The sequence below is a fragment of the Weissella viridescens genome, from assembly GCF_003862435.1.
Taxonomy (GTDB): Bacteria; Bacillota; Bacilli; order Lactobacillales; family Lactobacillaceae; genus Weissella; species Weissella viridescens_A.
In genome coordinates, this window is sequence record NZ_RHGY01000002.1 from 170,855 (window position 1) to 213,616 (window position 42,762).

At 39.9% G+C, this 42,762-nt stretch carries 45 protein-coding genes and 1 other RNA gene; 40 read left to right on the top strand and 6 right to left on the bottom strand.

Annotation, left to right across the window (positions count from 1 at the left end; all coding sequences use genetic code 11):
- The first annotated feature begins 156 nt into the window (after positions 1–156).
- The 7 genes from rnpB to uvrB all read left to right on the top strand — a co-directional run bounded on the left by rnpB (position 157) and on the right by uvrB (position 10,233).
- Positions 157–526, top strand: an RNA gene (gene rnpB, locus D3P96_RS03440) — RNase P RNA component class B.
- Between the two features lie 89 nt (positions 527–615).
- Entirely contained in the window at positions 616–1,746 is a 1,131-nt protein-coding gene (locus D3P96_RS03445) for a THUMP domain-containing class I SAM-dependent RNA methyltransferase (RefSeq protein WP_124943001.1), read from the top strand.
- A gap of 35 nt (positions 1,747–1,781) precedes the next feature.
- Positions 1,782–4,067, top strand: coding sequence for a DNA helicase PcrA (gene pcrA, locus D3P96_RS03450; protein WP_124943002.1), 2,286 nt, complete (start codon positions 1,782–1,784; stop codon positions 4,065–4,067).
- A gap of 12 nt (positions 4,068–4,079) precedes the next feature.
- Positions 4,080–6,086: an NAD-dependent DNA ligase LigA gene (gene ligA, locus D3P96_RS03455; protein ID WP_124943003.1), complete on the top strand. Its 2,007-nt coding sequence runs from the start codon at positions 4,080–4,082 to the stop codon at positions 6,084–6,086.
- Positions 6,087–6,144: 58 nt separating this feature from the next.
- A complete protein-coding gene (locus D3P96_RS03460) occupies positions 6,145–7,338 on the top strand; it encodes a CamS family sex pheromone protein (RefSeq protein WP_124943004.1) in 1,194 nt (397 codons plus the stop codon).
- Between the two features lie 102 nt (positions 7,339–7,440).
- On the top strand, positions 7,441–8,076 hold the full coding sequence (locus D3P96_RS03465; protein ID WP_124943005.1) for a YfbR-like 5'-deoxynucleotidase: 636 nt from the start codon (positions 7,441–7,443) through the stop codon (positions 8,074–8,076).
- A 138-nt stretch (positions 8,077–8,214) separates the two neighbouring features.
- The gene (gene uvrB, locus D3P96_RS03470; RefSeq protein WP_124943006.1) at positions 8,215–10,233 is read left to right on the top strand and encodes an excinuclease ABC subunit UvrB; all 2,019 of its coding nucleotides are present in this window, start codon (positions 8,215–8,217) and stop codon (positions 10,231–10,233) included.
- A 45-nt stretch (positions 10,234–10,278) separates the two neighbouring features.
- Here uvrB and D3P96_RS03475 read toward each other — a convergent pair whose 3' ends face one another.
- The gene (locus D3P96_RS03475; protein WP_124943007.1) at positions 10,279–10,584 is read right to left on the bottom strand and encodes a hypothetical protein; all 306 of its coding nucleotides are present in this window, start codon (positions 10,582–10,584) and stop codon (positions 10,279–10,281) included.
- Between the two features lie 7 nt (positions 10,585–10,591).
- Positions 10,592–11,020: an HIT family protein gene (locus tag D3P96_RS03480; RefSeq protein ID WP_124943008.1), complete on the bottom strand. Its 429-nt coding sequence runs from the start codon at positions 11,018–11,020 to the stop codon at positions 10,592–10,594.
- 146 nt (positions 11,021–11,166) lie between these two features.
- Between D3P96_RS03480 and D3P96_RS03485 the strand changes: the two genes are divergently transcribed.
- The 3 genes from D3P96_RS03485 to trmB are packed head-to-tail and all read left to right on the top strand — an operon-like array spanning position 11,167 to position 13,622.
- The gene (locus D3P96_RS03485; protein WP_124943009.1) at positions 11,167–11,877 is read left to right on the top strand and encodes an ABC transporter ATP-binding protein; all 711 of its coding nucleotides are present in this window, start codon (positions 11,167–11,169) and stop codon (positions 11,875–11,877) included.
- A complete protein-coding gene (locus D3P96_RS03490; protein WP_185696076.1) occupies positions 11,870–12,976 on the top strand; it encodes an ABC transporter permease in 1,107 nt (368 codons plus the stop codon). The genes D3P96_RS03485 and D3P96_RS03490 overlap by 8 nt, the downstream gene beginning before the upstream one ends.
- Positions 12,960–13,622 carry a tRNA (guanosine(46)-N7)-methyltransferase TrmB gene (gene trmB / locus D3P96_RS03495; RefSeq protein WP_124943011.1) on the top strand — a complete coding sequence of 221 codons (663 nt, stop codon included), beginning with the start codon at positions 12,960–12,962 and terminating at the stop codon, positions 13,620–13,622. The genes D3P96_RS03490 and trmB overlap by 17 nt, the downstream gene beginning before the upstream one ends.
- A 50-nt stretch (positions 13,623–13,672) precedes the next feature.
- Here trmB and D3P96_RS03500 read toward each other — a convergent pair whose 3' ends face one another.
- Positions 13,673–14,098, bottom strand: a complete 426-nt coding sequence (locus D3P96_RS03500; RefSeq protein ID WP_124943012.1) for a DUF2507 domain-containing protein — start codon at positions 14,096–14,098, stop codon at positions 13,673–13,675.
- 113 nt (positions 14,099–14,211) lie between these two features.
- On the opposite strand from D3P96_RS03500, the gene D3P96_RS03505 reads away from it, so the two are divergent.
- The 15 genes from D3P96_RS03505 to D3P96_RS03570 all read left to right on the top strand — a co-directional run bounded on the left by D3P96_RS03505 (position 14,212) and on the right by D3P96_RS03570 (position 27,308).
- Entirely contained in the window at positions 14,212–15,132 is a 921-nt protein-coding gene (locus D3P96_RS03505; RefSeq protein ID WP_124943013.1) for an ADP-ribosylglycohydrolase family protein, read from the top strand.
- Positions 15,133–15,338: 206 nt separating this feature from the next.
- Positions 15,339–16,115: a threonine/serine exporter family protein gene (locus D3P96_RS03510; RefSeq protein WP_185696077.1), complete on the top strand. Its 777-nt coding sequence runs from the start codon at positions 15,339–15,341 to the stop codon at positions 16,113–16,115.
- 2 nt (positions 16,116–16,117) lie between these two features.
- Entirely contained in the window at positions 16,118–16,591 is a 474-nt protein-coding gene (locus D3P96_RS03515; protein ID WP_124943015.1) for a threonine/serine exporter family protein, read from the top strand.
- 83 nt (positions 16,592–16,674) lie between these two features.
- Entirely contained in the window at positions 16,675–17,508 is an 834-nt protein-coding gene (locus D3P96_RS03520) for an HAD-IIB family hydrolase (protein WP_185696078.1), read from the top strand.
- 42 nt (positions 17,509–17,550) lie between these two features.
- Positions 17,551–18,378 (top strand): glycosyltransferase family 8 protein, encoded by an 828-nt coding sequence (locus tag D3P96_RS03525; RefSeq protein WP_432422544.1) that lies wholly within the window; start codon positions 17,551–17,553, stop codon positions 18,376–18,378.
- A gap of 73 nt (positions 18,379–18,451) precedes the next feature.
- Positions 18,452–19,804, top strand: coding sequence for an APC family permease (locus D3P96_RS03530; RefSeq protein ID WP_124943018.1), 1,353 nt, complete (start codon positions 18,452–18,454; stop codon positions 19,802–19,804).
- Positions 19,805–19,988: 184 nt separating this feature from the next.
- Entirely contained in the window at positions 19,989–20,993 is a 1,005-nt protein-coding gene (locus D3P96_RS03535; protein ID WP_124943019.1) for a glycosyltransferase family 2 protein, read from the top strand.
- A gap of 2 nt (positions 20,994–20,995) precedes the next feature.
- Positions 20,996–21,421 carry a GtrA family protein gene (locus tag D3P96_RS03540; RefSeq protein ID WP_244919054.1) on the top strand — a complete coding sequence of 142 codons (426 nt, stop codon included), beginning with the start codon at positions 20,996–20,998 and terminating at the stop codon, positions 21,419–21,421.
- A gap of 160 nt (positions 21,422–21,581) precedes the next feature.
- Positions 21,582–21,944 (top strand): dihydroneopterin aldolase, encoded by a 363-nt coding sequence (gene folB / locus D3P96_RS03545; RefSeq protein ID WP_124943020.1) that lies wholly within the window; start codon positions 21,582–21,584, stop codon positions 21,942–21,944.
- Positions 21,945–21,950: 6 nt separating this feature from the next.
- On the top strand, positions 21,951–22,442 hold the full coding sequence (gene folK, locus D3P96_RS08445) for a 2-amino-4-hydroxy-6-hydroxymethyldihydropteridine diphosphokinase (RefSeq protein ID WP_244919055.1): 492 nt from the start codon (positions 21,951–21,953) through the stop codon (positions 22,440–22,442).
- Between the two features lie 14 nt (positions 22,443–22,456).
- Positions 22,457–23,017 carry a GTP cyclohydrolase I FolE gene (folE, locus tag D3P96_RS08450; protein ID WP_244919056.1) on the top strand — a complete coding sequence of 187 codons (561 nt, stop codon included), beginning with the start codon at positions 22,457–22,459 and terminating at the stop codon, positions 23,015–23,017.
- A gap of 13 nt (positions 23,018–23,030) precedes the next feature.
- Positions 23,031–24,326: a bifunctional folylpolyglutamate synthase/dihydrofolate synthase gene (locus D3P96_RS03555; RefSeq protein WP_124943021.1), complete on the top strand. Its 1,296-nt coding sequence runs from the start codon at positions 23,031–23,033 to the stop codon at positions 24,324–24,326.
- Between the two features lie 5 nt (positions 24,327–24,331).
- Positions 24,332–25,447 carry a dihydropteroate synthase gene (folP, locus tag D3P96_RS03560; RefSeq protein WP_124943022.1) on the top strand — a complete coding sequence of 372 codons (1,116 nt, stop codon included), beginning with the start codon at positions 24,332–24,334 and terminating at the stop codon, positions 25,445–25,447.
- 141 nt (positions 25,448–25,588) lie between these two features.
- A complete protein-coding gene (locus tag D3P96_RS03565; protein ID WP_124943023.1) occupies positions 25,589–26,440 on the top strand; it encodes a metallophosphoesterase family protein in 852 nt (283 codons plus the stop codon).
- Between the two features lie 13 nt (positions 26,441–26,453).
- Positions 26,454–27,308, top strand: a complete 855-nt coding sequence (locus D3P96_RS03570) for a metallophosphoesterase family protein (protein ID WP_124943024.1) — start codon at positions 26,454–26,456, stop codon at positions 27,306–27,308.
- A gap of 61 nt (positions 27,309–27,369) precedes the next feature.
- On the opposite strand, the gene rpiA is transcribed toward D3P96_RS03570, so the two are convergent.
- Positions 27,370–28,077, bottom strand: coding sequence for a ribose-5-phosphate isomerase RpiA (gene rpiA / locus D3P96_RS03575; protein ID WP_244919057.1), 708 nt, complete (start codon positions 28,075–28,077; stop codon positions 27,370–27,372).
- Positions 28,078–28,210: 133 nt separating this feature from the next.
- On the opposite strand from rpiA, the gene rbsK reads away from it, so the two are divergent.
- The gene (gene rbsK, locus D3P96_RS03580; protein WP_124943025.1) at positions 28,211–29,149 is read left to right on the top strand and encodes a ribokinase; all 939 of its coding nucleotides are present in this window, start codon (positions 28,211–28,213) and stop codon (positions 29,147–29,149) included.
- Positions 29,150–29,164: 15 nt separating this feature from the next.
- On the top strand, positions 29,165–29,587 hold the full coding sequence (rbsD, locus tag D3P96_RS03585; RefSeq protein WP_124943026.1) for a D-ribose pyranase: 423 nt from the start codon (positions 29,165–29,167) through the stop codon (positions 29,585–29,587).
- Between the two features lie 40 nt (positions 29,588–29,627).
- Here rbsD and D3P96_RS03590 read toward each other — a convergent pair whose 3' ends face one another.
- Complete coding sequence (locus D3P96_RS03590) at positions 29,628–29,999, bottom strand: DUF1304 domain-containing protein (protein WP_124943027.1); 372 nt, start codon at positions 29,997–29,999, stop codon at positions 29,628–29,630.
- 69 nt (positions 30,000–30,068) lie between these two features.
- Between D3P96_RS03590 and D3P96_RS03595 the strand changes: the two genes are divergently transcribed.
- From D3P96_RS03595 to D3P96_RS03620, 6 genes are all read left to right on the top strand, one after another.
- Complete coding sequence (locus D3P96_RS03595) at positions 30,069–30,686, top strand: NAD-dependent epimerase/dehydratase family protein (protein ID WP_124943028.1); 618 nt, start codon at positions 30,069–30,071, stop codon at positions 30,684–30,686.
- A gap of 1,250 nt (positions 30,687–31,936) precedes the next feature.
- Positions 31,937–32,692: a hypothetical protein gene (locus D3P96_RS03600; RefSeq protein ID WP_124943029.1), complete on the top strand. Its 756-nt coding sequence runs from the start codon at positions 31,937–31,939 to the stop codon at positions 32,690–32,692.
- A gap of 17 nt (positions 32,693–32,709) precedes the next feature.
- Positions 32,710–34,086: an FtsK/SpoIIIE domain-containing protein gene (locus D3P96_RS03605; protein ID WP_124943030.1), complete on the top strand. Its 1,377-nt coding sequence runs from the start codon at positions 32,710–32,712 to the stop codon at positions 34,084–34,086.
- Between the two features lie 370 nt (positions 34,087–34,456).
- Positions 34,457–34,813: a hypothetical protein gene (locus D3P96_RS03610; protein WP_124943031.1), complete on the top strand. Its 357-nt coding sequence runs from the start codon at positions 34,457–34,459 to the stop codon at positions 34,811–34,813.
- Positions 34,803–36,026, top strand: coding sequence for a replication initiation factor domain-containing protein (locus D3P96_RS03615; protein WP_185696079.1), 1,224 nt, complete (start codon positions 34,803–34,805; stop codon positions 36,024–36,026). The genes D3P96_RS03610 and D3P96_RS03615 overlap by 11 nt, the downstream gene beginning before the upstream one ends.
- A 148-nt stretch (positions 36,027–36,174) precedes the next feature.
- A complete protein-coding gene (locus tag D3P96_RS03620; protein WP_124943033.1) occupies positions 36,175–36,477 on the top strand; it encodes a hypothetical protein in 303 nt (100 codons plus the stop codon).
- A gap of 108 nt (positions 36,478–36,585) precedes the next feature.
- Here D3P96_RS03620 and D3P96_RS08345 read toward each other — a convergent pair whose 3' ends face one another.
- Positions 36,586–36,747, bottom strand: coding sequence for a hypothetical protein (locus tag D3P96_RS08345; protein WP_185696080.1), 162 nt, complete (start codon positions 36,745–36,747; stop codon positions 36,586–36,588).
- A 599-nt stretch (positions 36,748–37,346) separates the two neighbouring features.
- On the opposite strand from D3P96_RS08345, the gene D3P96_RS03625 reads away from it, so the two are divergent.
- The 7 genes from D3P96_RS03625 (at position 37,347) to D3P96_RS03655 (ending at position 42,712) form a co-directional block, all read left to right on the top strand.
- Positions 37,347–38,246 carry a conjugal transfer protein gene (locus D3P96_RS03625; RefSeq protein ID WP_185696081.1) on the top strand — a complete coding sequence of 300 codons (900 nt, stop codon included), beginning with the start codon at positions 37,347–37,349 and terminating at the stop codon, positions 38,244–38,246.
- A 17-nt stretch (positions 38,247–38,263) separates the two neighbouring features.
- Positions 38,264–38,479: a TcpD family membrane protein gene (locus D3P96_RS03630; protein WP_124943035.1), complete on the top strand. Its 216-nt coding sequence runs from the start codon at positions 38,264–38,266 to the stop codon at positions 38,477–38,479.
- A gap of 8 nt (positions 38,480–38,487) precedes the next feature.
- Positions 38,488–38,865 carry a hypothetical protein gene (locus tag D3P96_RS03635; protein WP_124943036.1) on the top strand — a complete coding sequence of 126 codons (378 nt, stop codon included), beginning with the start codon at positions 38,488–38,490 and terminating at the stop codon, positions 38,863–38,865.
- Positions 38,862–39,365, top strand: coding sequence for a hypothetical protein (locus D3P96_RS03640; RefSeq protein ID WP_124943037.1), 504 nt, complete (start codon positions 38,862–38,864; stop codon positions 39,363–39,365). Before D3P96_RS03635 ends, D3P96_RS03640 begins: the two co-directional genes overlap by 4 nt.
- Before the next feature lie 92 nt (positions 39,366–39,457).
- On the top strand, positions 39,458–39,733 hold the full coding sequence (locus D3P96_RS03645) for a hypothetical protein (protein WP_124943038.1): 276 nt from the start codon (positions 39,458–39,460) through the stop codon (positions 39,731–39,733).
- Positions 39,730–42,009, top strand: coding sequence for an ATP-binding protein (locus tag D3P96_RS03650; protein ID WP_124943039.1), 2,280 nt, complete (start codon positions 39,730–39,732; stop codon positions 42,007–42,009). The genes D3P96_RS03645 and D3P96_RS03650 overlap by 4 nt, the downstream gene beginning before the upstream one ends.
- A 247-nt stretch (positions 42,010–42,256) precedes the next feature.
- The gene (locus tag D3P96_RS03655; protein ID WP_124943040.1) at positions 42,257–42,712 is read left to right on the top strand and encodes a hypothetical protein; all 456 of its coding nucleotides are present in this window, start codon (positions 42,257–42,259) and stop codon (positions 42,710–42,712) included.
- The last annotated feature ends 50 nt before the right edge of the window (positions 42,713–42,762 follow it).

Here is a 42,762-nt window from a genome sequence, read left to right on the forward strand (position 1 = left end):
CCAACAGTTACTTCAGCAACAACACCTGGTAGTCAAGCGCAAACAGCAACACGTGTTAAGCCAACTGAAGTTGGACAAGAAACAATTGTCGCAAACTTTTCACAACAAGGGACTACTCAAAGTCAAAATTAAGTGTATAATGTTTAGTACTGATGTATTGGTAGGTAATTGCGTATGGCTTATGCCGTATGAGGAAAGTCCATGCTCGCACTGACTGCGATGTCAGTAGTGTTCGTGCTAGCTGAAAAAATAAGGCTAGGCAGCTTTCAAAGTTGACGGCCAACGAATGACCTAAGGGTTTTTCCTACGGTTTAATAGTTGCTAAGGTGCCACAGTGACGAATCACGCCAGAAATGATGTGAATGGAACGCGGTAAACCCCACGAGCGGGCAACCCAAACTTTGGTAGGGGCGCTTGACCTAGCTAATTGAAGCGATGGTCGGGGAGATAGCAATATCTGAGATAGATGATTACCACCACATAAAGAATGCCATCCTTTGTGTGGAACAAAACATGGCTTACAGCCAATACATCCGGCAAAGCCGGCGTCCTTGTGGCGTCGGCTTTTCTTTTTTCCTAATTCATGCAAACAGACAAAACAATTGGAGCAATTACATGCAAACTTTTAAATTAATGGCCACGATGGGGGCTGGACTTGAAGCCATTGTGGCTAAAGAACTCAAAGATATGGGCTATGCCACACAAACCGAAAATGGTCGTGTATATTTCTCAGGTGATATGACTGATATCTATCGCACAAACCTTTGGTTACGAACAGCTGATCGGATTAAGATTGTGGTGACAGAATTTTCGGCCTACACCTTTGATGAGCTTTTTGAAGGCGTGAAAGCATACCCATGGGAAGAGTTACTTCCGTACGATGCTGAATTCCCTGTGAATGGTCGTTCAAAGAATTCAACGCTACATTCGGTACCTACTGTACAAGCCATCACGAAAAAGGCCATTGTTGAACATCAATCAGAACATTTCCATGCGCATGGGCACTTACCTGAAACTGGTAATCGCTATGTACTAGAGACTGCCATTGATAAGAACCAAGTTATGATTACCCTAGACACCACCGGTGATTCACTCTTTAAGCGTGGATACCGTACTGAAAAGGGTGGTGCGCCACTAAAGGAAACGATGGCAGCAGCATTAGTCAAGTTAGCCCACTGGTTTACTGACAATCCATTCGTTGATCCAACAACCGGATCAGGGACCATTGCCATCGAAGCAGCCTTAATGGGGCGTAATATTGCCCCTGGTCTTAACCGTGAATTTGATATTTCACAATGGGACTGGTTCGACCAAAATATCAGCCAAAAGTTAAAGGCGGAAGCACGTCAAATGATTGATTTTGACGTTGAATTAGACATCGAAGGCTTTGATATTGATGGAAGCATGATTGAAATCGCCAAGGCCAATGCGGACGCAGCTGGTGTTGGCGATGATATCACTTTCAAACAATTAGCAGCCAAAGACTGGTCAACCGATAAAATTAATGGTGTGATTGTGGCAAACCCACCTTATGGGGAACGTTTAGGGGATGAAGACGCCGCTGAACAATTGTACGCCCAAATGGGACACATCTATAACCAAATGCCAACTTGGTCAAAGTATATTCTGACTTCAGATGAAAACTTTGAAGAAGCATTTGGGGCAAAAGCAACTAAGAAACGTAAATTATATAACGGTGCCATGAAGGTTGATTTGTATCAATACTGGGGTAAGAAAATCCGTTAGTCCTTAAATTATAGAAGCAGGAAGGGGTAGACACTATGAATCCTTTATTAGAGGGAATGAATGAGAAACAAGCTGAAGCTGTTTTAACGACTGAAGGGCCACTATTAATTATGGCTGGTGCTGGTTCTGGTAAAACGCGTGTTTTGACCCATCGCGTTGCCCACTTAATTGAAGATGAGAATGTCCTACCTTGGCGAATCCTTGCGATTACCTTTACCAATAAGGCCGCCCGTGAAATGCGTGAACGAATTGGCCAACTGGTCTCTCAAGAAGATGCCCAAGCCGTCTGGGTTTCAACCTTCCACGCTTTGGCGGTCCGTATTTTACGTCGTGATATCGATCGTTTAGGTTATAAAAAAGATTTCACAATTATTGATGCTTCTGCACAACGTAGTTTAATCAAGCGTACTTTAAAAGATTTAAATGTGGATATTGAAAAATATGACCCACGCTCCGTGCTTTCGGCGATCTCAAATGCAAAAAATGCGATGGAGACGCCTGCTGATTATGCAGAACGCGCCAATGGTCCATTTGAAGAAATTGTAGCCAAAGCATACAAGGCTTACCAGCACCAATTAGCCTTAGCCCAATCAGTCGACTTTGACGATCTGATTATGCTTACAATTGAGCTTTTGGAAAAAGAACCTGAAGTCTTAAACTTTTATCAAAACAAGTTCCAATACGTGCACGTCGATGAGTACCAAGACACCAACGATGCCCAATATCGTTTAATTCGTTTATTGTCTGGATTGCATCGCAATCTTGCTGTTGTGGGTGACTCAGATCAGTCTATCTATGGTTGGCGTGGTGCAAATATGCAAATCATGCTAAATTTCACCAAAGACTACCCAGATGCAAAAACTGTTATGCTTGAACAAAATTACCGTTCAACGCAAACCATTTTGGATGCTGCCAATGCTGTCATCACCAACAATCAAGAGCGTATTGCCAAGAATCTTTGGACCGATAATGGGGCAGGTGAAAAGATTACGTATTACCGCGCCCAATCAGATCGAGATGAAGCTTATTTTGTCTTGTCACAAATTCAAAAGCTTAAAAAGGAAGGTCAATATGATTATAAGGATCAGGCCATCTTATATCGAACGAATGCGCAATCCCGTGGAATGGAAGAAGCTTTAGTTAAAGCCAATATTCCTTACACAATTGTCGGTGGTTCAAAGTTCTACGATCGTAAAGAAATTCGCGATGTCTTAGCATACTTTACATTGCTCACAAACCCAGCTGAAAACGAAAGCTTTTTGCGGGTTGTGAATGAACCTAAGCGTGGTATTGGTCAAACCAGTATTGATCGCTTGCGTGCCTTTGCTAATCAGCAAGACTGGACCCTTTTGGATGCTGCTAAAAATGCGAGTTTGATTCCAGGCATGACGGGTCGCGCGGCCAATCAATTAACCAAGTTTGCCACGATGATTGAAAATCTCCAAAAGCAAACGGAATTTGATCTTTCAATCACTGATCTGACGAAGCAAATTCTCGAACAATCTGGTTACGAACAATTTTTGCAAGATCATCCAACCCCAGAAAATCAAGGTCGCCTTGAGAATCTGGCCGAATTCCTATCAGTAACAGCTGAATTTGATGAACATTATGAGCCAACGGATGAGAGTGTTTCAAAATATGCCGATTTTCTATCTGAACTAGCCCTAGTTTCAGATTTGGATAACCTGGACGAAGCAACTACTAACCAAGTAACATTAATGACTTTGCACGCAGCTAAGGGACTAGAATTCCCAGTCGTCTATATGGTCGGCATGGAAGAATCATTATTCCCATTGGCCGGAGCATTATCAGATGATGCTCAAATGGAAGAAGAGCGTCGTCTGGCCTATGTGGGAATTACGCGTGCGCGCGAGAAGCTCTATATTACAAATGCATATTCCCGTTTACTCTATGGGCGAACTTCAAATAACCAACCATCACGCTTCATTTCTGAAATTAACCCAGCTTTACTTGAGTCACCTGAAAATCAACGTCTTTCAAGTACCCAAAACCAAGAAAGCAATTATCCTTTCTCACAGCGTTCACAACCAGCGACAGGTACGACCTTCACTGGCCGTCGCGCACCTGAGAATAAGAATACCAGTATGCAACGTGCCACTTCTCAACCATTCAATAAGCCTGAACAATCAAGCGTTGAATGGCATGATGGTGATCAAGTCCAACACAAAAAGTGGGGGATTGGTCGTGTTGTGAAAACGTCTGGTAGTGGTGAAAACCAAGAACTTGATATTGTTTTCCCAAATCAAGGTATCAAGCGCTTGTTAGCAGCGTTTGCCCCAATTGAAAAGTTTGAAGAGTAGTTAGGAGTTAAGATGTCAGATAAAGCAACCATTCAAGCCAAGATTCAAACCCTTGAAACTGAGCTTAAACAATGGGCTCAAGAGTATTATGAAAATGATGCGCCTAGTGTTGAAGATGCCCGATATGATAAAGCCTACGCCGAATTACAGGCACTTGCCAAAGAGCATCCGGAACTTATTGCTGATGATTCAATTACAAAACAAGTCGGGGGAACACGCCTTAAAAATGACTTACCAAAGGTTGATCACCCCGTCCCAATGCTTTCATTGGGTGATGTCTTTTCAATTGATGAATTACAAGAGTGGATGACGACGGCACAAAAACAAGTCGATACCCCTTTGACATATAATGCAGAATTAAAAATCGATGGTTTGGCCATTAGCTTAATTTATGAAAATGGGAAGTTAGTACAAGCTTCAACCCGTGGTGATGGTACGATTGGTGAAGATGTGACAGCCAATGTGTTGCAAATTGCAGAAATTCCACAGACATTAACTGAACCCGTTTCAGTTGAAATCCGTGGTGAGGTCTATATGAATAAGGCTAACTTTGTCGCTTTGAACCAACAACGCGAGCACGATGGCTTAGCAACATTTGCCAACCCACGTAATGCTGCTGCGGGGTCATTACGCCAACTTGACCCATCCATCACAAAGGCGCGTAAACTCTCAGCATTTCTGTACCAAGCTGTTAATCCAATCGAGCAACTGGGTATTCAAACGCAATCAGCGCTTTTAGAACGTCTAGCTCAATTGGGGTTACCAACGAATCACGAAAATGCTGTTATTTCAACGCAAGCGCAAGCCCTCGACTATATTAACCAGGCCGATCAACGTCGAGATGAATTAACCTACGGTATTGATGGGATTGTCTTTAAAATTAATGATTTAGCCTTACAAGCAGAATACGGAAATACCATTAAAGTTCCTCGATGGGCAATCGCATATAAATTTGCGCCAGAAGAGGCAGAGACGGTGGTCCACGACATTACTTGGACCGTTGGTCGGACTGGGGCAGTAACGCCAACCGCCATCATGGATCTGGTTCAATTAGCGGGTACAACGGTAGCACGTGCCTCTTTGCATAATCCGGATTATTTACAATCTAAGGACATCCGGATTGGCGATACGGTCTTATTGCACAAAGCTGGCGATATCATTCCCGAAATCAGTGAGGTCGTTTTAAGTAAACGCCCCGCCGATGCAGAACCATACCAAATTCCAACAAGTTGTCCTGTTTGTGGACAGGAGTTAGTGCATATTGATGGCGAAGTTGTTCTACGTTGTATCAATCCACTTTGTCCAGCTCAAATTCAAGAGTCCATTACGCATTTTGCTTCACGCCAAGCTATGAATATAGACGGACTTGGTCCAAAAATTGTCACACAATTATTAGACCATGATTTGGTACACGAAGTTTCAGACCTTTATCGTCTAACCTTAGCTGAGTTAGAAGGACTTGATAAGTTTGGGGCTGTCTCAGCCAACAACCTCGTTTCAGCTATTGCCAACTCTAAAGACAATTCAGTTGAACGGCTCTTGTTCGGGTTAGGTATCCGAAATGTCGGAGCCAAAGTGGCCAAATTAATTTCAGCGCAATTTGGCTCATTACCTGCAATCGCACAAGCATCAGCTGAAGATATTGCGGCCATTCCAGGCATCGGTTTAGTCATTGGTCATAGTATTGCGCAATATTTTGCAACACCGCAAGCCAAGGACCTCTTAGCTGACTTTGAAAGTCTAGGTGTCAATATGACCTACTTGAGTGGTGCCCCCGTCCAAACTGATACCGCTTTGAGCGGTAAAAAGGTTGTCATTACTGGGAAATTGACGGCCATGACTCGTCCTGAAATGACGCAATGGCTCGAATCACAAGGCGCAACCGTTACAAATAGCGTATCAAAGAAGACTGATATCCTAATTGCTGGGGAAGATGCTGGTTCAAAATTAACAAAAGCACAAGATTTAGGGGTTGAAATTTGGTCTGAAGACCAATTACGTGCTAATATGGATAAGTAAAATTAATTTTTAGAATGAACTGCGCCCAACTACTGCATGGCGTTGAAAAGGAGATATTATGCAGTCTTATAATAAGTGGATTAAATGGGGCCTCTGGGCACTAGCAATTCTTGCGTTAGTTGGAATTCTAGTATTCTTTGGTAATTATTTCTCAAAAAATAATGTTGATAATTCCCATGAAACAGTAACAACCAAGAGTAATGGTAAAAGTGGTGTCCAAGTTACTGGAAAAACAAATAACTCAAATTACAAAACTGTGATTAAAAATGGTCATTATTTAACAAGCAAAGCCCGTGGTGTCACGGCTTCAAAAAATAATAATCAATTTAACATGATCAGTTTTGAAAATGGACTGCTTGATTTCTCTAAGGATCACTTTAGTCCTTCAGACTATGTTTTCCAAGAAGGTCAATATCTTGATTCGAATACCGCCAATGATTGGTTGGGTCGTAAATCTAAGGATAATCCATCAGGTTTGAACCCAACAGACAACAAGAAGACTGATGCATCTCGAAACCCAATTTATTTGCAAACCATTGAAGAGCAGGATTACATGAAGCAAAAAGATGGCAAACTTGAATTAGGTGGGATTGTTCTTGGGTTAGGTATGAACACTGAAGATACTTACCAAAAGGAACAATATGGTGCCAACTTTGTCCAAAAGATTAGTGCTTCTGATCGAATTGCGCAAGGTAAAGAAATGGCCAAAGAAGTTGTTCAACGCTACCGTAAAATGAATGGTATCAGTAAAGATGTCCCAATCATTGTTGCCATGTATGCGCAAGCCCCTGATGATTCATTAGCAGGTGGAAACTTCTACAGTTGGAATAAGTCTGCTTCAGGCGACAACCTTGGTAACTGGAACAAACTTAACTATAAAACGGTTACTTTGCCCATCCAAGGTGCCCAAGATGATCCAAACCAAAAGTCACCAGCTGCTGACTTAAACAAGAGCTTTACGAACTTCACTAATAATGTACAAAACTTCTTCCCAAATCTATCATCAGTGACGGGACAAGCAACGTATAAGGATAGCGAAGTCCAAGAATTGAACGTTACCATTTCAACACAATTCTACTCAGCAACAGAAATTACGAATTTCGCAAATTATGTTGCTCAAGTCGCACCAAATTACCTACCAAAGGGTGTCCCAGTTAAAATTAGCATTAGTTCATCAAGTAATATGCAAGCGTATGTTACGAAGCAAGCTAATGATGATAAATACACGACAACGATCTTGGGCAGTAACTAATTAAAAAACACTCAACTGCGGTTGGGTGTTTTTTTGCTCACTTGCAATCTAACCCTGATACAGGTAAGATATATAAAATTACTTTTTGGAGGAAGCTAACTCATGGGAATGCATCAATATCTGTCTGGACTCAACGAATTAGAAATGATTTCACGTGCCCCAGGATATTTTAAGTATCAACCACACTCAGTTGCTGCGCATTCTTGGAAGGTGACGCAGGCAGCACAGTTTCTAGGCGATCTTGAAGAACAGGCTGGCAATGCTGTTGATTGGCGCATGCTCTATGAAAAAGCACTCAACCATGATATTTCTGAGCGCTTCATCGGAGATATCCGTACTCCTGTTAAGTACGCATCAACTGAATTGCGCGAAATGCTCGCAAACGTGGAAACTAGTTTATCTGATAATTTCGTTGAGACTGAAATTCCGACTGAACTGCAAGACGTTTATAAACGCCGTTTGCATGAGGGGAAGGATGATTCACTCGAAGGGCGGATTCTTTCAGTTGCTGATAAAATTGATTTATTGTATGAAGCGTATGGTGAATTACAAAAGGGAAATCCAGAACCCGTTTTCCTTGATATCTATAAGGAGAGCCTCGAAACAATCTTCGCCTTTCGCGATATGCCAAGTGTGGCGTATTTTATCAAGGAAGTCTTACCTGAACTATTAGATGAACAATTCCCAGGTTCAGAGACATTACAACGGATTTACATCACTATTTTTAATGCCGATTAAGCAAGAGGATAGTCTGTCAAAGACTATCCTCTTTTTACCAAATGCAACTCCATTGTTAGGTTAAAACAAACTTTCTAAGTTTAACTGAACAAAGTGCGCTATAATGGAAGATGAATATTTAAGAAACGAGTAGGTGCCATGACAGACAATCACATTACACATAAACCATTTGACTTGGTTTCAAAATATAGTCCAACTGGTGATCAACCAACAGCGATTGAACAGCTAACAACTGGCGTTGAGACTGGTACCAAGGAACAAATCCTATTAGGAGCTACTGGAACTGGTAAAACTTATACCATCTCGAATGTCATCGCCAACGCCAACAAGCCCGTGTTAGTCCTCTCTCATAATAAGACCTTGGCCGGTCAATTATATGGTGAATTCAAGGAATTTTTCCCAAATAATGCGGTTGAATATTTTGTGTCTTACTATGATTACTATCAACCAGAAGCCTATGTCCCATCTTCAGATACGTATATTGAAAAAGACTCATCCATCAACGATGAAATCGATAAGTTACGTAATTCAGCAACTGCTTCATTGCTTTCACGAAGTGATACCATTGTTGTTGCTTCTGTGTCATCTATTTTCGGGTTAGGTAGTCCTGAACAATATCGTGATCACGTAATTAACTTACGCGTTGGTGAAGAAATTGAACGTAATGACTTAATGCGTAAACTTGTTGATATCCAATTCGAGCGTAATGATATTGACTTTCAGCGTGGCCGTTTCCGTGTCCGTGGTGATGTATTGGAAGTTTTCCCAGCATCATCTGATGCGAAAGCCCTCCGAATTGAATTTTTTGGAGACGAAATTGATCGGATTCGCGAAGTCGATGCCTTAACTGGTGAAGTCACAGCCGATGATGACTTTGTCTCAATTTATCCGGCAACGCACTTTATGACGAACGATTCAATTCGTAATCGTGCTGTAAAAACAATCCAGGCTGAACTAGACGAACAACTCAAGAAATTTGAAGCTGAAGGAAAGTTGCTTGAAGCACAACGTCTAAAGCAACGTACTGAATATGATATTGAAATGATTCAAGAAATGGGCTTCACAACTGGTATCGAGAACTATTCACGTCACATGGACGGACGTAAACCTGGGGAACCACCATTTACATTACTTGATTTCTTTCCTGATGACTTCTTGATTGTTGTGGACGAATCGCACGTCACGATGCCTCAAATCCGTGGTATGTACAAGGGCGACCGGGCTCGTAAAGAAACCCTGATTGATTATGGATTCCGTTTACCAAGTGCGCTTGATAATCGCCCCTTGAAAATTGACGAATTTGAAGAACACGTTAATCAGATTATTTACATGTCCGCCACTCCAGGGGATTATGAAACTGAACGAGTGAGCCCTGACCATGTGGCACAACAAATTATTCGTCCGACCGGACTTTTGGACCCTGAAATTGAAGTACGCCCGGTGCTTGGTCAAATCGATGATTTGATTGGTGAGATTAATGAACGTGTGGCAGTAGATGAGCGTGTCTTCATTACAACCTTAACGAAGAAAATGGCGGAAGATTTAACAGATTATTTGGAGGATGTTGGAATTAAGGTGAAATATCTGCACTCAGATATTAAAACCCTTGAACGAACAGAAATCATCCGTGACTTGCGATTAGGGAAGTTTGATGTCTTGGTTGGTATTAATTTGCTACGTGAAGGAATTGACGTCCCTGAAGTCTCACTTGTGGCAATTTTAGATGCTGATAAGGAAGGGTTCCTTCGCAATCCACGTTCATTAATTCAAACCATCGGGCGTGCTGCTCGAAATGAACACGGACATGTGATTATGTATGGTGATTCAATTACCAAATCCATGCAACAAGCCATGGATGAAACCGCACGTCGTCGAACGATTCAAATGGAATACAATGCAGCCCACGATATTACACCTCATACGATTAAAAAGGAAATCCGTGGTCTGATTGCGATTACGCATGAAGCCAAGGCGGATGATAATAATAATGAGAGCTTTACCCAAACTGCATTCAAGGATATGCCACGAAGTGATCAAGAAGCGACAATTGCCAATCTTGAAGATCAAATGCGTTCTGCTGCAAAGCGCCTTGACTTCGAGGAAGCAGCAAACTTACGTGACGCGGTTATGGAATTAAAACTACAAATTGGTGAATAAATCACAAAAAAAGAGCAAATACACAATGTTGTGCTTGCTCTTTTTTTATGACTTCTTTTTCTTGAAGGTTAGCATCTGATTGATTGTCGCCAATTCACCATCAATGCGGGCTTTCGCTTCGTCAATGCGTTCCAAATGGGGCTTGTTCTTAAAGTTCATTTTGTTTACACTTTTTTGCAAGTCCTTAGACGTCTGTTCAACGAGGGGCATGGCTTCCTTTAAATTGTCCATTGCCTCGCTTAATTCTTTGGAACTAACCTGGACACCTTTGACACGTAGGACGAGGGCCTTCGTATTTAAAGTGATGGCTTGGGTTGCATTACCAAATAGTTGTTTAACACCTTTAAACATAAATGCACTACTCCTTTGAGAATTGGGCGCTAATATTAGCGGCACGTTCCTTATAAACTTCGTCCGAAACAGGATGTGGTTCAGAAGGGGCGGGTAGGTCCAAACCATCATCGTGATAGCGTGGAATTAAGTGGATATGTGAATGGAAGACCGATTGTCCAGCCGCTTCACCATTGTTCATTAAAATGTTCATGCCAATAATCTTATCGTCACTGGCTTTAATTGCACGTGCAACCTTAGGAATTTTTGTCAAAACCTTTTGGGCCAATTCATCAGAATAGGCAAAAATATCAGGAACATCTGCTTTAGGTACCAACAAGGTGTGTCCAGGTGTTGCTTGGCTCAAATCCAAAAAGGCTAAAACGTCTTCATCTTCATATACTTTGTATGCTGGAACTTCACCAGCAATGATTTTATCAAAAATGTCTGCTGCCATGGTGTGCCTCCAAATATGTTTTTTATAATCGCTATTCTTATTATAGCCTATCATTGGTAAATATGCTTGCATTCTTCGCTTTAAAAATGGTGTAGAATAGAGCTATGTTATGATAACCACACTATAAAATGAGAAAGGGCATATTTATGACCTTACAAGTTAACAATTTATCAGGTGGATACGGCCAAACGACTGTCATCCAAAATATTAATTTCACCATCCCCGCAGGATCAGTGACTGCTTTAATTGGTTTAAATGGTTCTGGAAAATCAACCATCATTAACCACTTAATTGGCTTATTGGCACCAAAAACTGGCACAATTGTGCTCAACGGCCAAAATTTGGTGCAGAATCCGGTTGCCTTCAAAAAGCAAATTGCGTATGTACCTGAACAACCCGTCTTGTATGAAGAGCTTAATCTACAGGAACATATTCAAGCGATGATTGATATTTATCAACTAGATCCAACTGCCAGTTGGGCAGAGGCAAAGCGTTTACTTAAAATTTTCCGCTTAGATGACAAACTAAAGTGGTTCCCAACACACTTTTCAAAGGGAATGCGTCAAAAAGTCATGATTGTCATGGCATTTATCACCCAAGCTGATTTATTCATTATTGATGAACCCTTTTTAGGCCTCGATGTGCTTGCCGTTCAAGATTTACTAACCCTAATTGATGAAAAGCGTGAAGCAGGAGCCAGTCTTTTGATTACGACGCATGTCATGAGTACCTTAAAAGCCCATGCTAATCAATATATTTACCTAGAACAAGGCCAAATCGTTGCGAGTGGGGCCATTGATGCAATTAGTGACCAAGTACCCGCGATGCTCATCGGTGAGGAGCAGGCCAATGGGTAAAAATGAACTTTTTAAACAACGCTGGACTGAAGAATGGCGCCGGTTTTCAAAGTATCTGAAATATGTGTTCAATGATCACGCCGTAATTGCTTTTTTCTTCCTGTTTGGTGCATTACTATTTGCATACCACCATATTCTCCAAACTTTACCGGTCACTTGGTGGACGCAAACAGGATTGGCAATGCTATTATTATTGACGCTACTATGCTTCAAAACGCCAGCTAATTTTGTAAAACCAGCCGATGCCATTTTTTTCTTGGGAAATGACCAACAATTAAAGCAACTTTGGCAAACGGCGACACATTATAGCATGCTGGTTAATGGGGCCATTGAAGCGGGATTGATGCTGATTTTTTGGCCACTGATGCTGAAGCTTTTCCCAATCAATGTGTTCATGGTCGTTGGAATCACTATTATGATGATGGTCATTAAAATGGGGATTACATATCGTAAAGCCCATCAAGTTGCTGCGTTTAAACCGGCTACGCCAGAACTCATGAATTGGCGTGCGATTGCCAGCTTTGAAGAACAACGTTTAAATACAATCTATACCTTTTTTAATTTATTTGTTGATGTGCCAGGGCTACAAAGCACAATCAAGTCGCATCCTTGGCTAGAACGACTACGTCCATATTGGCCTGGTTATCATCGTGAGGCACTGTTGCCCATGTATGTCACAACCTTTATGCGTAAACAACAGTATCTCGGATTATGGGTTAGAACTTTGGTCCTTGGGAGTATTTTAATTCCATTTACCAACGGGTATTTACTTTTAATTCTGTTAGCACTGTTAGAATATCTATTCATTGCCCAACTAATTCCTTTAGTCGGGGGTTACCGTCGTTTAATTTTCGACTACGTCATCCCCGTAGATGTGCGTGACCGACAACGTGCCTTTCATCAATTAGGATGGCCGTTAATCGTTGTTGTCAACTTAGTTTGGGCAGTTATTTTACTTATTTGCCAAACAATTTCAATAAACCAAGGATTTATCATGATTTTGCTTGTCATTTTCGGTCTTTCTTTGGTATTCTTATACTCTGATCGCATCATTGCGAACACGTTTAAAAGGAGAGTAAAACATGCGTCTAAGAAATAAAAAGTGGGCGGGTCCTTGGCTTGAAGCTCACGCCGACCTCGTGATCAATCAAAAAAATGCGACTGATCTAAAGGGGCACTGGGACACCGTCTTCCCAGTTGCACAACCCATTCAAATCGAAGTAGGAACTGGAAAAGGACGTTTCATCATTGGAATGGCCAAAAAGTATCCTGAAATTAACTTTATTGGTATGGAAATTCAAGAAGCAGCTGTTGCAGTTGCTGGACGTATGGCTGATGAAGATGAAGCTGAATTACCAAACTTGAAATTCATCTATGGTGATGGCGCTGGTGTTGAAACTTATTTTGACAAAGGTGAAGTTAGCAAGGTTTTCTTAAACTTCTCTGATCCTTGGCCAAAAACACGTCACGAATCACGTCGTTTAACATACAAGACATTCCTTGCCGGATACCAAGCCATTCTACCTGATGGGGGTGAGCTTGAATTTAAGACCGACAATCGCGGACTGTTTGAATATTCACTCTATTCATTTAACCAATTTGGCATGAACTTCTTGCCAGATGGGATTTCATTAGACTTGCATGCAGATGCTGATAAAATGGTTGATAATGTTGAAACCGAGTATGAAGAAAAGTTCTCAGAACGCGGTTTTCCAATCTACAAATTTGTCGGTTCATTTAAGTAAAAAAATACCCAACCAGAAAATGTCTGGCTGGGTATTTTTATTTGCTGTCATTAAATTGGTAGATCTAAACTTTGTTCAGCTAACACGGTGAAAACGACACCGCGCTCATTCGTCTCAACTTGTGCTTCAACACCAGTACCTGAAATAGCTTCAATGGCTTGGGCCAAAAAACCAGCTTCAAGGTAAAAACTAGGTGTTTTGCGTTCAGCTTGACGGGCTAAAACAATGGGTCCACTAAGTTCCCACTTCAACTCAGTTCCTTGGCGGCTCATTGCTTTCAAGCTACCAAATCCGATACGATTAAAGCAGAGTTCAATGGCTGTAATACTACTAAGTTCTTCACGTTGCGCCAAATCTTTACCGGCCCAGTACAAAATATTTGATTCGTCTTCTTGTAATAAATCTGGCAATAAACGATCTCTTAGCACCGTTAGGGCAAATGTGTTTGTTTCTGGTGATTGAACTGACTCGTCCATAATGCACTCCTTAATTTGAAAATGAATATACTCAAGTATATAGCATTTCAAGCAATTTGCCAACATATTACATCCATGTTAAAATTACTGCCTGTGAAAGGAATCAGGTAATCATGAATCAATCTCAGACACCCTTAACGAATACAACTTATGGTTTGGTCAATGCAGATTGCTTTGCCGAACACCTCGATGACGCACAAACAACCGACTGGAGCTCAGCTTCTTCGTTGACATTAGCCACCATTTCGAGTTTATCACGTGGTTATAATCTGAGTCATTTAATGGATCAGTTCACTGCTTGGTATGCCCGTGGTGACTATACGGCTGATCGTAGTGTTCAAATGAGTGATCGTACGACGATCCGTTCAATTGAACACTATATGATTAACCATGACCCATTTTCTTCTGGTAGCCACCAAGAACAAGTCGTGGACAATGGGGCTTTGCTTCGCATTATGCCCGTCGTTTTGTTTTTAAATACTGAATACGGCGATGACTTTGTTGTTGATGATCCGGCGATGCTAACGTTGCATCAAATTACCGGTCTCACGCATAATCAACCTTCCGCTCTCATTACGAATGGCATCTATGCCATGTTTGTAAATGAATTGATGGCAGGGGAAGAACCCGTTGATGCATTAGAAACGGCCATTGATACGGCTTATGACTATTATTCAAAACACAGAATTTTCCAGGATGCGCTGATCAACTTTGATCAGCTCAATACGCCAGATTTTAAAAATAGTAATATTGAGTCTTTAACGGCTTCAAACTTAGCCATCGATACGCTAACTGCCTGCATCTGGATTATTTTAAATTCAGATTCTTATGAAAGTGCGTTGGCGTTGACGCTTAAGTTAAATGGGGATCCAAGTAGTTTATTACCGCTAGTGGGAACAACTGCCGGCATTTTGTATCCGGTTGAAGTTGATGCGATGGCTAATCTACCAAAAAATGGGACAAATCTGATTAAACGGATTTTAAACATTGGTAACCGCTCGTATCGTTTTCAGCGTCTCGAACTTTTTAATTAACACAACGAACTGCTTTTTGTGTCATTTTAATGACCCAAATGGCAGTTTTTTAATTAAATTGATACACTAATTTTTCAATAAATGGGATATACTTGGCAGAGTTCTTAACTGAGCCTTAAATGTATTATCGGGCATATTTGTCCATCCTGATTCATCAGCATAATATTGATCAATCAAAAACCACGCTTGAAGGGAGCATAATCGGAATGGGACAAGATCGACAACAGTTACTCCTTGCGAAAACCTGTCTATTAGCTAGCCAAATTCTAATGGAAAACGGTTCTGAATTAGCACGGATTGATGACACTGTTAAATATATTTCGAATACATATTCAGCAGGGAACGATGACATTGAATCCTATGTCACGAGTACCCTTATTATTATCACAGCCAATGACCCTGCCGACGAAGAGATGCAGCCACTGGTTCTTGTTGAAAAAACAAATGTGAAATCGATCAATCTAACCAAGATTGATGAAATCAACCGACTATCACGGGCGTTTGTTGCGCGTGAACTAGACTTAAAGGAACTTTATTCGGCTTTACGTACACTCCGTAAGACACCTATGACTAGTCTAACTAAGGCGAATATCGGAAGTTTCTTCTTAAGTAGCACCTTAACCTATTTAGCTACCCAAAGTTTCGTGGCGAGCATTTTAGCTGGCTTATTTGGAACATTGGGTATGTATTTGGTAACAAAAATTTATGCTGCCTTACATCGACCCTTTATTGGTGAATTAATGGTTGCAGCAATCATTACAATTCTGGTACGTCTGATCATGCTTGTCGTGCCATTGCCTGAATTCAACAACATCATTATCGGGGCACTTTTCCCATTGCTACCTGGGGTGCAATTAACGACATCCATTAACGATATTTTTGATGGTAATCTGATTAGTGGACCTCAACGTTTGCTTAGTGCCTTGATTCTAACCTTCACGATGGTGTTGGGTAGTTTACTCGTCTTTACCATTTGGAGGTAGTTATGGCCATTTTAGACATTTTATTTAAATTTGTACTTATTTTTGGCGCCTCGATTGGGTTTGCGATGACTGTTCAAGCCCCCAATCGTTCATTAGCCATCACTGGAACCATTGGGGCAGTTAGTTACATCCCAAATCTCATTGCTTCAGCGTTAACGCATAATATTTATTACGGAATTGCTTTTGGGGTCGCCAGTGTCACAACGCTGTGCTTTTTTGCAGCCCGTATGTACCATATTCCAGCCTTTATTCTACTAGTACCTGGATTAGTCCCATATTTCCCAGGGCAAAAACTTTATCAAATGATTTGGAGTCTGTTCCAACTAGACTTGAGTGATTTCATTACAAATACTGCTGGTTTCGTTGAGACATCAGTCTGCATTTACGGAAGTATGTTAACGATGAATTTAGCCTTACCCATCATCATGCAATTCTACCGGAAAATAAAACAACAACGTCAAACAAAGTCATTTTAAGAAGTCGGTGTTATTTACACCGGCTTTTTTTTCATCTAAAATGAAATGAGATAGAAAACCAAGAAATCGGAGAGATGCAGCCCGTGACTGATATTAAAATGATTGCAACTGATTTGGATGGCACTTTTTTTAATGACCAACGCCAAGTCAATGAACCCAAATTTGCCGCACTTTTGGACTATTTTGACCAGCATGACATGCATTTTGTCATTGCAACTGGTAATGACCAACCCTTGGTTGACCAAATTTTCGCACCATTTCTAGGACGTTTTGACTATGTGATGAATAACGGCGCCCAAGTTTCAACGCGAACGGGGCAACAACTCCGTGAAGCCCATTTTAAAGCTCCTGATTTGCCAATCATTCAAGATTTGATTGAAGGGCAAAATATGCATTTCCGTCATGGCATTATTTTTAATGGTGTCCATGATTCTTATATGCTCCGCGATTATATTGAGGTGGGGGATCTCTATGACGATATCTTATGGTATTTCCCCAAGTTGAAGTATATTGATCGCATTTCAGATATTCCAGCAGATGAAACCATTGTTAAAGTCATCTTTAGTGCTGCGCCGGATGAAGCTAACCAATTCATCACTATGGTGAATTCGGAATTTGCGGAAGCTTACCATGCCACCACTTCGGGCTATGGCGCCATCGATGTCATCCCCGCAAATGTCAATAAGGCAACTGGGCTCGATTATTTACTTGATTTTTATCATCTTGAAGCATCAGAGCTCATGACTTTTGGTGATGGCTTTAATGATTTAGAAATGCTCGAATATGCTGCTGAACCAAAATCAATGCCAAATGGGGATACCTATATCAAAGACCATTTCCCACAGGCAATTGCTGATAACAATCATGATGGTGTACTGGATACCATCATCCGAACATTAAATATTAAACTTAAATAACCACATGCCGATTCGGATGGGTTTAAAATGAATGAGGCCAAAATGGATATTAACCTATTATTTTCGATTGACGAAAATTTCACAACACAACTAATGACCACAGTGTATTCGATTTATGCGAACTCACAATCAGATAATCACTATCATGTTTATATCGTGCAAGAGGAGCCCCTCAAGACGGCTAAGCAATTAAATGCTTTCTTTGATCGATACGATATAGATTACCATCCCATCGTGATTGATAAACATGACTTCTCAAAGGCACCCGTTTCAAAACGCTATCCCAAGTCAATCTATTTCCGTCTATTGGCCCATGAGTATTTACCAACCGACCTAGATAAGATTCTGTATCTTGATGCCGATATCCTGTGTCTCAATGATATGACCCCGTTCTACGAAACAGATTTAACGGGTTACCTCTACGCTGCATCAATGCATGCTGATGCTTTAAACCTAACGAGTACGGTCAATAAGATTCGTTTGGATACAGATTTGGATAACTACTACAATTCTGGAGTATTGTTGATGAACCTGGCCTTAATTCGCGAAAAGGTCCACCCAAGTGATATCTTTAAATTCATCGACGAATATAAAAATTTCTTACTCTTACCTGATCAAGATGTCCTTAATAAATTATATGGGGACGATATCATGCCTGTTCCTGATAACTATTACAACTACGATGTGCGTAAAGATTTAACTTATCAAATCGTAAGTGATGGGGAATACACCCCAAGCTGGGTGGCTGAGAACACCGTCTTCTTACATTACTGTGGTAAAAATAAGCCATGGCAAGCCAAGAATCCAAATGATAAATATAATTTTATTTATAAACATTATATGCACTTGACCTTGGATGATAATAAGTAATGATATTGCCACGTTAATGAAAATTAGCTATAATAGTTAAATTGTTGATTAAAAAGAATGTAGGTAAAATAACATGAATCATGATAACGCTACAGCAACCCCAAAAGGGCTCAAACGTAGTATGACCTTAGCATCAGCGATTTCCACTGTCATGGGAACCGTTATCGGTGCTGGTGTTTTCTTCAAAGTGTCAAATGTCTCTGAAGTAACTGGTTCAACCAGTATGTCAATGCTGGTTTGGCTCTTAGGTGGTTTGATTAGTCTTTGTGCTGGGTTAACTGGTGCCGAACTTGCTGCCGCTTTGCCACAAACGGGTGGGATGCTTGTTTACATTGAACGTGCTTACGGTAAACTACCAAGTTTCTTACTGGGTTGGGCGCAAGTTATCGTTTATTTCCCGGCAAGTATTGCTGCGAAAGGGATTATCTTTGGAACACAGTTAATTAATTTGTTCCACTTAGATGCGAAATTGATTATTCCAATTGGTGCAGTTGCGCTGATTTCAGTCGAATTAATCAATTTCTTAGGCGCTAAGATTGCTGGAACTTTCCAATCAATTACCCTGATCTTCAAATTAATTCCATTGGCATTAATTGTTGTGTTTGGTTTGTTACAACCTGGTGGGGTCCACGTTAGCTTGTTGCCAGTAACAGCCGGACCTGGAACAGGTGGATTCATTACGGCCATGGGAGCTGGATTACTTGCAACGATGTATGCTTATGATGGTTGGATTCACGTTGGAAACATCGCGGGTGAAATGAAAAACCCATCACGTGATTTGCCACGTGCCATTACCGGGGGAATCATCGGGGTGATGGTCATCTACTTGTTAGTTAACTTCGTCTTCATGCACACTTTGCCATTGAATGCTTTGGCTGGAAATGAAAGTGCTGCAATGGACGTTGCCAGCAAGATTTTTGGTGATATGGGTGGTAAGTTAATTACCATTGGAATTTTGATTTCCATTTACGGAACGTTGAACGGTTATACTTTAACTGGAATGCGTCTGCCATATGTGATGGCCGAAGAACGCGAATTGCCTTTCTCAAAGTATTTGACAAAGTTGAACGCAAACCAAGTGCCCTACATTGCTGGATTGTTTGAACTTGCCTTAGCCATTGCCCTTATGTTCGTTGGTGGTTTCGATATGCTAACCGACATGCTGGTCTTTGTGATTTGGATGTTCTACACACTGGTTTTCCTTGGTGTCATCATCTTACGTCGTCGCGAACCTGATTTGCCACGACCATACAAGGTGCCATTATATCCATTGATTCCAATTATTGCGATTTTGAGTGGTGTATTCATTCTTGTTTCAACACTAATGACGCAACTCACATTAGCCTTGATCGGAATTGGCTTAACATTGCTCGGCTTGCCAGTATACTTCTACATGCAACACCGCAATGGGACAAATAAATCATAAATCATCAAAGCATTCCATACTTTGGAATGCTTTTTTATTTTGCATTTTGCTGACCTAAAGCCGATATAATGGGGTAGATGTCCAGATTGCGTGTCACTTTTTAAAAATCTGAAATTGTGTTACACTTATTATTCGTGAATAATACAATTATTGGATATAAATTGATTACAAGGTGGAAATACTAATGAAACGCTTAATGATTGTTGTACCAGCGTACAATGAAGAGGAAGCCTTACCTAAAACCCTAGACGTTTTAGATGGTGTACTTTCTGATTTAATTGAAACAAACAAGGTCGACAAAGCCAGTAAGCTTGTCATCGTTAACGATGGTTCTGCTGATAAGACATGGTCAATTATTAAAGACGCTGCTGCTAAAAATGATCACATTTCTGGGATTAACTTCAGCCGAAACTATGGACACCAAAATGCCCTTATTGCTGGTTTAACTGCTACGCGTGATTATGGGGATATCTTTGTCACGATTGATGCGGACTTACAGGATGACGTCAATGCGATTCCAAAAATGGTCGCTGAAAATGCCAATGGCTATGATATTGTCTATGGTGCGCGTAACTCACGTGAGACAGATTCAGCATTCAAACGTGGGACAGCCGAAATGTTCTATAAGATTATGGGCAAGTTAGGCGTTGAAATGGTGCCTGATGCAGCCGACTATCGTTTGATGTCTCAACGTGCTGTAGATCATTTGCTTGAATTCAAGGAACACAATTTGTTCCTACGTGGTATCGTCCCACGCGTGGGGTTCCCAAGTACCGTTGTGTACTATGCCCGTAAAGAACGTGAAGCTGGCGAATCTAAGTATCCACTAAAGAAAATGATTAACTTTGCCTGGGACGGCATTACATCATTCTCAGTTGCCCCAATGCGCTTTATCCTAGTCGTTGGCATCTTGAGCATGTTCATCGCAGTCGGCATGGTGATTTACGCCTTTTATCGTGAACTAACTGGACATACTGTCGCGGGTTGGTCATCATTAATGGTTTCACTTTGGTTTATCGGTGGCTTCCAATTGATTGGTATTTCAATTCTTGGAGAATACATTGGTAAAATATTCAACGAAGTCAAGGATCGTCCACGTTATGTCATTCAAGATAACTTGCTCTCAAATGAAGACTTTGATGATAAGCAAGCTGAAAAGCATTTGGATGATGGAATGGGGGGCATTTAAAGATGTCAGAATTAATGGAAAAGCTTGCCGCCTTGTTTAAAAAATACCAAGACATCATTATTTACTTAATTTTCGGGGTATTAACCACTGTTATTAACCTTGTGGTTTATAGTGTCGGCATTTATTTTGGTATGAACGTTCAAATTGCCACAATTTTGGCTTGGATTGTTGCTGTTATTTTCGCTTATCTCACGAATCGCAAGTGGGTTTTCCATTCAACTGCCCACACGCCTAAGGAAATTGGTAAAGAGGCAACTTCATTCACGCTTTCACGTTTATCAACTTTGTTAGTTGATATGGCGATTATTTGGTTTGGGGTTCAATTATTGGGGCAAAACCCATTCATCTGGAAGATTATCGACAATGTGGTTGTCGTAATCTTAAATTATGTTCTCAGTAAGGTTATGGTCTTTAAGGATCATGATTAATCAAAAAGCGACAAACACAATTATCGTGTTTATCGCTTTTTTCTTTTGTCTTCACGCTTTTCCAAATGCTAAATGCGAACAATTCGATGCTAAAGCATTCAACTTTCACAATATTTGTTGTAGAATTTAATATAAATCAAATAATCGAGGATGCTGAATTTTGAAAATTAAATTAAATGATATGCAGTTCCATAGTTACATTGGCTTTTATCCTGCTGAACGAGAGGTCGGACAAGATATCACAGTTAATCTAACCCTGACGTTGCCTGACCGTCCGCTTGAGACGTATCTCAGTGATGATTTAACACAAACCGTGAATTACGGTGATGTTTATGACCTAGTGACCGCCATGGCCACAGCTAAAAATGAAATCAAATTAATTGAAACCCTGGCCGCACAAATGATTCAAGCAATTCACCAGCAATTTCCAAATGAAATTGAGCAGATTAATGTCCGCATTAAAAAACATAATCTACCGATTAACGGTATTTTAGATAGTGCTGAAATTGAACTAGTGGGGTAAGGGCATATGGAAAACATTGCTTATATCGGCCTTGGTAGTAATATGGGTGATTCACAAGCAACACTACGCCAAGTCATTGCTGATTTGGATGCCAATCCCAACATTCAAGTCTTGGCACGCTCACCACTATACCAAACGGACCCCGTCGGTAATGTGGATCAGGACCAATTCGTCAATGCTGTTATTAAAATTGGCACGACGCTAACACCCGAGGCCTTACTTGATGTTCTGCATGAGCTTGAACAAAAGTATCATCGCGTCCGTACGGTGCATTGGGGACCACGTACTTTAGATTTAGACATCGAACTGTACAATGATGTGACGTTGCAGACCCAAAGTCTAGACATTCCGCATCGCGAAATGTTCAACCGGTTGTTTGTGCTCGTACCTTTACTCGATGTCTTAAATCCAACGCATCCCCGTTATCAACAAGTGACCCAAGCTGCTATAGACTTAGCTGGGCAACAATACATTGCTAAAATCGAAGCAACGTCATAAATAAGGAGTCTTTCATGGATCACGAATTAATTGAAGCCAGTGTTCGAAATATTTTTAAAGCAATTGGTGAAGACCCTGATTGTCCAGGTATTCAAGAAACGCCCAAGCGGGTCGCCAATATGTATGAGGAAGTCTTTAGTTCTCTTGAACAACCCAACTTTGAGGCCTATAAACTATTTGAAACCGATGATAGCATCAATGGGGAGCTGATTACGGTTGCCGATATTCCGTTTTACTCAATGTGCGAACATCATCTACTTCCTTTTTTTGGCACAGTCTCAGTCGGCTATATCCCACAAAATGGTCAAGTGATTGGCTTAAGTAAAATTCCGCGTTTAGTTGATTATGCTGCCAAACGGCCAACCTTACAAGAAGCGGTCACCAGTACCATTGGTCAAACCCTGATGGATATCTTAGAGCCATCTGGTGTTGGTGTTATTGTCAAAGCTCGCCATATGTGTGTCGAAATGCGTGGGGTTAATAAATCCAATAGCGTCACGAAGACTTCATTTTATCGGGGTGTCTTCAAAGAACAGAACGTGCGTCAAGAATTCTTAGACACACTCAAACAATAGGAGTGATAGCCACATGACAACTTACTCAGAGATATTGGCCAGCATTCCTCGCCAAATGAAATATGACCCTGATGTTGACCGGATTGGGTTGCTGCACGGTGTTTTAAATGCGCTCGATCATCCCCAAGCGCAGCCCATGAACATCCATATTTGTGGGACGAATGGGAAGGGCTCAACTGGTGCCATCGTTTCAGAAATCCTACAAACAAGTGGGCAAAAGGTCGGCCATTTTGTGAGTCCTGCCATGTATGATGATTTAGATCAAGTCTCAATCAACGGTCAATCAATGTCCGAGGCTGCTTTTCTAAAAAGTTATGCGCATTTCAAACGTGGGCTCTTTCATCAGGGTCTGACTCAGGCTGACTTGTCTATCTTTGAAACTTTCTTTATCATCAGTGTGCTTTATTTTGCCGACGAAGACGTTGACGTTGCGATCTATGAGTGTGGGTTAGGTGGAGAATTTGATGCTACGAATGCTTTGGGTGTTAGTGCTTATACGATTTTCACGAAAATTGCCCTAGACCATATGCAAATTTTAGGTGACACTTTACCTGAAATTGCACAAACCAAGTCAAAAATCATTGATCCGGATTCCACAGTGATCAATTATCCAAAGCAACAACCGGATGTGACTGCTGTCTTAAAACAAACAGCTACGGCATGCAATGCGGCATTTATTGAGGATTCCCCATACCGCATTACCGTGCAAACTGAATCATTAACTAACTCCGTTATTCAGGTAAGTACTGCTGAACACCAGTCACCCGCGATTACCTTCAATATGGCTGGTGCTTATCAAATCGACAATTTACAAACAGCATTAACATGGCTGGGGGCCTTTAACCAAGAAAACCCGTTGGAAACGATTAGTTTATCTACTGTGACTCAAGCTTTAGCTGATGTCACCTTAGCCGGTCGGATGGAACTGGTTCATGAACAGCCTGAAATTATCATTGATGGCGCGCATAATGTTGATGGGATTCAAGCACTGGTCGATACATTGGGCACGACAAAACGCTACACCATCATCGTCGGTTTCTTGCGGGATAAAGATTATAGTGATGCCATTGATGCTTTGAAGACGTTAAACGCTGATTTCATAATCACGAGTCCTGATAATCCCGACCGGGCCTTGCCTAAACAAGCCCTGGCTGACAGTTTTAAGGCCCATGGCGTAACCGACGTTCACATCTCATCTGACTTAACAACCACCTTCCAAGGGTTGGCCAATTGTCCGCATCCCATTATTGTTACCGGTTCGTTTTATTTAATTAATCAAGTGCGCGCAGCGTTAAAAGAAAGCGAGTAAGCGATATGCAGATTAAAGTGTTAACATCTCAAAATGTACAAAATAGTGGTGAGCGTTTGCTCGTCCAACAAGCAACATTAAATCAAGAATTTGTGATTACTTTTGATGAGCTAGATGCTGATCAACGTAAACGCTTAAATGATTTAAGTCAGCAATTCTATGTCAATACAACTGAAACGGATACAGGCTTAATTGGCGTTTTTGATGGTTCAGCTTTATCACAGTTTATTGAAGCGCTGGCCGATCAACCTGCATTTGATTCTTTGCAAAAGATTCAGTCAGAACATGCGATTACTTGGCAAGCTGGACGCTATACGTATGATTTAACGCATTCTGGGCTTGTGTACGCCATTTTAAATACAACACCGGACTCATTCTATGACGGTGGGCAATACTTCAATATGGATGACGTGATGGCGCATGTTTCAGCAATGATTGAACAAGGGGCTGACATTATTGAAGTCGGTGGACAATCAACCCGTCCTGGTTATACAGAAATTTCAAGCCAAGCGGAGATTGATCGGATTATGCCGTTCATCAAGGCTATCCAACAAACCTTCCCAGATATTGCGATTGCTGTAGATACGTATAAGCCTGACGTTATGCGTGCTGTCATTGATGCTGGCGTTGATATTATTAATGATATTAATGGCTTTACAGATGATTCCGCTAAGTTAACCCTAATGCACGATAGTAAAGTGGGGATGGTTAGCATGTTGAATCGTCGTCTTATGGATGAACCCATTAGTTACGCTAATATTATTGACACATTCACTAGCCAAATTAATGCCTTCAAAGATGCGGGAATTGACTTAAAGCGTGTGTCACTTGATCCCGGCGTTGGTTTTTCAACTGTTGGTAATTTAAACAACGATTTAGGTCTAATGCATGGTATCAAACAATTAAATCAATTCCATTTGCCAGTCATGGCTGCCGTTTCAAATAAGAGCTATCTTCAAAAGTTACTTGGCTTAGCTAAGGACGACCGTGTGACGATGACCTTAATTACGGAAGCACTCCTTTACACTGATGGTAATCGTATTTTACGTGTCCATAATGTTGAAGAAACTGCGCAAATGCGACAATTACTTGATAGTATTACCGCAAGCTATTTAGCCTAACCTAAAACCGCTAGTTACGTTGTTAACTGGCGGTTTTTATTGCGCAGGTCCCATGATAGGTATATGATAAAATTGTGAGAAAGCGATACCATCGCTTAGATTCGATTGAAAGAAATACAATCCATCAGAAAGGATTCCAATATGCGTCACAAAATTGCACTAATTTCTGATATTCACGGCAATTCAGCGGCTTTGGCAGCGGTTGTCGCCGATATTAAAGCCAACCATATTCAAGAAAGCTGGTTCTTAGGTGATCTCTTTTTACCTGGACCAGGCGGGGATGATTTATTTGAGCTCCTTGATGCTGCAAATACGACCGTCATGATTCGTGGAAACTGGGATGACCGTATTTTAAACATTATTTCAGCGCATCCCCAAATTAATACCAAAAAGGATTCCGGTGTCTATAAAGCAGTCCTTGCTAAATTTGTCGCGGAACGTTTATCTCCCGATAACATCAAACGGATGCGCAAGATGCAACAGCAGGATTTTAAATCTGTTAATACATTAAACATTGGCTTAACCCATAATTTACCTAATCGTAATTATGGACCAGCCTTAGGTTATGCCGCTGATGGCGCCGCCTTCGATGCGTTATTTACTGAGCCAAATCAGGATATGGCGATATATGGACATATCCATCACCAAGTCCTCCGCTATAGTAGTCGTGATCAGCTGGTGGTCAACCCTGGTTCCGTTGGTCGTCCATACTCAAAACACAAAAAAGCTAATCGAGACCGTCGTGCGCAATATGCCATTCTAACGATTGACGATACCGGAATTGCAGATATCCTTTATCAAAAAGTAGCCTATGATCCTGAACCTATGTTGCAACAAGCTGAGGCGATGGGGTTACCATACGTCTCAATCTACCGACAAATTTTGGCTCAGTCGGTACCAGAAAAAGTCTACATGCAACCGGTCCATCAAATTAATGCGGACAACCACTATGTTGACCAATTAAAGTCATACATGGTTAAACAAGGTAAGTAGGAAGGGAGTACATATGACAAAACGCATTGCACTTATCTCAGATATCCATGGCAATCAAACAGCCTTAGAAGCTGTCGTGGCAGACATCAAACGCAGCAATGTTGATGAGTCATGGTTTTTAGGTGATTTACTTGGCCCAGGCCCGGCCACTGATGTGCTCTTTGATTTACTCAATGAGGTCCATACCACAATTTTTCTGAATGGTAATTGGGACACTGATTGCTTTTTACCAGTTTTAAATGCACCTGAAACGATTGATTTAACGACCCAAAAATGGGTATATCTTGGTCGCGTGGGGCAATATATAGCTGAACATCTCACCCCAGAACACTTAGCCATCATGCAACAGGCGCCAATCCATGCTGAAATAAAGCAAGGGCCCTTAACGTTAAGCTTGAACCATAACTTACCTGATCTTGCCCGTGGTCGTGACCTTGAAGTTGCAACTGATGCGAATGCTTTTACGCCACTATTTACGAGTGACGCAATTGATATCGCCATTTATGCGCACGTGCATCACCAGTTATTGCGTTACAGTACCGATGATCGCCTCATTATCAATCCTGGGGCAGTCGGGGAACCATACTTTACGCACCCAAGATTGAACGCTGACCGGCGGGCACAATATGCAATTTTAACGCTCGATGATCAGGGGATGCCTGAAATTGATTTTCGTAAGGTCGCTTATGATATTGCAACTGAATTAAAGCGGGCCCAAACGGCTAACTTACCATACTACGAACTCTATCAGGAACTCCTTGAGTCAGGAATTAGCCACACCAATGATAGTGACTATCTCAAACAGTTTGACCCAGATGGCCATTATGCGACTGAGTTGCAGTCTTTCCTGAACCAGCACCAAAATTAATAGGTTTGTGTTTCTAAGCAAAAAAATCAGCGGAAGCCACATTGGCTTGCGCTGATTTTGTTTAATTTATACGATTTAAAATCGTCGTCGGCTCAGTTCCGACAATCAAAGTATCGCAGATATCAAGGAAAAGGCCATGTTCAACGATGCCAGTATGTTGAATCAACTCATCACCAAGGGCTTTCAAGTCAGATACATCAGAGATATCAACATCAATAATGTAGTTCGCTGAGTCGGTGAGGAGATACTGACCATCGGCATTCACGCGGAAGTGCGGATCAAGGTGCAAATCGGTCAAATAATTAAAGACGTGATGGCTGCCAAAAGGCAAAACCTCAATCGGCAGCTTAAACTGGGTGCCCAAACGCGGACTTTGCTTAGATGGATCCACAATCCAGATATTCTTTTGCGAAGCTTTCGCCACGATTTTCTCGTAAAAGAGGGCAGCACCGCCACCTTTAATGCCATTTAATTGGGGGTCGACTTCATCAGCACCGTCCACGGTGATATCGATGCCATCAGTTTCATCCAAGGCAACGACATGTAACCCAAGTGCGCGTCCCAATTCATCAGACGCGATTGAAGTCGCGACACACGTGATATTCTGTAAGTCTTCTTGTTGCACACGTTCAGCTAATCCCTCGATAAAAAACTTCGCTGTGCTACCTGTTCCCAAGCCCACAACCATGTTATCCTGCACATAATCTACTGCAGCAAGCGCTGCCTGCTTTTTTCCAGCATTAACCATCATCATTTCCCTCTCAGTCATACTATGTGTAACGCTCTAATGCTATTATGCACGTTCAATCAATTTAAGTAAACCGTTTCAAAGAAAACGCTTACATGTGGTACAATAAATAATAAACATAAAAATAGAAATCAAAACGATCAGGAGAAACCCCATGTCAAAAATTATTACAGTTCTAGGTTCAACAAATATTGATAAAGTTGTCCAAGTGCCCCGTTTTGGAACTAGTGGCGAAACGATTCACACCAATCAACACCTAGTTGAAGCGATGGGTGGAAAAGGGCTGAACCAAGCCGTTTCTTCAGCACGTTCTGGTGCTAAGACCAACATGATTACCAAAGTAGGTCAGGCCTTTGATATTGAGAAGAACATGGCCGTGGACAATTTGAACACGGATGCCGTTATGCGTTCTGAAACTGAGGAAACTGGTCAAGCCTATATCACGGTCTCAAAAGAAACTGGGGATAACCTGATTTATATTTATGGTGGAGCAAATGACGATCTAACACCAGCTGATGTCCAAGCCCACGCACAAGAAATCATTGAATCAGACGTCATTATTTCACAACTTGAAACGCCAATCGAAACAGTGATTGAAGGCTTCAAAATTGCGCGCGAACATGGGGTTAAAACAATTTTGAATCCAGCGCCAATGCCTGAGGCAGGTGGCTTACCAGATGCTTTGCTCAAGCTAACGGACTTGATTGCACCAAACGAACATGAATCTTATCTTTTGACGAACGTGGAATTAACCGATGAAGAATCAATGTTGCGTAGTGCGGTTTACTATTTCAAGCGTGGGATTGATACAGTGATTATTACCCTTGGTGAACGTGGTTCATTCTACATGCGTGACAATGGGGAACAGGCGCTCATTCCAGCATTTAAGACCAACGCAGTTGATACGACCGCGGCCGGAGATACATTCATCGGTGCTTTAGCAACTCGTTTAAACCCAGCGTTCGATAACTTACCTGAAGCAATGCGTTATGCCGCTGCAGCTTCATCAGTTGCCGTTTCTCGTCCAGGGGCACAACCAAGCATCCCATCTGAAGACGAAGTCCTTGCTATCTTATCTGTCAGCGACCAATAAGGAGCGTATGCTAAAATGCGTAAGACAAATGTTTTAAATACTCATCTATCGAATGCCATTTCTCAAATTGGACATACCCAATGGCTTTCAATTGGCGATGCTGGATTGCCAATTCGAGATGATGGTCGCAAAATTGATTTGGCGGTTGTTCGAGGTTTACCAACGTTCATCGATGTCCTCGAAGCAACTCTTTCAGAAATGAACGTGCAAAAGGTTTATTTAGCTGAGGCCATCCAAACTGAAAATCCTGAGCAATTAAAAGCCATTGAAGCGCTTTTGGATGATAACGTGGAAATTGCCTGGATCAGCCATGATGAGCTAAAAGCAATGACACGGGATGAAAATAATATTGCCACCGTGCGAACGGGGGAAGTTACGCCATTTTCAAACATTGTGCTCGAATCCGATGTTGATTTTGTTGGTACAGCGCTTAAATAAAGAAAACGTACTAACCTCGCGGGTTAGTACGTTTTTCACATTAGACTAAAAAGATTAACAGCAAGGCGATAGCCGCAGGTACGCATTGCATTAAAAAGATTTTCTTTGTGGCTGTAAACCCGCCGTACAAGCCGACTCCTAGAACGAATAGCATTAATAGCGTCATAAAGCTATTTTGTGCGGCTTGCGAAACGGGTAGGATGAAGTTAGTGGCAAGGATCATCAAGCCAAATAGGCCATTGTAGATGCCTTGATTTCCCAAAGCTGTTTGAGCACTAGCTTGCGACACGAAATCAAGTGGCATATCAAAAGCCTTCGCCTGCGCTTCTACCTTACCAAACATTTCTAGCCCCATAATGAATAGGTGTAGGCAGCCAATCAACGTAGTTAAAATTAATAATAGCATTTGCATGTTCAATTCCTCTTTTCTAGAGTCTTATTGTAACAAACATCCGCTTCTTTGCGGTAGAAAGGATGATTCATGACACATATTATCGTACTTGGTGGGACTGGATTCGTTGGTACTGGTATCTTAAAACAGCTTTCAAAGAATCCCAATTATACCTTAACCAGTATTTCTAAAACTGGTGGTGATCCACAGAAACACTTAGCTGGTGTACATTATGAAGCTGCCAATTTAACGCAAAAAGGCACTTGGCAAGCTGAAATTGCTAAAGCCGATTGGGTAATTGATTGTGTTGGTATTCTTCGCCCAAGTCGAAAAAAGCATACTTCGTACGAGCAGAATAGCCTTTTACCGGCTTTACAGGCGATTGATGCCATTAAAGATAGTCAGACAGACTTTCTCTTTATTAATGCTAATACTGCGCCAATTCCTGAATATATGGCGTTTAAACATGCTGTTGCCGACTATGCGGATCAACAACTTGGTTCACGCGCATACAATGTGTATCCAGGTCTTGTCTATGGACCAGAACGTAAGAGTACGTATTGGTTGGGAAAAACATTGGCCTGGCTGATTCATTCTGCTCACTTGACGTTTTTAAAGGGCTATCGACCAATTACACAGCAAGCACTAGCGATTTCTGTTGAAAAAGTAGTCACGCACACACCAACGCCTTTAACACACCGTATCTAAACCTTATGCAACCAGCATTAGACCAGTGTTTAATGAACGTACAGAAGCAAACAAAAAGGAGTGGGTTAATGATTATTCTTTATTAACCTACTCCTTTTTATTTATGGATGGATACCCAGTTTAAGGCAATTAAATTACTTTACAAAAATAAACATTTATTTATATAGATTTGAGTTACTCAAGGGTTTAATTGTTTGCTGGTACTGTATAATCCGTTCTAGTACAATTAAGTGTTGATCGATATCACGTATTACTTTATAGCTCGACTGGTAATATGCTAGCTGATGGTAGTTTTACCACACATAACTTGATTCCATAACAAGCGATGTCCATATTAATATTATAGATAAACAGGCAACTACATTACTGATCCATAACTAATTACCATATTCTAGTTCATTGAAAGATGACCGTGACCAAGACGGTAGCAATTTTATTGCTAAAAAAGTTAACGTAACTAAATTCACTAATCAGTAACTCATTAGCATGGTGTGGACGATACCGCTGGTATCGATCATAATAAATGATATCGCTAAGAGTTTGTTCGAAAGCAATAGACTAATGACATCGTAGGGGGCGTTATTTATTAGATACCCAAAATTATAAACTATAAAGCATAGAGATGAGATWAGAAATGTTACAAGTAAGTAACRTAAAAAAACTCATTTCTATGCTTTTTCTTTTTTGAATTCATTTATATAAAATGTAATGAAACGATTCGCGCGAACGATTGTGCATATTTTATAGGGAAATATTCGTTTTGTTAATTTTTTACAAAAAGAAAAAGCCGGCTAATAAAAATTAGTCGACTTGCTCCTTGACATATAAATAAAACTTAACAAAGATCAATTCTTTGGATTTATTTATATGCGTATTAGAACTCACAATTTTTAATATAGCATATATAGGAATTAAAGTATATATTTTTCTTTGTTACGGGGTGTCGCGGACGAAAAAGAGAACTGTTTGACCCTGTTAGAAAAAAGCCGAAACCTAAATTGAAGAATTCAGGTAATTCCAGTCTGATCGAACGTAGTTCGGATTGGGATAGTCCATTGAGTGGAGTTTGGTAGACTGCTACCGCGTTTATTTTTATGTGAATAAGAAATAAATTTAACGCATATTGCGATGATGTATTTATACGGAGCAGGCGACTAATAATGAATTTAATAGAACTGATTATCATTTTTGATAATTGGTTTTTTCTTATGTATTGAGTAACTTTAAAAAAATGAATTGAGGAAAATAATATGTTAAAAATTACTGATTTACCGATTAATGTCGAAAAGACGTTTGGAAAGTTAAAGTATGGTGGTGAAAACCAAGGCTTTGTTAATTTACGTGCTGAAAATATTCCTGGAAATTATTTGATTAAGGTTAAGCCAGTTGATCCATTTATGAGTGATGATTTTAACTTTATGGATGATGTAAAGTTAATCAATCCTATGATTGTTGCTTCAGAGGTTGGTAATACTGGACGAAATAATTCCGGTGTTTTGCAAGCCAAGATTGTTCCTGTTGATTCAGATGAACAAACAATTTGGGCGAGTGAGCCTACTGGTGGTTCAGATATTGAAGTAACACTTGGTGGACGTGAATTTGAAATTCCAGTTAAGCATTATATTGGTTCAAAGTTACAGTTTGTAGGCGTTTCTATTGGATATTCTCAAGGTCGTTCAACTCAGCGACAAAATGCAATTCGTAATGGTGATTCTTTAGATGGGCTTGGTGAAGATGTTGTTAAGTTGTCGGTATTTGATGCTGAAAAGAAACAAAATCTTTCAATTGATCTACCATTATCAACATTAGGGGCTATTGAGAACGATTTCCAAATGGGGGAATCAATTAAGTTTATTAATTTGCGAATTCGATTCTTTATGCCTGAACAAGGTAACTATGCTCATGTTTTAACTGCTGATAATTTGATTAAGCAAGCTTCTAATTCAAATAGTGGAAAACCAAAGGAAGAAAAACCACAATCACAAGATGCAAATAAACAGAAGTAGTCTGGAGGTAATTAACCTTGTTTAAGCGTGGTTGGAGAATACATTATCGTTATAAAGATCTACCTAAAATAATTATTTTGAGCTTAGGGTTACCCATACTGGGTGTAACGCTAGTTGAGCTTTTCTTATTCGTTAAAAACTATGTTTTAATGGGTGAAGTTTCATTGAATTTGTCAATATTAATTACGCCAATTGTTTTGTACCTGTTGGTTGTGTTTATTTTAGTTGTTTCATATAGAAAAAATCGCTATCAATTAAGATTTTGGGGTAAAATCTATACCTTAAATTTAGTAGCTAAATTAATTGTTAATAAGCGTCTTTTTGAAGCTGAAACAATTTCTAAAAATGGAAAAAAAAAGACAAAAATTACCTATTATCCTCGTATTTTTGTAAAGTTTGTAGGAAGTGGGTTTAGAGTTTTCTTGCCACTAGATGGAAATAAGTTTCAAAAACAGTTTCAAGATGGTAGCTTTTCACATGAACTTGTTATGGCAACGCGTGCCACTGTCTCTGATGAAATTTCAGAAGATGGGTTTCTTGTTCATGAATTTTTGACTTTTCCAGAGAAATCACGAATTAGTATCGATGAAATGCGCGTTAGCCACGATAAGATTGAAATTATGAAGGGGTTGACTTGGAATTTTGCCAAAGTACCACATATGTTGGTAGCTGGTGATACTGGTTCAGGTAAGTCGTTTTTTTTATTTTCAATGATTTCTGGTATTTTGAAATCTGGTGCTAATTTAACGATTGCTGATCCCAAACGAACAGATTTAGCTAGTTTAGCGAGTACAAAAGCATTAAAAGGAAAAGTTGTGTACTCTGATGAGCGCATCATGAAAGCTTTTACAAAATTTTATAATGGTATGTATGAGCGGAGCGTTGAATATTCAGAATTATTGAAGAATTCTGATAGTATGGGTGATTATCGTGATTATGGATTGCGTCCTGAATTTTTCTTGTTCGATGAATATGGCGCATTTTTTAGTAAATTGGATTGGAAACAACAAGAAGAATTAAAACGTATGGCAACTGAGATAACAATGTTAGGTCGTCAATTAGGCTATTTTTTGATTATTGCTCTACAACGCCCTGATGCTGATACTATTGGTGCGGGTGCTCGTGATCAATTCCAATTTCGTGTCACGTTGGGTAAAATGAAATCAAATGGTTTAAGTTTAATTTTTCCCGATGACGACCCAAACGACTTCATCAATTTATCAAAAGATGTAAAAGGTTGGGGATATGCACAAATGTCGCCAGATAAAACACGTGCATTCTTTGCGCCACTAATTCCTAAAGAGTTTAAAGCTAAGCGCTATTTTGATGAATTAGGGAAAAAACTTGAGGTAACGGTAGATAGACAAGCACCTCACGGTGCAGATGAAGCTTAGTTGACCTTACCGTTCAAACAGTTAGGTGTAGGGAAAACTATTTTTAGAGCCTGTTTGCGAATGACATGATATGTGACCGATCGGGAACGGTGTGAGGGGGTGGCTCTGCCACCCCGAGCACTCATGGAATAGCTTACAGGCTTTTTAAATAGTTAACTGGAACCTGGCTGTTCTTGCGGTAGTGGACTTAGGTCAACTCGCTTAATCTGCCGAGGCCCCGTTTACCTAATAGGGGGCCTTAAAATGTAAGGAAAAAGGGCAGGCAACGTTATCACAGCGGTCCTGAAGCCCCTTTTATAAAGTGAGCACGAATTGTGTTTTGTGCTCACTTATTTTCGATTTAAAATTGAACAGATTCAGGGGGAATGCAATGCCAGTAATTAAAACATACAAATACTTTGGGATTGACCATTTATTTGTGAATGTGAAAAATGATGTGTTTGTTTTTACACTGCTTAACGAGGTTGGTTTAGAAGAAACTTTTTTCGCGAACCCATGGACGTTACCTAGTGACATTCCACAATTACTAGATGATATGCGAGTTGAATCAATTAGTTATGATGCTGCATCAATCTATCCAACTGTTAATTTTGAACAAATGAACCCGAAAGGGTTTGAAGAACAAGCTATCGTCATACAAGTATGGCACAGTTATCGTGAAAAATTACGCAGAAAGGCTGTAGTTGGTAGTTGTGTGATTACAGATGGTGTATTTGATGGTCACTAGTGAGCAATTAAAGAATTGTCGTTTAGCAAAAAAATGGTCAACCAGGCAGATGGCAGCTTATTTAATGGTTAGTCAATCGGCTTATCGTAATTATGAGAACAATAAACGTGAGATGCCTGAAGAGGTTCAAGATCGCGTGCAAAAAGCATTCATCAATTACAACGGGACGATGGCAATTGCGCTTGATTATCTACGAATTAGCTTTGAACATTTGTCAGCTCGTGATGTGGTTATGTTGGTCATGAAAATGAATATTGATGATTTTGCGGTTGGTGGCGGAAATTCGGGTATGTTGTATCGTGAGTCCTTGAATTATTCGGGATTTAATTTTATTCGTGTGTTCAGTCGAACTGAACCTGATGAAAAAGGGGCTTTGCTTCAAATTTCTGGTCATGGGTGTCGGTCTTTCGAATTCATTTTGGATCAGCAAGCTACAGATTGGAAAACGTTTTTGTATGATGCGGTCTACAAATACAATGGTGTTGTAACACGTATTGACTTGGCCATCAATGATTACTGTGGGTGGTTTGATATTGCGACTTTGATTGAAAAAGCGCAAAGCGGCGATGTTAAAACACGGTTTAGAACTCAACCTATTATTCATGGTAATCAATACTCGGGTTGGACTTTAGAGTTTGGTAAACGAGGGAATGTCTTTTTTCGTTTCTATGAAAAAGATAAAGAAATTGCCTCAAAACTTGGGACCTCAAATTATGATCTTGGGATCATTAACCGTTATGAATTACAAATTGCGGATACACGCAAAGCCACGCAATTAATTAATGATTGGCTTTTAAAAGATCAACTGGTTCCGATGGTGTATGGATATTTTAATCGATACATCACCTTTTATGACGCGTTACCTTTAGATGAAGAAGGTAATCCGATTAAGCTAGAGTTCAAAGACCGTGAGGTTTGGGAACCATGGCATTACTTTATTTTCAAGTCTAAAGTCGTCAAATTTGAGACGTTACCAGAAGAAATTAGTATTGACCGTTCTTTAGCTTGGATTAAACGTTCAGTTGCTCCAACACTTAAATTTATTAAGATGGTTCAAGGACTCGATATGCCTGATAGGTTTGGGAAAGATTTGGTTTCTGAGTATGTGGATGAAGCTGAGTTGTCTCCTAGACAGGAAAAGTATTATCAAGCCATTATTGACGAAATTGAAAGTCAAAATGCGATCGCGAGAACCTTTGAAGAAGCACATTAGGCCAGTTATCTATATCAAATAATGAGTATGGATTAAATCATTAATGTAGTTAAATTAAAATTGAGCAATCGGGTCTGAAAACATGCGGGTGGGGTTCAAAATTAATTTGCTACAACATTCCAAAATAAGAAAATGGAGAAATTTACCAATGGCTGATAATGCAAATACACAACGTGCGATTAAAGCACTTCAAGCTTCACAAGAACACGCCGAACAAATTACGGCAAGTATGAAAAATCTCGATAAAGACACGCTTTACGCGGGGGTCAATGAAGTCAAAGCCTTGATTGAAGAAGATCCTCAACTAGAAAAAGTCTTTGCGGACGATTTAAAGCGTCTGCGTAATAACCTACGTTTCATTTCTCAAGCATCTGGTATTGTTAAGAATGCACAAAATGTTTCTATCGCAACCGAAGGTACTGTTGCTAGTATCAAGCGTTTTGTTAAGTAGTTGACGTTTTGCGATTTACGTATAGAATAATAATTCTAAATGAAAAAGCCAACAGGTGCGAGCACGCTCATTGGCCGACATGTTTTTTGGAACGCTGGGTTTTAAACGTTAACTACTTATGGTTAGCGTTTTTTTGATTGACTTAGCAATTGCCGGGTTAACCCAAAACTGACCTAGCGCACTTAAAATCGCGCTAACCATGACTCCAAAGGCAATCATAAGTGCCGGTAGGAGTTCCATGCTTGGTTCCTTTCTGGAAGAAACACGCATAAGCACCACCTCCTTTTGTTTTTTGTTTGTAAATGTAAAGGGGTGTAACTACTATATGGTGCGTTCCTCCACACATGCTGTTAGGTATAGCTGATTTAAGAACAACCGTCATTTAGTCTGTTTGTTAATTGACCGTTATCTTGATTAGTGTATACTTTTTAATGAGGTTCGGTAACCTATTTCCTAATGTGGGGTGCTGAACCGTCTCCCAACTATGTCTGTACTTACATTCGATCCATAGTATGCCTACTACAAGATTCTAGTACAGACAAAGTATTTATATTGTTTTTTGCTCAGGCCCTTCGCTTTTATCATTAGTTCTCTCAATGATGATGGGCTTGAGTTTTTATATTCAATAACGCCACTCTTTACTTTTTAGTCGAGAGTGGCTTTTTTGTGCCCGAAAAATAAAATAAGGGCGGTGTTTTCAGAAAAATTTTGAAAGGAGAAAGCTAATCAAACGACTTCAATTTAAACGCAAGCCCAAAATTAAGAAGAAAAAGTTACCCCACCAAAGACATCAAGTTTCACAACGTTCGATGCGGTGGGTTTTGCTTATTTTAATTGGTGGGCTTGTGATAAGTGGACCCTTAGCTTTTATGAATGTTAAGTCTGTTTCATATCAAAATAAAGCAGTATGTCAACAGTTGAAAGGATTTGAAGAAAAACTAGATAAAGCCCAAACGGGCTCATTGGCTTACAATCCTGCACTAGGTGGGTATATACAGGCTTTTATTAAATCCTATCTGACACAATCCGGGAATAGTGAGGACTTTTCCAAGTGGCAAAACAGTTTGAAGGGGTATTTTGCTAATGATTTTGATGTTTCTAAATTATCAAATATGGATAATTGGAAGACGCAACAACTCATTTCAGCTGACGTGGTGGCACTTTATGTACAAGATGACACGAAGATTGCCCAGATTAAAGTGACCTATAAGGTAAAAACAAAAGAAACTGTTGAAAAGCCTAAGCATGATAAGAACGATAAAAAGAATCAAAAAAATCAGAAGGATCAAAAGAAACCAGAAAAACCGAAGGTTCATGAAACATGGGTTACGAAGACAGAATTTTACAATGTTCCGTATCAAGCTCAAGACAACAAATTTACAGTTGTGGCAATGCCTTTTGTTTCACCAGAACGAAGTAGCACAGGTCACATCTCTAAATCGTTGATTAGAAATGCTAAACAACAAACGAATATGGACAACTCACAAGTTGACTCCGTCATGAAGTTTACCACTAAGTTTCTAAATAAGTATGTCTCATCATCTGGCAAAGAGATGAGTTTCATCATGGCTGATCCAGTTGGACTAAATGGTGCTTATCGTGTTAAAAGCATTGAAGATACCCATGTATCTGGTTCTGTTTCTAAACCTAGAATTTCAGGCACAATCATGCTCGAACAGTTGAATACTGGTGTTGTTCATTCTGAACAATTTGATTTAGCACTTAAAAAGCAAGATAACACTTATTTTGTATCGAAGTTTAACCATTAAGAAAGGAGATTAAGCTTATGAGTTTTACTGGACTACAACAGTGGGTTGCTCAACAAGGTGGGGCCCTTTTGTTTATTGGTATTGTAATTTTAGTGGTTATGGCGTTTATCCGTCGTGACTTCAAGGAACTTGTAATGACAGCGCTATTTGGTGGGTTCGCCTGGTTGCTAATTGCACAAGGACCAATGGTGATGCGTGCGATTGGTAGTATTTTTCAAAAGATTTTTGGGTAGGTATTCATATGAATAATGATGCGTATAATTATCGCCCCTTGTTTCGGCATAGCTACACATTTCGCGGAACTGTTGCCAAAAAATATGGCGGTATCTCATATATGATTTCAGTAGAAACCTTTGCGGTCATTGCGATTTCATTAATTGTAGATCTCTTTTTTGTCTCATTCTTTATCGGCTTTAAGTCACCATATGCATTCGCAGCGGTTGTATTTCCCGTATACGGAATTTATAAAGTCTATGATCTCATTAAGCCCGACGGGTTGAAAGCACCACAATTTGTTTGGCAGTATCTTAAATATTTCGTGAAATTCTATTTACTTAATCAGACATTAAGTCATGACATACCCGTATATTACACAGAAAATGAGGTGAAGATACAATGAGTTTCAGTTCCAGCGATGCTTTTGTTTTGTTGAAGAATTATAAAAATCAGGTCAAACGTTTTACATTTCCTTTCGATGCCAACGCCATTAGTGATTGGACTGATGGGGAAGAATTCACTATTTTAGAACATGGATTCCCTTTTGGTATTTCTACGTTAACATTTGCAACAAGCGGCGTGATTAGTTACTTGAACGAATTTTTAGAGGCATTGCAGAGTAGTTCTTTAGGAAAATTAAGTGAGCATCAAATTGCACAATTTTTTAATGATGAAGTTGACGTTGACGAAATTACGATGGACGATTTGCAGGATATGTTTGTGACGACATCGAACAAGGGGGATATGGCTGTCGAGTTGGCCGATGTTTCGGGAGATATGGACACATTCGTTAATAATCTTCCCGGTGGTGTATCGGATTATATTGATTGGGATAAAGTGGGTCAGACGTTGATTGATAATAGTGACATTATTGATCTTGATGGTGCCTATATCGCATATTAAGCCATAATGCTTAGCCCAGTTGAAAGAAACAGTTTTCGTTGGGGGTCATGCTCCGGCTGGGCTTTTAATCTAAAAAGAAAAGAGGTAAACAATTGAAAACAGTCTTAAAAAGCCCGATTAAGTCGTTCAAAGACAACTTATTAGTGACGACAAGTGGTGATGTTTGGGGTTATTTTAAAATTAGAAGTCAAAGTATCGCCAATCATGATATTAAACAAAAAGATGAACGTAAAACTAAATTAGCGTTCATTTTTAAAGACCTGGCAAAATTTGGTGAATTTGAAATGACGCTCTTGCCCAAGGAACTTGATTTGGAGGAACGTTTTTTGGTGAGACTTCCTTATCAACGGATTTTGCAGAAGACGTGAAAGATGTTGCGACTTATTATGCCCAAAAACAAATTGATTTATTAAATAAGGAATTTGGAACAATTACTGAAAGTTACTATGTTATTGGGGTTAAACTAAAGTCATCTCATTATGATGGTACCATTCGGTCTTCAGTCACAAATATTATGAATGACTTTATTCAATCGATTGCTCCACAACTAGGTTATGACGTGGTTATTGAAGACACTTTCTTCAATAACTATCGTGATGTATCAGATGAAATTGAGAATAGTTTAGCCAGTGTCAGTGGCTCAGCCATGACTGAAGATGAACTTGCATATTATATTCGTTATAATTTCTTACGCGGTATCAAGCATTCTGTTATTGATGAAAGTACGGATCATTTTTTAGAGAATTTGTTGGATGGGTCATTAAATGCAAAACAGCGGGGTATGATTCATTTAAAAAATCAAAATGGCGACGGATACATTGCTTTATTGCCTATTTCAGAGACGCCAACAGATTTAACGAATAGTCATTTTTTTGAAATTGCCCAGAGTAAAAAATTCCCTGTCGAATTGCATATGAAGGTAATTGCCGAAAAGAAGACTGGTTTTGGTAAAAATTTAAAAAGTCGTTTGGGTGCTTTAGACAAAGAAATCGGTTCTGAAGATAAGGATGCTTATCAATCAGGACAGTACGATGATTCCGATAAGCGTAAAACCACACGTTATTTATTAAAGCAAGTGCGAAATGGTTTGGATAAAGACAATGAATATTTTAGATGGCTTGGTGTCTATGTTATTTATGCAGATGAAATGAAGGAATTGCGACGCCGTACTAAGTCACTTCAAGAGACGATGCGCCGCCGCAAGGTGGCCTTGAGTTCCGCAAGTGCCCAACAAATTGATTTATTCTATCGCTTATTACCAGGTTATTCGTTAGAAGGTGAACAGCGTTGGTTACAATATTCCAGTCAAGATGGGTTAGCGCAAAACTTATTCGGGATTTCGCATCAATTAGGAAATAATACCGGTTTTGTTATCGGTCGTGTCTCTAACACGACAAAAAGCCAATCAATTAAGAAGAGTGTCTACTCATCAAAAAATCTTATATTTTTTAACCCACTTGTGACAAATCAGGGTGTTATCGGTTCCGTCACTGACAGTCCGCACATTACGGTTACTGGCCAAACCGGTAAAGGTAAATCATTTTTAGTTAAATTAATTATGATGTATTTATCAATGATGGATGCGAAATTACTGTATGTTGATCCTAAACAAGAAATTAAACGTTGGTTCAATCGAGCGACAGATGACCCCGGATTTCGAAAGAAGTACCCGGAACTGATCAAGTTGATCAATCAATTTCATTTTACAACGCTTGACCAAGCAAACTCTGAAAATTGGGGTGCTTTAGATCCCATCGTGTTTCTAGCTGGTTTAAGTGATCGGACCGAATCGATGGAGCCTGATACTGATCCTGCTTACGACGTCGCGGTAGCCATGTTCCATCAAGTCTATGAAATTCGCGATCCTTTACAAAAAGCTGAGTTAGACCAAGCGATTAAAGACGTCATTAAACGCAAATGGAGTGGGGAGCGTGTCGGCATGTTGACCGTCTTAGATCAGATGGAAATCAACTCTGAGAAAGATGACTATATCGATTTAGCTCGGGCAATCCGAAAAACTGTAACGGGTGGTATTCTACGACTTAGTTTCTCAGATGGAACGAATGATTCGGTTAGTTTTGACACCCGCATTAATATTTTGGAAGTAGCAGGGCTTGATTTGCCAAATGAAAAACAGGACCCCTCAACCTATACGGCCATTCAAAGAACGTCCCTAGCAACTATGTTTGCACTGGGTAAATTCGCTGATAAATTTGGCCGTGAAAATCCAGATGAATATACTTTTGAAATCATTGATGAAGCTTGGATTTTTCAAACCTCATCAACTGGACGTGCTATTTTAAAGTCCATTAAACGTGTCGGCCGTTCATTCAATAATGCTTTAATTTATGCCACACAATCAATTAACGATATTAGTTCAGAAGATGATCATGGACAAGTTGGTGTTGTTTTTGCTTTTAATGAATCATCTGAAACAAACGACATTCTTGAATATGTTGGACTCGAGCCAAGTCCATCGAATGCTAAGTGGTTGGAAAGTTTTATTAAAGGTGAAGCGTTATTCCGTGATGTTTATGGTCGGGTTGGAAAAATAGTAGTCCATTCAATGTTTCCTGAATTTACACAACTATTTAAAACACTGGAACGTTCAGCGAGTGCTAAGGCCGAAGAAAAATGGAATTAACTGTCAATAAATTGGTAAGGAGGATCGTTTTTGCAATTATTTATCATGCTTGTTTTGATGGTTGTGATATATAACCATTCAAAAGTCTACGTTAACCAGCGTGAACAATAATTTCATTTAAAAGAGAAAAAATAATGTTCAAAAACAAAAAATTGAAAACAATTACATGACCTATGCATCTTGAATAGTTAATTTAGGTCTGAATGATTTTTTGAATCAAACTGATAAAAAGGAGTTTAGAATTAATATGTCAAAAAATATGAACTGGCTATTGAGCACTCTTACTGTGATTGTTGTGATTACACTGGGTGTGACCGGTTACAAAGCTTATCAACAAAAACAATTAAAAGAAAACGCTGAAAAAGCACTACAGATGTCACTGGATTCCACAAATAATGATTTTCTAGATGATGATGTTTTACCACATAGACAAAAGTTTACGAAACAAAATGTAGATGCAAAGGTCTACTTGAACTTAAATGATCCTGACAAGAAAACTTTTTTTGTTGAAATAACATATCCCATTGTTGATAGAGTTAAAACTCCCTTCAATGACGATACTGAAAAAATTAAAAAGGGCGCTAAAATTGTATTTAAAAAACAAACCACGGTTGATAATGTGGCATTAGATTCTAAAGCTGTTTCTCCGGCAAATGATGCTCCAATTCAAGGTAAAGTTATTTATCAAGTTAATAACTTATAAAGTAGAGCAAAAAGACAACTAGATTATGGTTGTCTTTTTTATTTTAAGAA

Bases quoted from the DNA above. Each gene is read 5' to 3' on its own strand.
- D3P96_RS03445 (WP_124943001.1), top strand. From the start codon at position 616: ATGCAAACTTTTAAATTAATGGCCACGATGGGGGCTGGACTTGAAGCC.
- pcrA (WP_124943002.1), top strand. From the start codon at position 1,782: ATGAATCCTTTATTAGAGGGAATGAATGAGAAACAAGCTGAAGCTGTT.
- ligA (WP_124943003.1), top strand. From the start codon at position 4,080: ATGTCAGATAAAGCAACCATTCAAGCCAAGATTCAAACCCTTGAAACT.
- D3P96_RS03460 (WP_124943004.1), top strand. From the start codon at position 6,145: ATGCAGTCTTATAATAAGTGGATTAAATGGGGCCTCTGGGCACTAGCA.
- D3P96_RS03465 (WP_124943005.1), top strand. From the start codon at position 7,441: ATGGGAATGCATCAATATCTGTCTGGACTCAACGAATTAGAAATGATT.
- uvrB (WP_124943006.1), top strand. From the start codon at position 8,215: ATGACAGACAATCACATTACACATAAACCATTTGACTTGGTTTCAAAA.
- D3P96_RS03475 (WP_124943007.1), bottom strand. From the start codon at position 10,584: ATGTTTAAAGGTGTTAAACAACTATTTGGTAATGCAACCCAAGCCATC.
- D3P96_RS03480 (WP_124943008.1), bottom strand. From the start codon at position 11,020: ATGGCAGCAGACATTTTTGATAAAATCATTGCTGGTGAAGTTCCAGCA.
- D3P96_RS03485 (WP_124943009.1), top strand. From the start codon at position 11,167: ATGACCTTACAAGTTAACAATTTATCAGGTGGATACGGCCAAACGACT.
- D3P96_RS03490 (WP_185696076.1), top strand. From the start codon at position 11,870: ATGGGTAAAAATGAACTTTTTAAACAACGCTGGACTGAAGAATGGCGC.
- trmB (WP_124943011.1), top strand. From the start codon at position 12,960: ATGCGTCTAAGAAATAAAAAGTGGGCGGGTCCTTGGCTTGAAGCTCAC.
- D3P96_RS03500 (WP_124943012.1), bottom strand. From the start codon at position 14,098: ATGGACGAGTCAGTTCAATCACCAGAAACAAACACATTTGCCCTAACG.
- D3P96_RS03505 (WP_124943013.1), top strand. From the start codon at position 14,212: ATGAATCAATCTCAGACACCCTTAACGAATACAACTTATGGTTTGGTC.
- D3P96_RS03510 (WP_185696077.1), top strand. From the start codon at position 15,339: ATGGGACAAGATCGACAACAGTTACTCCTTGCGAAAACCTGTCTATTA.
- D3P96_RS03515 (WP_124943015.1), top strand. From the start codon at position 16,118: ATGGCCATTTTAGACATTTTATTTAAATTTGTACTTATTTTTGGCGCC.
- D3P96_RS03525 (WP_432422544.1), top strand. From the start codon at position 17,551: ATGGATATTAACCTATTATTTTCGATTGACGAAAATTTCACAACACAA.
- D3P96_RS03530 (WP_124943018.1), top strand. From the start codon at position 18,452: ATGAATCATGATAACGCTACAGCAACCCCAAAAGGGCTCAAACGTAGT.
- D3P96_RS03535 (WP_124943019.1), top strand. From the start codon at position 19,989: ATGAAACGCTTAATGATTGTTGTACCAGCGTACAATGAAGAGGAAGCC.
- D3P96_RS03540 (WP_244919054.1), top strand. From the start codon at position 20,996: ATGTCAGAATTAATGGAAAAGCTTGCCGCCTTGTTTAAAAAATACCAA.
- folK (WP_244919055.1), top strand. From the start codon at position 21,951: ATGGAAAACATTGCTTATATCGGCCTTGGTAGTAATATGGGTGATTCA.
- folE (WP_244919056.1), top strand. From the start codon at position 22,457: ATGGATCACGAATTAATTGAAGCCAGTGTTCGAAATATTTTTAAAGCA.
- D3P96_RS03555 (WP_124943021.1), top strand. From the start codon at position 23,031: ATGACAACTTACTCAGAGATATTGGCCAGCATTCCTCGCCAAATGAAA.
- folP (WP_124943022.1), top strand. From the start codon at position 24,332: ATGCAGATTAAAGTGTTAACATCTCAAAATGTACAAAATAGTGGTGAG.
- D3P96_RS03565 (WP_124943023.1), top strand. From the start codon at position 25,589: ATGCGTCACAAAATTGCACTAATTTCTGATATTCACGGCAATTCAGCG.
- D3P96_RS03570 (WP_124943024.1), top strand. From the start codon at position 26,454: ATGACAAAACGCATTGCACTTATCTCAGATATCCATGGCAATCAAACA.
- rpiA (WP_244919057.1), bottom strand. From the start codon at position 28,077: ATGACTGAGAGGGAAATGATGATGGTTAATGCTGGAAAAAAGCAGGCA.
- rbsK (WP_124943025.1), top strand. From the start codon at position 28,211: ATGTCAAAAATTATTACAGTTCTAGGTTCAACAAATATTGATAAAGTT.
- rbsD (WP_124943026.1), top strand. From the start codon at position 29,165: ATGCGTAAGACAAATGTTTTAAATACTCATCTATCGAATGCCATTTCT.
- D3P96_RS03590 (WP_124943027.1), bottom strand. From the start codon at position 29,999: ATGCAAATGCTATTATTAATTTTAACTACGTTGATTGGCTGCCTACAC.
- D3P96_RS03595 (WP_124943028.1), top strand. From the start codon at position 30,069: ATGACACATATTATCGTACTTGGTGGGACTGGATTCGTTGGTACTGGT.
- D3P96_RS03600 (WP_124943029.1), top strand. From the start codon at position 31,937: ATGTTAAAAATTACTGATTTACCGATTAATGTCGAAAAGACGTTTGGA.
- D3P96_RS03610 (WP_124943031.1), top strand. From the start codon at position 34,457: ATGCCAGTAATTAAAACATACAAATACTTTGGGATTGACCATTTATTT.
- D3P96_RS03615 (WP_185696079.1), top strand. From the start codon at position 34,803: ATGGTCACTAGTGAGCAATTAAAGAATTGTCGTTTAGCAAAAAAATGG.
- D3P96_RS03620 (WP_124943033.1), top strand. From the start codon at position 36,175: ATGGCTGATAATGCAAATACACAACGTGCGATTAAAGCACTTCAAGCT.
- D3P96_RS08345 (WP_185696080.1), bottom strand. From the start codon at position 36,747: ATGCGTGTTTCTTCCAGAAAGGAACCAAGCATGGAACTCCTACCGGCA.
- D3P96_RS03625 (WP_185696081.1), top strand. From the start codon at position 37,347: ATGAATGTTAAGTCTGTTTCATATCAAAATAAAGCAGTATGTCAACAG.
- D3P96_RS03630 (WP_124943035.1), top strand. From the start codon at position 38,264: ATGAGTTTTACTGGACTACAACAGTGGGTTGCTCAACAAGGTGGGGCC.
- D3P96_RS03635 (WP_124943036.1), top strand. From the start codon at position 38,488: ATGAATAATGATGCGTATAATTATCGCCCCTTGTTTCGGCATAGCTAC.
- D3P96_RS03640 (WP_124943037.1), top strand. From the start codon at position 38,862: ATGAGTTTCAGTTCCAGCGATGCTTTTGTTTTGTTGAAGAATTATAAA.
- D3P96_RS03655 (WP_124943040.1), top strand. From the start codon at position 42,257: ATGTCAAAAAATATGAACTGGCTATTGAGCACTCTTACTGTGATTGTT.